The following is a 54,706-nucleotide window of genomic DNA, read 5'->3' as shown; positions in this document are numbered from 1 at the left end:
AGGCCAATCTCTTTCTCCAGGCGGTTATTCAACCGTTCGTGCAACTGCTCGTTACGGCGGGCAAAGCGCGGTAGCAGGATGATGCAAAGCAGCAGTGCCGCAAAGCAGGCCAGGCCCACCCAAGGTTCAATCACCAATAACATCGCGGCCGCGCCAACGATGGAGACCAAGGCTGTTGCGATCACCGGCACATGCTTTTCGAAGAAGTCGACAAAGTCCCGCGCCAGCACCACCCGTGCGGCGGCCTTGGACGTGCTGTGATTCTGTAGACGCTGGTTGAGAATCACAGGCACGGCAAGATCGGCGTAGATCCGCGTGAAGGTACGGGTATCCAACGCCCGGCGTGCGGCGCCGACCACCCAGAACGCCATCACCACGGCCGCATAGAACAGCGCACTGCTGGCATCGCCGCGCAGGATCGAGTCCACGGCGAAACCGGCAAACAGGGGATAGGCCAGCAGCAACGCGTTCTCCAGCGCAACCAACGACAGCGTGCAGAACAGCTTGCCGGGATAAGCCTTGGCGATTGCCTTGAGGGTTTGGCTGGCCGATTGCTGGCCGATTTTCTTGCTTTCTTCGATCAGGATCTGTGGCGTTGTGGATGGCATGGGTGCACCAAAGGAGTAATAGGCGCTACTATTGAGCGACTGCTCAAGTATCCTTGAGCAGTCGCTCAAAAAGCAAGCGCCGCTTATCTGACGGCGCCCGTAAGGAATTGCCCATGTCGCGTATCGACCGTAAAGACCAGATCATCGCCGCTGCCCTGGAGCTGTTTCGCAGCAAGGGCTTTGCCGATGTCTCCACCCGCGATCTGGCGGAGCATGCGGGCTTGTCCCGCAGCCACGTGTATCACTACTTCAGCGACTGGAAAGAACTGCGCCGCGAAGCCTTTGTTCGCTTCGCCAATGAGCAGTTGGACGAAGTGCGCGGGCCATTGGCAGATGCGCCGCCGCTTGAGGCCTTGGTGGGTTTCCTCAAGGGTTGCCTGCCCTGTACCGCCGACGCCGGCTGGGCGCTCTGGCTGGATGCCTGGGATGAGGCGATGCATGACGCGGAACTGGCTCAGGCGTATCTGCTGGTCAATGCCCAGTGGCAAGCCATGCTTGCCGATGTGATCGAGCAGGGGATCGCTGCCGGGGTATTCCGCTGTGGCTCATCCAGCCGTGCGGCCCGCCAGATCTTTGCGGTGACGATGGGTTATACCGATGACCTGTTGCTCAAGCCCTCCGTCGAGTCGGCGCAAGTGGTACTGGGTGAGGTGATGGAAGTGGCGGGGCTGCTGCTGGATTTGCCCAGGGATCGCTAAGTCACGGCGGTTGGCCGGTACTGCAACGCTTCGGCCAGATGATGGCGAGCGATGGCGTCTGCCTGTTCCAGGTCGGCCAGGGTGCGCGCGACCTTGAGTAGCCGATGAGCTGCGCGCAACGACAGGGTCAGGCGCTCACAGGCGCTTTCCAGCCAACCCTCATCGGCTTTCGATAGCTCGCAGTGGCGCCGCAAACCCGTCAGGTCGAGGAATGCATTTGCACAGCCCTGGCGTTGTTGTTGGCGATCCCTGGCGCTGGCGACGAGGGTTGAAGCGCTGGCAGTGTCATTGCCGGTTTGTTTGGCTGGGTTCAGCGCGGTGCTTTCCCGGGCAACGGTCAGGTGCAGGTCGATTCGATCCAGCAACGGCCCCGAGAGCTTGTTGCGGTAGCGCTGGATCTGTTCCGGCGTACACCGACAGCGCCCGCTGGGTTCGCCCATATAGCCGCAGGGGCAAGGGTTCATGGCTGCCACCAGTTGAAAACGTGCGGGGAAGCTCACGCGGTCGCGCGCCCGGGAAATCACGATATGCCCGGACTCCAATGGCTCGCGCAGCACCTCCAGCACCTTGCGATCAAATTCCGGCAGTTCATCGAGAAACAACACGCCGTGATGGGCCAGGGTGATTTCCCCAGGTTGTGGCTTCGAGCCGCCGCCCACCAGCGCCGGCCCGGACGCCGAATGGTGCGGCTGACGGAATGGCCGGTGGGGCCAGTGGCTCAACGGTGCGAGGCTGACCACCGACTGAATGGCCGCCACTTCCAGGGCTTCCTGTTCGCTCAAGGGCGGCAGCAGGCCGGGCAGGCGGCTGGCGAGCAAGGTCTTGCCGGTGCCGGGTGGCCCGCTGAACAGCAGGTTGTGGGCACCCGCTGCGGCAATCAGCAATGCGCGCTTGGCGGCAAGTTGGCCCTGCACCTCGCTCAGGTCCGGGTAAGGCTTGTTCAGGTACAGCAGCCCGTCGGACTTGTATGGCTCGATCGGCACCCGTCCATTCAGGTGCGCCACCACTTGCAGCAGATGATCCACTGCAATCACCTTCAATCCGGAGGCCAGGCACGCCTCCTCGGCATTGGCCCTGGGCACGATCACGCTGCGCCCGGCCTTGCGTGCCGCCAGCGCGGCTGGCAACACCCCTTTGACGGCACGCACTTCGCCAGACAGGGCCAGTTCGCCAAGGCATTCAACGTCATCCAACTCCAGCGCCGGTACCTGCACGCTGGCCGCGAGAATCCCCAGGGCAATCGCCAGATCAAAACGCCCGCCGTCCTTGGGCAGGTCGGCGGGCGCCAGGTTGAGGGTGATACGGCGTGCGGGGTATTGCAGCGCGCTGTTGAGAATGGCGCTGCGCACCCGGTCCTTGCTCTCCTTGACCGCGGTCTCCGGCAGGCCCACCAGGGTCAGGGACGGCAAGCCATTGGCCATATGCACTTCGACAGTGACGGCGGGGGCTTCGACGCCGATCTGGGCGCGGCTGTGGACGATGGCGAGGGACATGCTCGTTCCTTGAAAGGGAGGGCCGCGTGCTGCGGTTTTTCAAGGGTAGACGAGGGAGGGTGAGGCGCTGTGTGCAGGTTTTACAGAACGTATCCAGGCGCTGTCATTGCAGGAGCCGGCAAGCCGGCTCCAAGAGGGGACGCGGTGGTTATTCCTGAGGTGGATTCAGCCGCGCTTCCAACTCCGCCACCTTCGCCTCCAGGCTCTCCAGCCGCGCACGGGTGCGGGCCAGGACTACCATCTGGCTGTCGAACTCCTCACGGCTGACCAGGTCCAGCTTGCTGAACCCGCTTTGCAGCAGCGCCTTGAACTGGCTTTCGATTTCATTGCGGGGCAGCGGGGTTTCGCCGCTGAACAGGCGAGAGGCGTGGCCGCTCAGGGCGTCGAGGAGGTCTTTGGGCGCGAGCATGGGAAACATTCCGGAAAACAGTTGGCCGGCAGTGTATCACGCAGCGCCTATAGTCTTTTCAGCGTGGTCTGCGCACGCTTTTCGCGCACTGGGCTGAATGCGGATGCACTGTTTTTGTGCGTATCCAGGCTGCTGCACCGGCCCATTGGTGGGCGTAGACGGGCAACGGATTGATTTCAGTGAGTTTTACGGAGCTGGCAAGGTTTCTGCTTAGACGATCATGACCCATGCACTGATGCAGTCGCTGTGACGAATGCAGTGCGCTGACGGACCAGGGTACATGTTTCGTCACCAACGGTTAGCTGGCGTCGCAAAGGCATTTGCCGAGGCGACGATGCGTTACAAAGCCAGGCACTGCGCTTAGACTTGAGACGGGTTTGTTTTCCTGGGGCAAGTCCACCAATTCGGGAGAGAGTTTTCATGAAGCTAGTCACTGCCATCATCAAGCCGTTCAAGTTGGACGATGTACGCGAGTCACTGTCCGAGATCGGCGTGCAGGGCATTACCGTCACTGAGGTCAAAGGCTTCGGTCGGCAGAAGGGTCATACCGAGCTGTATCGCGGCGCGGAATACGTAGTCGATTTCCTGCCGAAGGTGAAGATTGATGTCGCCATTGACGACAAGGATCTTGATCGGGTTATCGAGGCGATAACCAAGGCAGCCAACACCGGCAAGATCGGTGACGGCAAGATCTTCGTGGTCAATCTGGAACAGGCTATTCGCATCCGTACCGGCGAAACCGATACCGACGCAATCTAAGCCGCCAAACCCCAACGCCCCAGGAGAAAACAATATGACTCTGCGTAAATTCGCAGGGCTAGGAGCCCTGTTGTCCATCGTAATGCCCAGCCTGGCCATGGCGGCAGACGAAGTGGCGGCTCCAGTCCTCAATTCCGGCGACACTGCCTGGATGCTGACAGCCACCGCACTGGTGCTGTTCATGACCATCCCTGGCCTGGCGCTGTTCTACGGCGGCATGGTCCGCTCCAAAAACATTCTTTCTGTGATGATGCAGTGCTTCGCCATTACTGGTCTGATCAGCATCCTGTGGGTCGTCTACGGCTACAGCATCGCGTTCGACACCACGGGCATGGAACAGGGCGTCGTTAACTTCAACTCGTTCTTCGGCGGCATGGGCAAGGCGTTCCTGGCGGGTGTCACACCGTCCAGCATCACTGGGCCTGCGGCGCTGTTCCCGGAAGCGGTGTTCATCACCTTCCAGATGACCTTCGCGATCATCACCCCGGCGCTGATTGTCGGTGCGTTCGCCGAGCGCATGAAGTTCTCCGCCATGCTGCTGTTCATGGCCATCTGGTTCACCCTGGTCTATGCGCCGATCGCGCACATGGTCTGGAGCGGCAACGGCGGCCTGATGTGGGACTGGGGCGTGCTGGACTTCGCTGGCGGCACCGTGGTGCACATCAACGCCGGTGTGGCTGGCCTGGTGGCGTGCATCGTGCTCGGCAAGCGTAAAGGCTACCCGACCACCCCAATGGCCCCGCACAACCTGGGCTACACCCTGATCGGCGCGGCGATGCTGTGGATCGGCTGGTTCGGCTTCAACGCCGGCTCCGCTGCTGCGGCCAACGGCACGGCCGGCATGGCGATGCTGGTGACTCAGATCGCCACTGCTGCTGCGGCACTGGGCTGGATGTTCGCCGAGTGGATCACCCACGGCAAGCCAAGCGCCCTGGGCATTGCCTCGGGTGTGGTAGCCGGCCTGGTGGCCGTTACCCCGGCCGCCGGTACCGTGGGCCCGATGGGCGCCCTGGTGATCGGCCTGGCGTCTGGCGTGATCTGCTTCTTCTGCGCCACCAGCCTCAAGCGCAAGCTGGGCTACGATGACTCCCTGGATGCCTTCGGTGTGCACGGTGTGGGCGGGATTGTCGGGGCGATTCTCACCGGCGTATTCGCGGCGCCGATCCTGGGTGGCTTCGGCACCGTGACCGACATTGCCGCACAGGTCTGGATCCAGGCCAAGGGCGTAGGCTTTACCGTGATCTACACCGGTATCGTGACCTACGTGATTCTCAAGGTGCTGGACTTGACCATCGGCCTGCGTGTGACCGAAGAGGAAGAGGCCGTTGGCCTGGACCTGGCGGAGCACAACGAACGTGGCTACAACTTGTAAGAACGTATGAAAAAAAACATGCCCGGCTTGCCGGGCATTTTTTTGTCTGGTATTTGCCTGTGGTGAAGGCGCGTGAGCATTTTTGTGCCGAGTTTGTGATTGGATCCACACGGTACTTTTCAGTGTGCGAATGTCTTACAGGCATGTAGGCGTATTCGGCACTTTGTTTTTTCCCAGAGCGCGCTAGAATGCGCGCCGATGGGCGCAGAACTGTATATGGCGACAGACCCTGATTACCCAGCGGGCCAAGCCCCGGGTCATTTCAAGGGCAGCCTATCGGGTCGCCAACTGAGTTTGCCGGTCAAGGCCGGCCACTTGGCAATGGGCACATGGCAACGCGTTTATCTGGACGAGCACCCTGATCATGGCGGTGCTCGTAAAGTCCTCGCCACCTGCACGGTGATGGGGCATAAGCCACTGGTTATCCGGTGGACGTTGATTTTTTTCCGGCAGCCTTCGACAGATGGTGAAGCTGGGCTATAACTAATCTGCTTTTCGCAAGTCATGAGGTAGAACATGAGCGACGATGATCTGGAAAACGACGAACTGGAAGTAGGTGACGAAGACGACACCGAAGAAGGCCTTGAAGCGGTAGCGGAAGACGTTGCTGACGATGACGGTGGCGATGATGCACCTGTTCCGGCCGCCAAAGGCAAGGCCAAGGCTGCTGTTTCGGTAGACGAACTGCCGAGCGTCGAGGCCAAGAACAAAGAGCGCGATGCGCTGGCCCGTGCGATGGAAGAGTTCCTCGCCAAAGGCGGTAAAGTGCAGGAAGTCGAGGCCAACGTGGTGGCAGATCCACCGAAGAAGCCGGATAACAAGTACGGCAGTCGGCCTATCTGAGGCCGGTTACTTGCTTGCTGAAAAAGCCCGCCGTCGCTGCGGGTTTTTTCATGCCTGGAATAAACTCCAGCAGGCTCCCACCTTGGATTTCCAGTGGTATCGCAGCCGCGTTATTTCCAGCTGTGGAGCAGCTCCGGTAGCTCGGTCAGGCTGCGAATCTGCGCATCCGGCAATGCCTCACCTTCCCAAACCTTGCCGGTCGGGTTGAACCACACGGCTCGCAACCCCGCCTGCTGTGCCCCGGCGATGTCATCGCCAGGGTGATCGCCAATATGCACCGCCGCACTGGCATCCACCCCGCCCCGCTGCAACGCCTCTTGAAACAAGCGCGCATCCGGCTTGGCGATGCCGATATCCTCGGCCCTCAGGGCAAAGTGGAAGTAATCCGCCAGGCCTACGCGCTGCACATCGGCATTGCCATTGGTGATCACCCCCAGCAGAAAGTGCTGGCGCAGGGCTTGCAGCATCGGCTCGGCTTCGGGGAAGACGGTGAGCTGGTGCCGCGCATGAATGAACGCTTCAAAACACACATCGGCCATCTCCGTGGCTTGCGGCTGTGGATAACCGGCCTCTTCAAAGGCGTGCATCAGCACCCGCTGGCGCAGCACACTGATCCGGTGTTTGAGCTCGGGATGACGTTGCAGCACCTGCTGGCGCAGGCTGGCGAAATGCTCCAGGGGCAGGTCGCCGACCTTGGACGCATGGGTCGCCAGCCATTCGCGCATCGACGCTTCGGCGCTGATGATGACGGGGACGTTGTCCCACAGGGTGTCGTCCAGGTCGAAGGTGATTAGCTTGATGCTCATGAGTCGCCGCCTTTAACACGTTTGGCCCTGGGATGGGCGCTGTCGTACACCGTTGCCAGGTGCTGGAAGTCCAGGTGGGTGTAGATCTGGGTGGTCTTGATATCCGAGTGGCCGAGCAGTTCCTGCACGGCGCGCAAGTCTTGTGACGATTCCAGCAGGTGGCTGGCAAAGGAGTGCCGGAGCATGTGCGGATGCAGGTTCTGCCCCAGCTCCCGCTCGCCGGCGGCCTTGACCCGCAACTGAATGGCCCGTGGCCCGAGGCGTCGGCCTTGCTGGCTGACAAACACCGCGTCGTCCGGCGGATTGCTCAGGGCTCGCAGGGGCAGCCACACCAGCAGGGCGTCGCGGGCCTTTTTGCCGATGGGCAGCACGCGGGTCTTGCTGCCTTTGCCATGCACTTGCACCAGGCCGTCGGCCAGGTCCAGTTGCTCGAGGTTGAGGCTGGTCAGCTCCGACAGGCGCAGGCCCGAGGAATAGAACAGCTCCAGGATCGCCTGGTCGCGGTGCGCCAGGAAGTCATCTTCGACCGCGCCATCGAGCAATTGCAGGGTGCGGTCGGCATCCAGGGTCTTGGGCAGGCGGCGCTCACCCTTGGGCGGCGCCAGGCCGTTGGCCGGGTCGTGATCGCACAGGCCTTCGCGGTTGAGGTAGTGATACAGACCACGTACCGCCGACAGCAGGCGCGCCAGGCTGCGGGAGGATTGGCCCTGCTGGTGCAGGCGTGCAATCAGGCTGCGCAGGCCCTGGATATCAAGGGCCTTCCAGCTGCTGATCTGGTGTTTCTGGCAGAACGCCAGGACCTTGTTCAAGTCCCGTCGGTAGGCTTCCAGCGTATGGGGAGACACCTGGCGCTCGCTGCGCAGGTGAGCGCAGTAGGCGTCCAGTTGCCGTTCCATGGCTAGCGCACCGCGCGCAGGGCAGTGGTAAAGCGCGGCAGGCTGCGGCTCAACACTTCAGCAATGTAGGTCAAAAACAGCGTGCCTACCGTGCTCTTGTAGTGCTGCGGATCACGGCTGGCAATGGCCAGGACGCCATGCAGGCCTTGATGGTTGAGGGCGACCACGGCAGTCGAGCCGATCTGCACGCGCTGGTCCTCGCCAAACAGGAAGTCCAGTTCATGCTCGCGCAGGGTGCCGCTGATGGTCTTGCCTTCCGACAACAGGCCGCCAATGGCGGTCTGCGCTTCGCTGCCCTTGACCCAGCGCCCGACCGGCATCGGGTTGTCACTGAACAGGATCAGGCTGACAAACGGCACCTGGAAGTCCTGGCGCAGGCTGTCTTCGACGGCAATGGTCAGGTCTTCCAGGCTGGCGGCATCCAGCAGTGCCAGGATCAGGCGGCGGGTCTTGTCGAACAGGCGGTCGTTGTCGCGGGCCACGTCCATCAACTGTGAGAGCCGATGGCGCATTTCGATATTGCGCTCGCGCAGGATCTTCATCTGCCGCTCCACCAGCGACACGGTATCGCCGCGCTGGTGAGGGATGCGCAGGGCCGGCAGCAGTTCGTCGTGTTCGACGAAGAAGTCCGGGTTAGCCTCCAGGTAAGCGGCGACGGCCGCTGCCTCCAGGCTTTCGCAAGGGGATCCTTCGGGCTGCTTGGCGGGTGCCTGGGGCTTATCGGTCATTGGCGAGTCGCTCTCATAGACGGACCTGTCCTTCGTATACACGGGATGCCGGGCCGGTCATCTTCACCGGTTGGCCTGGGCCTGCCCATTCGATGGACAGGCGTCCGCCGGGCAGGTCGATCAACAGGGGCGAATCCATCCAGCCCTGGCTGATCGCAGCCACGGCGGCGGCGCAAGCGCCGGTGCCACAAGCCTGGGTTTCCCCGGCGCCGCGTTCCCACACGCGCAATTGCGCACGGGAGCGGTCGATGACCTGCAGGAAGCCGACGTTGACCCGCGCCGGAAAGCGCGGGTGATGTTCGATCTTCGGTCCCAGTTCATGCACCGGCGCATTGTTGATGTCGTTGACCCGCAGCACCGCATGGGGGTTGCCCATGGACACAGCGGCCACCTCGACCACAGTGCCGTCGACATCCAGTGGATAACTCAAGGCCTGGGCCTCAGCCTGGAACGGAATATCGGCCGGCACCAGGCGCGGGGCGCCCATGTCGACGCTGATCTGGCCGTCGCTGCGGATATCCAGCTCGATAATGCCGCTTTTGGTCTCGACGCGAATCTGCCGTTTGGCGGTCAGGCGCTTGTCCAGCACGAACCGGGCGAAGCAGCGCGCACCGTTGCCGCACTGTTCCACTTCGGAACCGTCGGAGTTGAAGATCCGGTAACGGAAATCCACCTCCGGATTGCTTGGCGCCTCGACGATCAGCAACTGATCGAAGCCGATGCCGGTATGGCGGTCGCCCCACAGCTTGGCGTGCTTGGGCAGGATATGCGCGTGCTGGCTGACCAGGTCAAGGACCATAAAGTCATTGCCCAGGCCGTGCATCTTGGTAAAACGCAGCAGCATGGCTTACTCCGGCAGCAGGCTTTCGCCAGCAAACAACTCGGCTACCGTCTCGCGGCGACGCACTTCAAACGCTTGATCACCGTCCACCAACACTTCGGCGGTACGCCCGCGGGTGTTGTAGTTGGAGCTCATGACAAACCCGTAGGCACCGGCCGAATGCACGGCCAGCAGATCGCCTTCTGCCAGGGCCAGTTCACGGTCCTTGGCCAGGAAGTCGCTGGTTTCACAAATCGGGCCGACGATGTCATAGGTGCGCGGGGCGCTGTCGCGCGGGCGCACGGCGCTGACATCCATCCAGGCCTGGTACAGCGCCGGGCGGATCAGGTCGTTCATCGCCGCATCGACGATGGCGAAATCCTTGTGTTCGGTGTGCTTGAGGTACTCGACCTGGGTCAGCAGTACGCCTGCATTGGCAACGATGTAGCGGCCCGGCTCGAATATCAGCTTCAGGTCGCGGCCTTCGGTGCGCTCGCGTACGGCCTTGACGTAGTCGGCCACCAGCGGCGGCTCTTCGTCGCGATAACGCACGCCCACGCCACCGCCCAGATCAATGTGGTGCAGGTAGATGCCGCACTCGCCGAGGCGGTCGATCAGCGCCAGTAGGCGGTCGAGGGCATCGAGGAAGGGGGGCAGACTGGTCAGTTGCGAACCGATATGGCAGTCCACACCCAGTACTTCCAGGTTTGGCAGTTGGGCGGCGCGGATATACACGTCTTCGGCGTCGGCAATCGCGATGCCGAACTTGTTCTCTTTGAGACCGGTGGAAATGTACGGGTGGGTACCGGCATCGACATCCGGGTTGACGCGCAGGGAGATCGGCGCACGCACGCCCATCTCGGCGGCCACCACTTGCAGGCGCTCCAGCTCGTCGGTGGACTCGACGTTGAAGCAATGCACGCCGATTTCCAGGGCGCGGCGCATGTCTTCGCGGGTCTTGCCGACCCCGGAGAACACGATTTTGTCAGCCTTGCCGCCTGCGGCCAGTACACGCTCCAGCTCGCCACGGGACACGATGTCAAAACCAGCGCCCAGGCGCGCCAGGACATTGAGTACACCCAGGTTGGAGTTGGCTTTTACTGCATAGCACACCAGGCTTGGCGTGCCCTCCAGTGCATCGGCAAAGGTGCGGTATTGCGCTTCGATATGCGCTCGCGAGTACACATAGGTCGGGGTGCCGAAGCGTTCGGCAATCGCGGACAGCGCCACGCCTTCCGCGAACAGCTCGCCGTTCCGGTAGTTAAAAGCGTCCATGAAATTCCCTTAGTAGGTGTCGTGCTTGTGCGCTTTGGATTGCGACGTTTGCGCCTGTTCATTCGGGTCTTTGCTGTCATCGGGCAGGTACAACGGGCCTTTTTGACCACAGGCACTGACGAGGCAAGCGACCGCGACGAGCGCAGCAAGGGAAGAGATCAGGCGCTTCATGGCTAAATCCTTGAATATGCATTAATTGCGCCCGAGTATACCGACCACCCGCCAGCTTGCCTATGTGCCGGGACACCCGTCCGGCGGGGCTTTGCCGAGTATGTCGTGAAGTGGCCTACATTAATTTGGGATATTTCTCGCGGCTGATGGGAACGAAATCGGTATTCTTTGCAATCATGATGGCGCCTCCGTATCGTGCGGCGCTTGAGCGTGAGTAGACACTTTTTGAGGTTCCCACCATGAGTTTGACCGAAGCCCGCTTTCACGACCTGGTCGATGCGACCCAGCAAGCGCTGGAGGATATTTTCGACGAGAGTGGCCTGGATGTGGATCTGGAAAATTCTGCCGGCGTGCTGACCGTCAAGTTCGAGAACGGCAGCCAATTGATCTTCAGCCGCCAGGAGCCGCTGCGTCAGTTGTGGCTGGCGGCACGTTCCGGAGGTTTTCACTTCGACTATGACGAAGAAGAAAAACGCTGGTCCCACGACACCAGCGATGAGCTGCTGAGCGAAATGCTTGCACGCATCACTCAGGAACAGGCCGGCGTCGAGCTGGATTTCGACGAGATTTGATCGTGACCCAGCCCACACCCGCCCGTCCGCCCAAGCCGCTGTTCAGCAATGTCAGCCCGGCAGTGCCGTCACCTTGTATCAGTTTGTGTCGGCTGGATGAGCAGAAAGTCTGCCTTGGCTGCTTCCGACACGTGGAAGACATCCGGGAATGGCGTTCCGCCGACGATCAGCGGCGCCGCGTGATCGTCGCACAGGCCGAGCAACGCAAGGCCGGTGCCTGACCTTCAGACCAGCCCATCTTGTTTATTTGGTGTGCTGTGGTAGTGTCCGGGTACACCTCAACTCATCGAGGTCCGTGAGAACCCCGCCGTTTATTGGCGGGGTTTTGCTTTTTTGTGCAGAAAAAAAGGAGTCTGCCGCAATCATGACTGCACCTTCCATCATCCTCACCCGTCTCGATGTGCAACGTCTTGAGCAACTGATCGACCGTATGGACGATAAACTGCCAGGCGTCATCGCCCTGCAAGCCGAACTTGACCGCGCTGAAGACGTGGTTGGTCACGATGAAGTGCCTGCCGGTGTCGTGACCATGAACTCCAGCGTGCATTGCCGCGAGCAAAGCAGCGGCAAGGACTATCACCTGACCCTGGTCTACCCCAAGGACGCGAATGCCGACGAAGGCAAGATCTCGATCCTCGCCCCTGTGGGCAGTGCGCTGCTGGGCCTGCAGGTTGGCCAGCACATCGACTGGCCCGCTCCAGGTGGCAAGACCCTCAAGCTTGAGCTGCTGAGTGTCGAAGGCCAGCCTAAAGACGGCGGCGCATTCACGCTCTAGACCTGATTCAAGGCCTGGTTGAGCGCCTGCTCCAACTCGGCCTTGTAGCGCAGGTAGAGATTGCTTGGGCTTTGAACATCACCGAGTAGCCCGGACAGGTCCAGGTCGGTGATGTAGCAACGATAGCGCTCGGTTTCCCGACGCTGCCCGACGATCTCCTGGGCGACCACTGCAAACAGCTGGTCGCCAAATTCCAGTTCACAAAACTCCCGCTGATTGCAGTACAGGGTAATCCCCACCTGGCCTGGCGCGCCCTTGCCGATAATCGCCTGCACGTCGTAGAACGGTTTGTTGGCCTGGACCTGGGGTGCCGGTCGTGGCTCGACCCGACGGGCCCGACCGCTTGCCGATGGCAACAGCTGGTAATACAGCGTTTGCACGGCCCCCAGTGGCTGCTGCGGGTCCAGCGGTGACAGCGCGTCCCGACGATAGATGACCGACTGCAGGAAGCGCTGCAAAGGGGCGAGCAAGCTTTGCTCATCATGAAACGGCAGGCGCTGTTGCCAGAGGGCGTTGAATTCGTCGAGCACGTACAGCTCGGCAAAACCGTCATTGATGCGGTAGAACACCTGCACACAATCCGCCTGGCCCATCGGTAGCAGCGCCGCCAGATCGTGGTCTTCCAGGGCCATGGCATCCAGGTGCAACGGGCTGTAGCTGGCCAGTTCTTCGCTGAGGTATTCCACCAGCGCCTGCTCGCTGGCCAGGGACACATGATTGGCCTGCCCCGGCGCCAGTTCCATGACGTGATAGTGCTGCTGCACCTGGATCAGATAGCGGTGGTTGAGCTGGCTGAGCATCAGGTTTTGCGCGGTATCGAAAATCTCTTCCACACGCTGGGCAATGAACTGCGCACGGTTATGGCAGAAACAGCGCACCCGCAGCCGTGGCAGTTGGTCGTGTGGTAACTGATTCAGGTAATCGCGCAGGCAATCGAGCAGGGCGTGAGGGCCCTCGTAACGGCTGACCATTACCTCGTTCCAGCTGTTGAGTGTCACCTGGTCCAGGGTCAACACCAGGTTTTCCCTGACGCCGGCGTAACTCAGGGAGTCGGTGCGCTCGGTGGTCATCAGGATATTCAAGTCACGGTGGTGCTTGAGCGGGTCGACGCCGACGTTGACCAGCAACAGCACCTCCTCGGGTATCGCCGTACGCAGCAGGCGTTCCTCATCCACCGTGGCCAGGGGCAGGGCGACGGTCTGTTGCAGGCTGCCCAGCAGATTGAACAGCTCGAATTCGCTCAAATCGCTGGTGCCCGGATGCAGGGCCAGGCGCGTGCTGCTGTCGATCACGCCGTTGCGATGGCACCAGGTGAGCATCTCCAGCAGGTCGCGGCTGCGTTTGATCGGCGCAAAGTGCTCCCATTCCAGGGCGGTCAGGCTGCCGTTGTACAGGCCCCAATGGTACTGGCCCGGCTCCTTGCGATTGGGCGAGTGGACCAGGGTGAGGGTGTCTTCGGCCAGGTCCGGGGCAATCCCCGGGTTGATGAACTCGACCTTGCCGGCCTTGCGTTCAAAGGCGGCGTACAGGCGCCGGCCCAGCACATTGAGGTCGCGCTTGTTGATCAGGCTCACGGTCTGTTCGGTGCGGGCGAATTGGGTCAGGAAGCGATAGCTGTAATTGAGCTCATTGACCAGGGCGCGGCGTTCGGACGCGACCTGTCGCACTTTCCACTGGCTGCGGCTGTCGAGCAGGGCCAGTTGCCGCTGGTCCCAGCCCCATTCGTGGGCCAGGCGCTCCAGCAGCGCGCGTTGCCAGCTGGTGGTGCGCTTGCGGTTGACCTTCAGGTACAGGCTGCGCCGCACCAGTTCCAGGCGCTCGGGTTCGTTGCGTCCGCGCAGGTATTCCTCGATGCGACGGTAGACCACGATATACGGGTCCAGCTCATCCAGGTCCAGTTGGTTGGCGAACACCGCGCGTTTGAAACGCAGGCTCAGGCACTGCACCTTGGGGTGCTCGCTGGCATACACCTCGGTGAGCAACAGCTTGAGCACCGACTTGTAGGGTGACTCGATACCCTTGAACAACTGCCACAGGCCGGCGCCGATAAATTCTCCCGGCGGGATATGGGCCAGGTGCCCGAGGTCGAGGGTTTCGTCGGCGCGGATAAAACGTTTGGAAATCAGCGCGTGGGTAAATTCGGCGTAGCGCGCTTCTTCGTAGACTGGCACCAGCCACCAGATTGGCGTGCGCCCGGCCAGCCAGATGGCGGTGCGGTAGAACTCATCGAGCAACAGATAGTGCTGGCTGGTGCCGCAGTCATCTGAGCTGAGCTGGGTATCGCGACCGCCCTGAGCAAAACGGCTGGGTTCGATCAGGAAAAAATGCGCCTCGGCGCCCATGCTCAGGGCCCAGGCCTCCAGCAACTGGCACTTTTTGCGCAATTCGACCAGCTCGGCCTCGTTTACCTCTGCGGCGTGGCAGACCCACACGTCCATATCACTCTGGTCGGCCTGGGCCAGTGTGCCAAGGCTGCCCATCAGGAACAGGCCGTGGATCGGGGTGGGCGGGTTGCCGTGGCGTGGCTTGTAGGAAAACGAGCGGGTCAGGCGCTGGGCTTCGGCCAGGACCTGGGCATCCGGTTCAAAATTCGACAAACCGGCCGGCGTGCTGCCCGAGACATAACCAGGCAACAAGGGGTGATTGACATGGAAAAACAGCGGCAGCAGTGCCAGCACGCTTTGCTGGCGCGGCGTCAGGCCTTCGACAGCCCGGGCCATGCGGCCGGCATTGAGGGTGAGGAAACGCGAGCGCAGTTGGGCCAGTACCTTGCGGTCAATGCCTTCATCCAAGTCAGGGCGGATTTCATGGGTACTGGTCATGTCGAACTCAACGGCTCGCAGGCCCGGCGTGGGCGGCCGTGTAGGAGTTTACAGACAGAATCGTAGGAGGTTTAAGGGGAATTTGTTTTTGGCGCCAGAATTTTATCGTCGGCGCAGAAGTGCCCGCGGAATCCGTGAACAGAGGATTCCGTGGGCGATACGGTAGGTCAGGCGGCTTCTTTGGTGGTAGCGGTGGTCAGGATCGTCAGCAGTGTTTGCGCTTGTTCTGCTGCGTCGCGGCCCAGACTGGTCAGGTAGCCGCCATCTGGCTGGTCGATCAGTTTTTTCTCGAACAGGCGTTTGGCCGCAGCAATGGCAGTGGGAGCAGCGGTCTGATGGACTTTCAGACCTTCCTGGGAACTGCCCAGGTTGAAAAGTGCAAGGATTTCCAGTTCGGCAACCAACTCAGGGGTATACGACATAAGGACTCCAGACGTTCTAGGAATTGTCAGACGCTAGCAGCCCCTAAGGTGAACGTACTTGGGCGAACTGTCCAGTGTGGAGGAGCGAGCTTGCTCGCGAAAAGCGTTAACGTTGACCCGGGGCAGCTGGAGAAACGCGGCGCGCTCAGGTTTTTCGCGAGCAAGGGCAGGGTTACTGGTTTTCCGGCGGCAGCTCTGGCAGGGCGCGCAGGGCGGTTTCATACCAGTCGGTGTTGAACGGCCGGTCTTCTTCCAGCATCGCGTCGATTTCCACGGCCAGCACATGAGCCATCAGGTTCAGGATGTCTTCGCGCTCGTAGCCCACCAGGGTCAGCTTGTTGAATGTGGCCTTGGCCGCCGGCGGGTTATCGCTTTCGATCTGGTTTTCGATCGCTTGGGTCAAGGTGGATTCGGCGAACTCTTCGTCGTCGTTGTCGATATCGGTTGGCTCGCTCATGGCTGCCTCCTGTCAGGAAAGGGCGCCAGTCTACCTCCATTCAGCCCGGTGATGCTGCTGGTCAGGTGGCGCGTCACGTTCTATAACCTACCCAGCCAACCCCTGCACGGCCTGGAGGCTTTGTGATGCTCAAGCTCTACGGATTTTCGGTCAGTAACTACTACAACATGGTCAAGCTGGCGCTCCTGGAAAAGGGCCTGCCCTTCGAGGAAGTGGCGTTTTATGCCGGGCAAACCCCTGAAGCCCTGGCGGTGAGCCCGCGCGGCAAGGTGCCGGTGCTGAAGGTGGAAAACGGCTTTATCAACGAAACCAGCGTGATTCTCGAGTACCTCGAACAGACGCAATCGGGCCCGGCCCTGCTGCCAGGCGATGCGTTCCAGCGTGCCCAGGTATTGGCGTTGTGCAGGGAAATCGAGTTGTACATCGAACTGCCGGCCCGGGCTTGCTATGGCGAGGCGTTCTTTGGCATGCCGGTACCGCAGGCGATCAAGGACAAGGCCAAGGCCGAGTTGCTGTTAGGGGTTGCTTCGCTGGGGCGGCACGGCAAGTTTGCGCCGTATGTGGCAGGGGAGCGTTTTACGCTTGCTGATGTGTACTTCATGTACAGCGTGGACTTGGCGTGCGCGGTTGGTGGGAAGCTGTTCGGCCTGGATCTGCTGGCTGAGTTGCCGAAGGCCAAGGCTTTGCTGAAGACGCTGCAAGACCTGCCCAACGCCCAGCGAGTGGCGGCGGACAAGGACGCGGCGATGCCGGCCTTTATGGCGATGATCGCGGCGAAGAAGTAATAAATGTGGGAGCTGGGCTTGCCCGCGATGCAGGCACCTCGGTGTGTCAGTGACACTAAGGTGATGCTATCGCAGGCAAGCCAGCTCCCACACAAGCGGGCTCCCACAGTTGACCGAGGTAGATTGAAGGCCCCGGTCAAAGGTGGGAGCTGGCTTGCCTGCGATGCTTTTAGCGGCTGGCGAGCAGGGCCTGGCCGCGCACTACGGCTGCCTTGACCTGGGCCGGAGCCGTGCCGCCGATATGGTTGCGAGCATTGACCGAGCCTTCCAGGGTCAGTACCGCAAACACGTCTTGCTCGATCTGGTCGCTGAACTGGCGCAGCTCTTCCAGGCTCATTTCCGCCAGATCCTTGCCAGTATCCACGCCGTATTTCACCGCATGGCCAACGATTTCATGGCAGTCACGGAATGGCAGGCCACGGCGCACCAGGTAGTCCGCCAGGTCTGTGGCGGTAGAGAAACCGCGCAGGGCCGCCTCGCGCATGATGGCGTGCTTGGGCTTGATCGCCGGGATCATGTCGGCAAACGCGCGCAGCGAGTCGCGCAGGGTATCGGCGGCGTCGAACAGCGGTTCCTTGTCTTCCTGGTTGTCCTTGTTGTAGGCCAGAGGCTGGCCTTTCATCAGGGTCAGCAGGCCCATCAGCGCGCCGAATACACGGCCGCTCTTGCCCCGCACCAGCTCTGGCACGTCGGGGTTTTTCTTTTGCGGCATGATCGAACTGCCGGTGCAGAAACGATCCGGCAAGTCGATGAACTGGAACTGCGCGCTGGTCCACAACACCAGCTCTTCGGAGAATCGCGACAAGTGCATCATCGCGATGCTGGCGGCGGCGCAGAACTCGATGGCGAAGTCGCGATCCGATACGCCGTCCAGGGAGTTGCCGCCCACGGCGTCGAAACCCAGCAGTTGCGCGGTGTATTCGCGGTCGATCGGGTAGGTGGTGCCGGCCAGCGCGGCGCTGCCCAGGGGCATGCGGTTGGCGCGTTTGCGGCAATCGACCAGGCGCTCGTAGTCGCGGCTGAGCATTTCGAACCAGGCCAGCAGATGGTGGCCAAAGGTCACAGGCTGCGCGGTTTGCAGGTGGGTGAAGCCGGGCATGATGGTGTCCGATTCACGCTCTGCCTGCTCCAGCAGACCTGTTTGCAGGCGGGTGATTTCGGCCAGGATCAAGTCGATTTCATCGCGCAGCCACAGGCGGATATCGGTGGCTACCTGGTCGTTGCGGCTACGCCCGGTGTGCAGTTTTTTGCCGGTCACGCCGATGCGGTCGGTCAGGCGAGCCTCGATATTCATGTGCACGTCTTCAAGGTCCACGCGCCAGTCGAAGGTACCGGCCTCGATTTCGCCACGGATCGTGGTCAGGCCGTCAATGATGCTGTCGCGCTCGGCATCGGTCAGCACGCCGACCTTGGCCAGCATGGTGGCGTGGGCGATGGAGCCCATGATGTCGTGGCGATAGAGGCGCTGGTCGAAATTGACGGAGGCGGTGAAGCGCGCGACGAAGGCGTCGACGGGCTCACTGAAGCGGCCGCCCCAGGACTGGTTGGTCTTGTCGGTGCTCATGGATTCGCTCGTGATCTGCTTAAAAGAGGCATGAAAGTGTGCCGCCGATAATAACAGGGTTGCTGATGGAGGCGTTGATACGCCGCGTCGGCATTTTTATTTGTTTGCTGGATGGCAAAGTGCCTTGCCGTCTGCCGCGTCCGGGATGAGACTGGAGGTGGGAGTGACGCGGGGGTTTAACCCGGCCGGTTCCTGAGGTAAACAAAGGATGTTTATTGAAACGATATTTGACGATTGAGCAATGTCGTCTTCATGAGCGTCTACAGTTGCACTGACAGGGGTGCACTGCACCAATGCCAGGCAATGAGGTCGAACTCCAGGCTAACCTTAAAGTAGAGGGGGTGTTCATATTGTGTATCAGCAAACCCTATGACGATGCCCTGCGGTATCGGGTTATGGGCGGTATTGAACAGGTCCGGGTAAATATTGGTGTCGCTCTCGGGGCACTTTTTGCCGCTCGCGCTAGTCTTAGCGTGGATCGCCGTGACGGAAGTCACCGCACCTGTCTACGCTATCCTTGTGCGAGACTCACGCAGGAATCCAGCGCAATATGAATGTCCTGATCGTTGATGACGAACCCCAAGCCCGCGAGCGACTGAGCCGTATGGTCAGTGAGCTTGAGGGATACAGTGTCCTTGAACCCAGCGCTTGCAGTGGCGACGAGGCATTGGCCTTGATCGAAAGCCTGAAGCCGGATGTGGTGCTGCTCGATATCGCCATGCCGGGCCTTGATGGCCTGCAGGTAGCTGCCCGCTTGAGCGAGCGCGAGTCGCCGCCGGCATTGGTGCTTTGTGCCAGTGAAGAGGAGTTTCCCTCGCAGGCCCTGGAGGCCAGCGGTGTCAGCTTCCTGGTCAAGCCAGTGGCTGCCGATGCGGTACTCAAGGCCTTGAAGAAGGCTGAGCGACCCAATCGCGCCCAACTCGGCGCCTTGACCCAGCCCGCAGCGCAAAGTGGCAACGGCCCGCGTAGCCATATCAGCGCGCGGACCCGCAAGGGCATCGAGCTGATTCCCGTGGACCAGGTGATTTATTTTATCGCCGACCACAAGTACGTGACCTTGCGCCACGAGGTCGGCGAAGTGCTGCTCGATGAGCCGCTCAAGGCCCTGGAAGACGAATTTGGCGAGCGCTTTGTGCGCATCCATCGCAATGCGCTGGTGGCCCGCGAGCGTATCGAGCGCCTGCAACGCACGCCCCTGGGGCATTTCCAGTTGTTCCTCAAAGGGCTCAACGGCGATGCGTTGATCGTCAGCCGACGCCATGTCGCAGGCGTGCGCAAAATGATGCAGCAGCTTTAGCCCGAGGGCTTGAGCGACCTGCATGCCCCGAATCCCGGAGTGACGCGGCCAGGGAGGCCCCGCACTTGCTGATTCAAATCAAGGCGGTTCTGCCTGAGCTGTTATTATCTGCCGTATCTATTCAGTACGGATTGATCCATGTCCTCTCGCGAAATCCGCATCGCCACCCGTAAAAGTGCCCTGGCCTTGTGGCAGGCCGAATACGTCAAAGCCCGCCTTGAGCAAGCCCATCCGGGCCTTACGGTGTCCCTGGTGCCCATGGTCAGTCGCGGCGACAAGCTGCTCGACTCGCCACTGTCGAAAATCGGCGGCAAGGGGCTGTTCGTCAAGGAGCTGGAAACCGCGCTCTTGGAGAATGAAGCCGACATCGCCGTGCACTCAATGAAAGACGTACCGATGGACTTTCCCGAAGGCCTGGGCCTGTATTGCATCTGCGAGCGTGAAGACCCGCGCGATGCCTTCGTGTCCAACACCTACGCCTCCCTTGATGAGCTCCCCCTGGGTAGCATCGTCGGGACTTCCAGCCTGCGTCGCCAGGCCCAGTTGCTGACCCGTCGCCCGGACCTGCAGATCCGCTTCCTGCGGGGCAACGTCAATACCCGCCTGGCCAAGCTGGATGCCGGCGAGTACGACGCGATCATCCTGGCGGCGGCGGGCCTGATTCGCCTGGGCTTTGAAGACCGCATCACTTCGGCCATCAGTGTCGAAGACAGCTTGCCGGCCGGTGGGCAGGGGGCCGTCGGTATCGAATGCCGTACCGCAGACCGTGAAATCCAGGCGCTGCTCAAGCCTCTCGATCATCAGCAAACCGAAATTCGCGTCACCGCCGAACGCGCCCTGAACAAGCACCTCAACGGTGGCTGCCAGGTACCGATCGCCTGTTACGCGGTCCTTGAGGGTGACAACCTCTGGCTGCGTGGCCTGGTGGGCGATCCCGACGGTGGTTTACTGCTCACCGCTGAAATTCGCGGGCCACAAGCCGAGGCCGCCAGCCTGGGTGTGAAGGTTGCCGAAGAATTGCTGGCCAAAGGCGCCGGCGCCATTCTGCAAAAAGTCTATGGCGAGGCCGGTCCGCAGTGACCGGTTGGCGTGTGCTGCTGACGCGGCCTGCCGAGGAATCGGCAGCCCTGGCGGCCTCGTTGTCCGAAGCCGGTATCTTCAGCAGCTGCTTGCCGTTGCTGGAAACCGAACCCTTGCCCATCACTCCTGAGCATCAGGCGGTTTTCCAGGGCCTGGATCGCTACTGCGCGGTGATCGTGGTAAGCAAGCCGGCCGCGCGCGTGGCGCTGCAATTGCTCGATCAGTACGCGCCAGCGGTGCCGGCGTTGCCGTGGTTCAGCGTCGGCGCAGCAACGGCCCAGGTTCTGGCTGACCAAGGCCTGGATGTGAGCTACCCCGAGGTTGGGGATGACAGCGAAGCCTTGCTTGAAGTGCCCCGGTTGCGCGAGGCTGTCGCCATTGCCGATGCCCGGGTATTGATCCTGCGCGGGCAGGGTGGGCGAGAGTTGCTGGCTGAGCGTTTACGCGGCCAAGGTGCTAGTGTCGATTATCTGGAGTTGTATCGTCGGTTTCTGCCAGCCTACGACCCGGATGTGCTCGCCCAGCGCATTGCTGTGGAACGCTTGAACGGCCTGGTGGTCAGCAGTGGGCAGGGTTTTTTGCATTTGCAAAGCCTTGCCGGCGCCCATTGGCCACGCGTGGCACAGTTGCCGTTGTTCGTGCCCAGCCCACGCGTCGCCGAAATGGCGCGGGCGGCGGGCGCGGAAAAAGTTGTGGATTGCCGCGGTGCCAGTGCCGCGGCTTTGCTAGTGGCGTTACGGAGCCAGCCCGTTCCCACTCTCTAATAACGCAAAGGATGGACACGTGAGCGAAACAGCCTTGCCTAAAGATGAAGCTCAGCCCGCGCTTGATGCGCCTGTTGAGACCCCGGTCACTGCGCCGCGCCGTGGCAACGGCCTGGCGGTCTTCGCCTTGCTGCTCGGTGCCGCCGGTGTTGCGGCCGGCGGCTGGGGGCTCTGGCAGGTCCGGGCCCTGCAAGCGAGCAGTCAGCAACAGTTGGGGCAGGTGCGTACCCTGGATGAACAATCCCAGGGTATTGAGCAGGCACAACAGCAGTTGGCCGCGCGCCTGGCGCAATTGCCGGGTGCTGATGAGCTGGAAGAACGCCGTCGATTGGTGGCGCAATTGCAGGGCGACCAGCAACGCTTGAATCAGCGTCTGGAAACCGTCCTGGGCGCTAGCCGCAAGGATTGGCGCCTGGCCGAGGCCGAGCATCTGCTGCGTCTGGCCAGCCTGCGCCTGTCGGCCTTGCAGGATATCAACAGTGCCCAGGCGCTGGTGCAGGGCGCCGATGAGATCCTGCGCGAGCAGAGCGATCCCGGTTCCTACGCCGCCCGTGAGCAGTTGGCCAAGAGTTTGGCGGCCTTGCGCAGCGTCGAGCAGCCAGACCGTACCGGGCTGTACCTGCAACTGGCGGCGCTGCGGGACCAGGTGGTGCAACTGGCCGCCGTGTCCCCGGAATATCAGCTGCAAGAGAGCCCACAGGGCCGTCCGAGCACCGACACGGACAGTCGCTGGAGCCAGTGGTGGGAACAGATCTCCCGCTACTTCCGGATCGACTTCAACCCTGACGATAACATCCGCCCGCTGCTGGCAGGCCAAGGCTTGAACCAGGTGCGACTGGCCCTGAGCCTGGCGCTGGAGCAGGCGCAATGGGCGGCGCTCAATGGCGAACCGGCGGTGTACGCCCGTGCGTTGGGCGAGGCGCGCAGCGTCTTGCAAGACAACTTCAACCAGGACAACCCGCAAAGCCAGGCCATGCTGGCGCGTATCACCGAGCTTGAGCCCAAGGCCGTCTCGGTGGTGACCCCGGACCTCGCCGCGAGCTTGTCTGCGGTGCAGGCTTACCTTGAACGCCGCCATCTGTCTGCCGATGAAGCCAAGGCTTCCGCCGGTAAGCCGGCGACCCAGGAGTAAAGCCGATGAAGCGTTTCTATGTGATCCTGATGCTGGCGATTGCCCTCGCCCTGGCGCTGGCGGTAGGCATCTCGAAACACACCGGCTATGTGCTGATCACCTATCCCCATGTGCTGCATTACGAGTCTGGCCTGTGGTCGACCCTGGTGGCGGTGTTTGTCGTCGGCCTGGCGATCTATCTGCTGCGGGTGCTGCTGGGGCTGGTGACAACCTCTGGTGGCGTGGTCAATCCCTGGTCGCGCCGCAATCGCAGCCGACGCGTGCAGGTCGCCATCGAGCAAGGGCAGATGGACCTGGCGGAAGGCCGCTGGGCCAGCGCCGAGCGACACCTGCACCGTGCTGCAGAAGCCGAGCGTCAGCCGCTGCTGTATTACCTTGGCGCGGCCCGGGCCGCCAACGAGCAGGGGCGTTATGAAGAGTCCGACGGCCTGCTTGAGCGCGCCCTGGAGCGTCAGCCCCAGGCCGAATTGGCCATCGCCTTGAGCCACGCGCAGTTGCAGATGGACCGTGGCGACACCGACGCCGCCCTGGTGACTCTGCAGGCCATGCATGAACGCCATCCGCACAACGCCCAGGTATTGCGTCAACTCCAGCGCTTGCACCAGCAGCGCGGTGACTGGTCTTCGGTGATCCGCCTGTTGCCGGAACTGCGCAAGGACAAAGTGCTGCCTGCCGCCGAACTGGCAGATCTGGAGCGCCGGGCCTGGGGTGAAAACCTGAGCCTGGCGGTCCAGCGTGAAGAGCACGGTGAAGCCGGTCTGCAATCCCTTGAGCGGGCCTGGCAGCAGTTGACCTCGGCCCAGCGCCAGGAGCCCCAACTGGTGCTGGCCTATGCCGAGCAGTTGCGTCAGCTGGGCGCCGATGCCAAGGCCGAAGAGGCGTTGCGTGTGGCGCTCAAGCGCGGTTATGACAGCCACCTGATCCGGTTGTATGGCCTGTTGCGCGGTAGCGATCCGGCACGCCAGCTGAAATTCGCCGAAGGTTGGCTCAAGGATCACCCGGGGGATGCCAGCCTGTTGCTGACCTTGGGTCGGCTTTGCCTGCAAAACAGTTTGTGGGGCAAGGCGCGGGACTATCTGGAAAGCAGCCTGCAAGTGCAGCGCAACCCCGAGGCCTGCGCCGAGTTGGCGCGCTTGCTGGCGCAGTTGGGTGATACCGAGCGCAGTAATCAGCTGTTCCAGGAAGGCCTTGGGCTGCTGGATAGCCGTCTGCTGGCTTCACCGCTGCCGGTGCCTGCACGGGTTTGACGTAGGATTTTTTGAAGGGTTGGCTGGGAAACATCTGGCAGCCAGCCCTTCAAATCCCCTTGGTTAGGGGCGTTTCAGGGGCTGAGGTGGTTTCCCACACTGAGCCACGCAAAGTTACCTACCTTCTGACGGTATATCCCTGCAATCTCACGGAAGCGTCTGCTCCAGCGCGTATTGAAAGGGGTAAGGTCTTTCCTCTACCGTAACTACCTATCTCTTGCGTTGCGGATAAACAATGTCTTTGGCCCCCTCACGCTCCTTGTTCTTCCTGGCGTTCATGGCCGGTGTGCTGACGTTGGGCGCGTCTTTTTATCTGGAATATGGGGCATTGCTGCGACCTTGTTTCCTGTGCCTGATCCAGCGCAGCCTGCTGGCGGTGTTCACCCTGATCAACCTGATAGCGACGCTCCATGGCCCCAGGCGTGTGGGCATTTACCTGTATTGGGCGGCGAGCATGGGCTGTGCATTGCTCGGCGCAGTGACAGCGGTGCGCCAGGTGCTGTTGCAGAATATCCCGCCTGACCAGATGCCCAACTGCTGGCCAAGCCTGGAATACATGATCGAAAACCTGACGCTGGGGCAAGCCCTGCAACTGGCATTCAAGGGCACCGTCGACTGTGTGGAAATCAACTGGACGTTGTTCGACTTGAGCATCCCGGAATGGAGCCTGCTGTTCTTCATTGCCATGCTCATCCTGGGAGGGACGCAGTTTTCACGCCTGTTGTCCGGTCAGGGTTTGCGGTTTGTGAAGCACTGATTGGGGTTGTTGGCTCGTAGGATGGGATTAAACACTTGTATGAACTTTCTGGTCTGCGTACCTTGAAGCCATAGTCATGCGGGCATAATCTGGCCCGCACGCGTTATTGAAACAGTTTGTTCGATGCGGCGTTGTCCGGTGCCGCTTTATCCTCGAAGTGTTGCGCGGGCAAAAGCGGCACCGCCCATAAGGGAAGAGATCATCATGTTGGAAAGTTGTCAGAATGCTCAGGAACGCTGGGGTGGTGTGCATAAGCTGATCGACAGCTGGTTGAAGGCACGTCACGAATTGGTTCGAGCCTTTGATGCTCTCGGTGAGAAGCCCGAAGCGCTGGCTGAGAACCGTGGATCTCTGCAGGACTTCTGTGGTGTCTTGGTGGATTACGTCTCGGCAGGTCACTTCGGGGTCTATGAGCAATTGACCAAGGAGGCCGAGGCCTTCGACGACCAGCGTGGCCTGGACTTGGCCGAGACTATCTACCCGCGCATTGATGTCATCACCGAAAAACTCCTGGCCTTTAACGACCTTTGCGACAAAGGCAAGTGCGTTGCCGAAAAATTCAAAGAGCTGGGCGGCCTGCTCCATGAGCGCTTCGAACTGGAGGACTGCCTGATCGAAGTGCTGCACAACGCCCACAAGGAAGAGCCTGCAACCCAGGCTTGAGCCTCAGCGGCAAGACAAAAAAACGGTGCGCATGGCGCACCGTTTTTCGTTGGGTTCAGCTACCGATTGCGAGCAGCTCAATCTCGAAAACCAGTGGCGTGTAAGGCGCGATCAGCTCACCCGCACCGTCTGCGCCATAAGCTTGGGCCGATGGAATGACCAGGCGCCACTTCGCGCCAACCGGCATCTGTTGCAATGCGCTTTGCCAGCCGCTGATCACGCTGTCCAGGCGAAACCATTGGGGCTGGGCACTCTGGTCGAAAATCGTCCCATCGGGCAATCGCCCCACGTACTTCACTTGGACCCTGTCACGGGCGCCCGGCTTTTTCCCGCTGCCGGCGGCCAACTCTGTGAGCAAGATGCCGTCGGCCAATTCGCGCACGCCGGCCCGGGCTTTTTCCGTGGCCATGAATTGTTGCTCGGCGGTGAGGGCCTTTTCGCTTTGCGGCACTTGGGCCTCGGCGCTGGCCTGCGCTTCGTGCTGGGCAAGAATTTGTGTGATACGTGCGTCATCCAGGGCCAGGGGCTTGCCTTGATAGGCCTGTTTGAGACCTTCGAGCAAGGCCTGGATCTGCAAGTCGGGGACTTCCTGGCGCAGGCGTTCGCCTAGGCTGGCGCCCAGGCTGTAGGCCAGATCGTGGCTGTCTTTGGACGCCGTCGGCTCAATTGCGTTGGCCACTGAAAGCGACAAACCCAGGATGAAAAAAAGGTAACGCGACATGGGTGTTCTCCAGCCGAAAGTGCGGTGGATTATGCCAGTGTGGATGGGCAAAAACCGGAGCGGTTTTTCGTTATATCAATAAGAATTTTTGTGCGGTGCAACGCAACGCATTCGATACTGTCAACATGCCCTAGCGGCGGTAAGAGCAGAGGGCTAGTATGAGCCGCACCCACGTCAGCCAGGAGGTAAACCATGTCGGCCAAACAGAAGCCTGTTAATACCCCGTTGCACTTGCTCCAACAACTCTCGGGCAGCCTGCTCGAACATTTGGAAAGTGCTTGCTCCCAAGCCTTGGCTGATGCAGAGAAATTGCTCGCCAAGCTGGAAAAACAACGCGGCAAGGCTCAAGAAAAACTGCACAAATCCCGCACTAAACTGCAAGACGCCGCGACCGCCGGCAAAGCCAAGGCGCAAACCAAAGCCAAGGGCGCCGTCAAAGAACTTGAGGACTTGCTCGATGCCCTCAAGGATCGTCAATCCGAAACCCGCACCTACATCCTTCAACTCAAGCGCGATGCCCAAGAGAGCCTGAAACTGGCGCAGGGCGTGGGTCGTGTGAAAGAAGCTGTGGCCAAAGTGTTGAGCACTCGTACACCAGCCAAGGCAGTTGCGGCCAAGGCGCCGGCCAAAGTTGCGGCCAAGCCTGCTGCTAAAAAAGCGCCTGCTAAAGCTGCTGCTGCGAAACCAGCCGCCAAGCCAGTTGCTAAAACTGCTGCTGCGAAACCAGCCGCCAAGCCAGTTGCTAAAACTGCTGCTGCAAAACCAGCCGCCAAGCCAGCTGCTAAAACTGCTGCTGCGAAACCAGCCGCCAAGCCAGCTGCTAAAACTGCTGCTGCGAAACCAGCCGCCAAGCCAGCTGCTAAAACTGCTGCTGCGAAACCAGCCGCCAAGCCAGTTGCTAAAACTGCTGCTGCAAAGCCAGCGGCCAAGCCAGCTGCCAAACCTGCTGCTGCAAAACCAGCGGCCAAGCCAGCTGCCAAACCTGCTGCTGCAAAACCAGCGGCCAAGCCAGCTGCCAAACCTGCTGCTGCGAAACCAGCAGCCAAGCCGGTTGCCAAACCTGCGGCTGCCAAACCCGCGCCAGCTCCAGCAGCTGCCAAGCCAGCGACTCCTGCCGCACCGGCAGCGCCAGCCGCTACCACTGCACCGGCCAGCAGCACGCCTGCCCCGGTAGCACCAGGCACCACCCCAACCAGCGCTTCCTAAGTGCCGGTGGCCGCGGCGCGCAGCTGAAGCAGCGCGTCGTGGTCAAGGTTGGCGGCTTCGGTCGCCAGTCCTTCAAGCCATGTCTGATGCGTGGCGCGTTCTCCCGTTGGCCAAGCCTGTGCCAGCGCTTCCAGACGTAACAGCAACTGCTGTTCGGCTTCCAGTTCCAGGGCCTTGACCCGCTCGCGCAACGTTCCCAGCCCCACATCCTGCTGCGCTATGGCGCGCCATTGCTTGCGCACCCTGCGCAAGGGCTCCACAACGTCTGCCTGCCAGGGACCGGCGATTGCTCGCAGCGCCTGCACGCGTCCAGGTTCAAGGGCCACCCCGCGCTGTTCCAGCCACAGCCCGCACAACAACAGACACACATCCGCCCCTTGCTCCTGCAAGCGCAGGCAGGCATCTTCAGCGCCCGTACGGGCGTAGGTCGAGAGGGCAAAGCTCCACAGGTCAGCGCACATGTTCACACCCAAGCCAGCGGCCAACGAAGCTGGTAGACTCCGCCGCCATTATGATCCGACTTCAAAGCCTAACATTACAGCGTGGCCCGCAACGTCTTCTCGAAGACGCCGAGCTGACCCTGCACGCCGGTCACAAAGCCGGCCTGATCGGTGCCAATGGCGCCGGCAAATCCACGTTGTTCGCCCTGTTGCTCGGTGAGCTGACCCCTGATTCCGGGGACTGCCTGCTGCCAGCCGACTGGCGTATCGCCCACATGCGCCAGGAGATCGACACCCTGGACCGCATCGCGATCGACTACGTGCTCGATGGCGACCTGCGTCTGCGTCAGGTGCAACACGACCTGGCCGAGGCCGAGAAAGCCCAGGACGGTGCCGCCCAGGCCCGCCTGCACTCGGAACTCGACAGTGCCGACGGCTACACCGCCGACGCCCGCGCGCGCAAAATGCTCGCCGGCCTCGGGTTCACCAACGAACAGATGGACCGCCCGGTTGCCGACTTCTCCGGTGGCTGGCGCATGCGCCTGAACCTGGCCCAGGCGCTGATGTGCCCCTCGGACCTGTTGCTGCTCGACGAACCGACCAACCACCTGGATCTGGATGCAATCCTGTGGCTGGAGGATTTCCTCAAGAGTTACCCAGGCACGTTGCTGCTGATCTCCCACGACCGGGATTTCCTCGACGCCGTGGTCGATAACATCGCCCATGTCGAACAGAAGAAAATCACCCTCTATCGCGGCGGCTACACCGCGTTCGAGCGGGCCCGTGCCGAACGCCTGGCCCAGCAACAGCAGGCCTTCGAGAAGCAGCAGGCGCAACGTGCGCATATGGAAAGCTACATCGCCCGGTTCAAGGCCCAGGCCACCAAGGCCCGTCAGGCCCAGAGCCGGATCAAGGCCCTGGAGCGCATGGAAGAGCTGTCGGCGGCCCACGTCGATTCGCCGTTCGACTTTGTGTTCCGCGAGTCAGTGAAAATCTCTAGCCCCTTGCTCGACCTCTCGGATGCCCGCCTGGGTTATGGCGACAAGACCATCCTGGAGAAGGTCAAGCTGCAGCTCACCCCGGGCGCGCGCATCGGCTTGCTCGGCCCCAACGGCGCGGGCAAGTCGACGCTGATCAAGAACCTGTCGGGCGAGCTGCAACCCCTGGCCGGACGCCTGACCCGTGGCGAGAACCTGGTGGTGGGCTACTTCGCCCAGCATCAATTGGACTCCCTCGACGCCAAGGCCAGCCCGCTGTTGCACCTGCAACGCCTGGCGCCGACCGAGCGCGAACAGACCCTGCGCGACTTCCTTGGCGGTTTCGACTTCCGTGGTGCGCGCATCGACGAGCCGGTGCTGAATTTCTCCGGCGGCGAAAAAGCCCGCCTGGCCCTGGCCCTGATCGCCTGGGACCGTCCCAACCTGCTGCTGCTCGACGAACCGACCAACCACCTGGACCTGGAAATGCGCCTGGCGCTGACCATGGCCCTGCAGGAATTCAGTGGCGCTGTGCTGGTGGTGTCTCACGACCGCCACTTGCTCAAGAGCACCACCGACAACTTCCTGCTGGTGGCCGATGGCAAGGTCGAAGAGTTTGATGGCGACCTGGACGACTACGCCCGTTGGTTGACCGACTACCGTCTGCGCAACGCGCCGGTCAGCAACACCCCGGTCAACCCGGACAAGACCGACAAAAAAGCCCAGCGCCAGGCTGCTGCGGCCCTGCGCCAGCAGTTGGCACCGCACAAACGCGAAGCCGACAAGCTTGAAGCCGAATTGGGCAAGGTCCACGAACGCCTGGCCAAGATCGAAACCAGCCTCGGCGACAGCGCGGTGTACGAAGCGGCCCGCAAGGATGAGCTGCGCGACCTGCTGGCCGAACAGGCCAAGCTCAAGGTGCGCGAAGGGCAACTGGAGGAGACCTGGATGGAAGCCCTCGAACTGCTGGAAGGCCTGCAAGCGGAGTTGGAGGCGCTGTCCTGATGGAAGCCTTGCAGCTGCCACTGCCGGCGCAATGGATCGAACCGATGTGGGTCGGTGTGCAAATCCTGCTGATCCTGCTGGCCGGTTACCTGGCCCAGCGCTTCGTCGCCAAGGGCCTGACGCGCCTGGGTGAGCGCTATCCGTTTCCGCCGCAACTGCTGATGCCCCTGCGTGGTGGCCTGCGTTGGCTGATCATGGGCAGTGCGCTGATCTTCGTCCTCGAACGCCTGGGGGTCTCGGCCACCGTGCTGTGGACCGCGCTCTCGGGTTTTGTGGCCGTCGCGGCGGTAGCGTTCTTTGCCATGTGGTCGGTGCTGTCCAACCTGCTGTGCGCGATCCTGATCTTCACCGTCGGGCCGTTTCGCCTGGGTGATGTGGTCGAGCTGGTGGACACCGTCGACAAGCCCGGCGTCAAAGGCCGGGTGATCGCGATCAACCTGCTGTACACCACGCTGATCGAAGTGGCCGAAGCGGGCACCGACAGCGCCGTGGTGCAAGTACCCAACAGCCTGTTCTTCCAGCGCTCGGTACGCCGCTGGCGCGGTAGCGATATCAGCCCTTTACCTTAAAAATTCTCTAGCCAGCCCTCGGTCCTTGGCGTTAGCTTAGTGCTGACAACGAATTTGCTACGAGGTGTGTAATGGCGCTCGACACATGGCTGGCCTTCTTCCTGGCCAGTTGGATCATCAGTCTCTCCCCCGGCGCGGGCGCCATCGCCTCCATGTCCAGCGGCCTGCAATATGGTTTCCTGCGCGGTTACTGGAACGCCATTGGCCTGCAATTGGGCCTGGCGATGCAGATTGCCGTGGTGGCGGGCGGCCTGGGCGCCGTTCTGGCGACGTCCTCAACCGCGTTCTATGCGATCAAATGGTTTGGCGTGGCGTACCTGGTGTACCTGGCCGTCAAGCAATGGCGCGCCCTGCCCATGGACATGAGCGATGACGGGCCAGTCCGCCCGATCGGCAAGCCGCTGGCGATGATGTTCCGTGGTTTCCTGGTCAATGCCAGCAACCCCAAGGCTCTGGTGTTCATGCTGGCGGTGCTGCCGCAGTTCGTGAACCCACAGGCGCCGCTGCTGATTCAGTACCTGATCCTCGGTGCGACCATGATTGGCGTGGATATGATCGTGATGGCGGGCTACACCGGGCTGGCGTCGAAGGTGCTGCGCCTGTTGCGCACGCCCAAGCAGCAGAAACGCGTGAACCGCACGTTTGCCGGGTTGTTCGTGGGCGCTGCGGGTTTCCTCGCCAGCCTGCATCGCGCCACGGCCTGACTGAACAAGTCCAATCAAAACTGTGGGAGCTGGCTTGCCTGCGATGCAAGCGCCGCGGTGTATCAGTGACACCGCGGCGCTTGCATCGCAGGCAAGCCAGCTCCCACATTGATGTGTGCTAGCCGAGCCATTGAGCTTCAGTGCAGGATTTTCGGCGCCTCATCCCTTGGCAGGTTGTTGCGCAATGCCGGCTGCCCAGGCTCCTGGTAGCCACCGCCCAGTTGCTCCTGCAGCTGGCGCGCCACATCTTCACCCAAGGTTTTCGACACTTCCTTCACCACCCGTGGCCGGCTCAGGCTGACGCGCACGTCGCGACTGTTCACCAGCTTGGTGTCCTGGCCCTCACCCATGGCGGTAAACGCCGAGGTGATTTCATAGGTGCGGGTGTTGATCAGGCTGAAGTCCGCCACGACCGCCAGTCCCAGCACCGCTGAATAGCTGTTGGTGCGATCCAGGGCGTTGATGTCCTGGGTGAAGTCGATATCCGACAAAGTACCAAACAGCACATAGTCGGCGCCCTTGAAGTGGCCGGCCTTGATCCGCTTGATCACGTCGTACACATCGCCCTTGGCCTCGCTGGTGTAGGGCGTGCCCTGGACCAACTGGAACTGGCGCGACTTGAGAATCTCCCCCTTGATATCGCCGCTGAATTTACGCAGCTCACTCTGTTCGATGTAGCTGTTGCGGCTCTCGAACTCGGTGTAGCTGGACGCACCGCTGGCGTTGTACGGGCTGGCCTGGAAGTTATTGGTCGCCGCGACGGCGTGGATGTATTCCTCCACCCGCGCCTCGTAGGCCAGGTCCGTCACCGCGATTTTCGGCGCCGCCCAGGCGCCAACGCTGCACAGCAGGGCGATGATGCCGATCCATGGACGCATGGCTTAGCGCTCCGTGGTCTTGCGGATTTCTTTTTCGTCCATCCATTCCGCCAGGCCGCTTTCGACGTCGATCAACTGCAGGCTGAACTTGTAGAACACGTCCTTGTAGTCGGCGCTGCGCTTAACGATGGAGCTGATGGAGCCTTCCAGGCGGTACTTGGCGGCAACCATGTTGCCGGTCTTGCTGACCGTGGATTTCTTGTACAGGCCGCTCTGGTTTTGCAGCTTGAGCTGGTCGACCTGGCTTTGCATATCGGTGTTGTCGCTGGCGAAGCGGGCGGTGCCGGTCTTCATCAGTTGGGTCTTGATCGAGGTGGTGATCTCGCGGGTGTCGATGTACTCGCTGGTCTTGTTCTTCACGTCATACACCTGCACCACCGGGCGGCCCTGGAGGATGCCGGACTGCGCCAGGGAGCGGGTCATGCTTTCGGCGATCATCTGCAGGTCGGTGGAACCGAACTCGTTGGTCACCAGTTCCACGGCCTTGGTGTCGCCGTAGCTGATATTTTTACCGCCGATGACCGGCGAGGTGTTGGCGCAGCCGCTGGCCAGGACGGCGACTACGGCGAGGAACGAAAAGCGTACAAACATGGGAATGTCTCTCGAAAACTGAATAGGGGGCTGGCTCAAGGCGTCTTGACTTCAAGGCGGAAGTCGGCGGCCTGGGGCAGGTTGGCGATGGCCGGCAGGAAGGTGGCCTGGTTGGCGTAGAGGTTCAGCACTTTCCAGGTTTCTTCGTCACCCACCGGGAAGCCATCGGCGCCCAGCCAGGCGAAGCGGTAATACATCATCTGGTTGCTGCTGGTGATGTTGCTCAGTTGCACCTTGGCCGTCAGGAAGCCGTTCTCGCGGGCTACCCGAATGGCGCCGACGGCGATGCCCTTGAACTTGCCCATCACCACGACTTTGCTCGCGGCGCTGCCTGGTTCCGGCGGCGGGGTGGCGCAACCGGCGAGGAAGATCAGCGCCAGGGCGCCGAGGATGAAATGACGCATAGCGTGCTCCTTAAGGTTGTTTGAGGCTGGCGACGGCCTGGGCCGGGTTGCTCGCGACCACATGGGCGGCCACGCCGCTGGTGAAGACCTGGTTGCCGACCACTCGCAAAGTGATCACCTGATGGCGTTGTTCGGCCTTGACCGTCACCAGGGTGCCGCCCAAGGCATTGGGCAGGCTCACCTGGTGCTCACCGTGCTTGAGGCGCAGGCGCGTGACCTGGGTCAGGTCCGGCAGGGTGCGCCAGGTGCGGGTATCGGCGCCTTCGGTGACGGCGGACGCGATGCCCAGCACCAGGCCGGCCATCGGGTTGGTCTGGTTGAGGTTTTTTTGCGTCACGCCGCGGCTGATGGCGCGCACGGTGGTACGCAGGATGATCCCCGGCATGTCGTCGCGCAGGGCGCGGCGCGACATTGCAGTGGTGCTGTTGAGGGGCGTGAGGTTCTGCTGCCGACCATCGACGCCGATCTGCGCAAAGGTGGCCGTCGAAGTGTCTGGCTTGATCACCGGGAACGACAGCGGTGTGATCACCCAATGCCCGTCGATAGGGATCGGCAACGGCAGGCGGATCGAGTCGCGGGCCGGCGCCAGGCCGCTCTGCACTACGATCAGCACGTCGCTTTCGTCAGCTGCCACGCGGGAGGCATCCAGGTCGAGCAGGGCCTGTTCCAGCAACGGTGTATTGGGGCGCAGTTCGGCGGCTTTGCGGTAGCCCGGCGCGGCCAGGTCCTTTTCGCCCAGGGCTTCGTAGATGAAACCGGCCAGGTAATGACTGAACGCGCTCTGGTAGCTGTTCTTCAGGCCCACCACGTCCGGCGCATCGAGACTTTCCACCGGATAGCCGCGCAGATCCTTGAACTGCGTGGCCACGCCCTGGCGCTCGGCTTCGTTTTCGCGCTTGAGGTATTCCTTGTCCCGCAGTTCGGCGATCACCGCTTCGCGTTCGTGGGTTTTCTTGATTTCGGTGCGCGCGCCGTCGAAGTCATTGACGGCCAGCAGGTTCAACGCCATCTGGGTGGTGAGCATGACTTTTTCATAGTCATACCCTTCGTAGCGCCGCACCTTGTCGTTGACCAGGAAGCTACCGAATTGCGCGAGATAGCGCTCGGTGTCGAACCTGACCGACTCTTCCCACTTGTACACCACCAGGTCTGCCCGGTGCCAAGCCGCCTGGCTGCCGGTCAGATCGCCCTTGGCCCGCAGCAACTCGCCTTTTTCGAAGTAGTAGAGAAGGTCTTTGTCTTCGCTGCTGTTGTTCTTCTCCAGCAGGGTCAGCGCGCCATCGACATTGCCGCTGGCCAACTGCTGGTTGGTGGCTTGCAGTTCAGTGTCGTAGCTGCGGAACATCGAACAGCCCGACAGCAGCGTGAGTGCCGCGAGGGCAAGGGAGGTAAAGACGCGAGATGCCATTGAGGTGCTGCTTCCCTGAGCGTAATCGGCCGAAGGGGCTGGTCGGGCCAAATAACCAAGTGCAGGAAAAACCTTTTCCCACACATCCCTCATAAAAAGAGGAGCCTAAATGCCGTTTCGCGATAACGAAGGCGGCGCATTATAGGCCTCGTTACTGGCAAAACAATGGCTTTTCCGCTGCTTTATTTGAGGGTTGGCCCCTACCTGAGCGAGTCATTTCAGCGGCCAAAGCACTAACGTCTTGAGTCAAACCGATTAACATTCGACAATGTGTTACTTCTTGTTTCCATTTGGGATTCATTCATGACTGCCCCCTCCCGTTTTCTCGCCTGGCTGTTGCTGCCGGCGTTGGTGTCGTGCAGCTTCAATCTGCTGGCTGCTACCGCAGAGGGTGCGCCCCAGGCCCTGCATTTACTGGACTACATTGGCGCTGACTATCCGCCGACGGTGGAGGCGGGCAAGGTGGTCGACGACTCCGAATACCGCGAACAGGTGGAGTTTCTCGGCGTGTTGCAGGGGCTGGTGGTAGAGCTGCCCGACAAGCCCGAGCGTGCGAGCCTGGTCAAAGGCGTCGATGAGCTGCTGGCCGCTGTCACTAACCGCCAGGATGGCAACGCGGTAGCGCGCCAGGCGCGTCAACTGGGTGCGCAACTGGCGGCCGCCTATGAGGTCAGCCAGGCGCCGGCCATTACCCCGGACCCTACGCGCGGTGCGCCGCTGTACGCCCAGCACTGTTCGGTGTGCCACGGTGACGCCGGTGCGGGCGATGGCCCGGCCGGTGTCGGTATGGCCCCACCGCCGGCCAACCTGCGCGATGCCCAGCGTCTGGACCGTCTGAGCCTCTACGGTATCTACAACACCCTGGGCCTGGGCGTCGAAGGCACCGACATGCCGTCGTTCGCCGACCAGTTGGATGACCGGCAGCGCTGGGACCTGGCCACCTATATCGCCGGCTTTACTGCCGACCCGGCCGCCGCGAAAAGCGAAAAATCCTTCAACCTGGCCGACCTGGCACGCCAGACCCCGGAAGAAGTGCTGGCCGCCGAGGGGCCGGACGCGGTCCGGGTGTTCCGCGCCCAGCGCGCCCAGCCGCCCCAGGTCCAGCGTGGCCCGGCGCAGTTGCTGGAGTACACCGCTGCCACCCTGGACAAGAGCCTGGCAGCGTTCCGCAGCGGTGAGCACGAACAGGCCTACGACCTGTCGGTAGCGGCGTACCTGGAAGGCTTCGAGCTGGTGGAAAGCTCCCTGGACAACGTCGATGCCAACGTGCGCAAGGACACCGAGAAAGCCCTGATGGCGTATCGGCAGTCGTTGCAGGATGGTTTGCCGATCGAGCAGGTCCAGCAGCGCCTGGACGTGGCCAAGGGCAAACTCACTGAAGCGGCCGGCCTGTTGGGCGGCGACGGCCTGAGCTGGTCGTTGAGCTACATCTCGGGCTTGCTGATTCTGCTGCGTGAAGGGTTGGAAGCGATTCTGGTGCTGGCGGCAATCCTGGCCTTTTTGCGTAACACCGGCCAGCAATCGGCGGTGCGCAGTGTCAACGTCGGTTGGGCCCTGGCGTTGGTCGCCGGTGCGGCGACCTGGGCCCTGGCGGCGTATGTGATTGACGTCAGCGGCGCCCAGCGTGAACTGCTCGAAGGCTGTACGGCGCTGTTTGCCAGCGTGATGGTGCTGTGGCTCGGGGTGTGGATGCACGACCGACGCCACGCGGCCGCCTGGCAGGACTACATCAAGAGCAGCCTGGTCGGCGGTGGTGGGCGTTTTGGGTTTGCGGTCCTGGCGTTCTTCTCGGTGTACCGCGAACTGTTCGAAGTGATCCTGTTCTACGAAACCCTGTGGCTGCAAGCCGGTCCTGCCGGGCATAACGCGGTACTGGCCGGTGGCGCCACGGCGCTGGTGCTGTTGATGGGCTTGGCGTGGATCATCCTGCGCGGCTCGGCGAAGCTGCCGTTGGCGCTGTTCTTCGGGATTAACGCGGCGTTGCTGTGCGCGCTGTCGGTGGTATTTGCCGGGCATGGCGTGAAGGCGTTGCAGGAAGCGGGCATCTTCGGCACCCGGCCGGTGGCGTTCTTTGACTTCGACTGGCTGGGCATCCATGCCGATGCGTATTCGTTGAGTGCCCAGGCCGTGGCGATCATTGCGATTGTGGTGCTGTACAGCCGCAGCCGGTTGGCCGATAAGCGCCGGGTGGCGGCTTCCTGAAGGTACTGGCGGTCAAGTTGTGGGAGCTGGCTTGTGTGGACGCTGGCTCCCACACAAGCCAGCTCCCACATTTTTAATCGGTGTCGCCCATTCAGTCGCTCTCGTGGGTCAGCTCCAGCACCCGGTCCACCAGCTTGTTGATCCCCGATGCCACTTCGCTGATGTTTTTGCCCAGCATATAGGCCGGCGTGCTCACCAGCTTGCGCGCCTTGTCTTCGACGATTTCGTCTACCGCGCATTCCTGGTGGGTGGCACCCATCTTGTCCAGGGCGGCCGCGGTGTCGGCGTCGTTGCCGATGGTGCAGGTCACGCCAGGGCCGTAGATTTTTGCCGCCAGGGCCGGCGAGATGCAGATCAGCCCCACGGGCTTGCCTGCTTCGGCAAAGGCTTCGGCCAGTGCCAGTACGTCCGGGTTGACGCTGCAACCGGCGCCTTCGATGGCAAAGTTCGACAGGTTCTTCGCCGCGCCAAAACCGCCGGGCACGACCAGCGCATCGAACTCTTCCACGCGGGCCTCGCGAATGTCTTTCACCTCGCCTCGGGCGATGCGCGCCGACTCCACCAATACATTGCGCGACTCGGGCATTTCTTCGCCCGTGAGGTGATTGATCACATGCAGCTGCGCGATGTCCGGGGCAAAGCACTGAACCTGAGCGCCGCGCTGATCCAGGCGCAGCAGCGTGATAACACTTTCATGGATTTCAGCGCCGTCGTACACGCCACAGCCGGAAAGGATCACTGCAATCTTTTTGCTCATGGGCATTTCTCCTGATTTATGGCGTTAAATGTCTACTTATTTGTCTCGCATTGCCATTGGGATATCCGGTCACTGGCCTAACCTTGATGTAACAATAATTGACCGGACTGGCCCATGGACTTCGTCCCTTACGCGGTACCGTTTTTCATTGCCTTGATTGTGGTCGAACTGTTGGCTGACCGTTGGCGCGGCGAGCGCAACTACCGGGTGGCTGACGCCATCAACAGCTTGAGCACCGGTGTATTGTCCACCACCACTGGGCTGCTGACCAAAGGCGTGGGCCTGCTGACCTACGCCTTCGCCCTCAAGCATTTGGCACTGTTCGAGCTGCCAACCCAGAGCGCCTGGACCTGGGTGTTCGCCTTTGTCCTCTACGACTTCTGCTACTACTGGCTGCATCGCTGCGGCCACGAGCGCAATATTCTGTGGGCGGCGCACTCGGTGCATCACCAGAGCGAGGACTATAACCTCACCACCGCCTTGCGCCAGACCAGCACGGGCTTTTTGCTGAGCTGGATCTTCTATCTGCCACTGGCTGTCGTCGGCGTGCCGCTGCTGGTGTTTATCAGCGTGGCGTCGCTCAACCTGTTGTATCAATTCTGGGTGCATACCCGCCATGTGCCCAAGCTCGGTTGGTTCGAGTGGTTTTTCGTCACCCCGTCCAATCATCGGGCCCACCATGCACAGAACGCTCTCTACATGGATCGCAACTACGGCGGGGTGTTCATTATTTGGGACCGTTTGTTTGGCTCGTTCCAGGAAGAAGACGAAAACGAGCCGGTGATCTTTGGCGTGACCACGCCTCTGGCCAGTTGGAATCCGCTGTGGGCCAACCTGCAGTTCTATGCCCAGCTGTGGAGTGATGCCCGGCGTACCGAAAGTGGGTGGGACAAACTGCGCATCTGGTTCATGCGCACCGGCTGGCGCCCGGCGGACGTCAAGGCCAAGTACCCACTGGCCAAGCCGGACTTGAGCCAGTTCCGTAAATTCGAGGTGCCCCTGGACGCGCGCCAGCAGATTTACATCGCCCTGCAATTTGCCGCGTATGTGGGGTTGGGCAGCTATTTGATGAATGTTGGCGAAGGCATGCCGACGGCTGCGCTGGTGCTGGGTTGGAGTGTGATGGCACTGGGACTGTTTACCCTGGGCGTGGCCCTGGAAAATCGCCCGTGGGCCTTGAAGGCCGAGTTGCTGCGGTTGGGGCTGAATGTGCCGCTGGTGTGGCTGGCGCCGCTGGTCGGGTTGTGGCCGGCCAGTGCGTTGGGCTGGCCGGGGCTTGCCAGCTATAGCCTGCTCAGTGTCATCGGCCTCTACTGTTGCAGGGGCCGGCTTACTCGATGGGTGTCGTAGGCTCGGGCTTTTTCAGCTCGGCCAGTTGCTCCTGCGCCAGCCGGGCTTTTTCGGTCGCGCAGTTTTCCCGGGTCAGGCGGGCGTTGCGGATGCGCCGGCGCAGCCACAAGCCCAGGCCGAGTACCAGCAAGGCACCCAACACCCACAGCTCATATTTCTTGACGCTGCCCAGCATACCTTCGAGCACAGCGCCGAAGTGGTAGGCCGCCGCGCCCAGTGCTGCTGCCCAGATCGCCGCGCCGATACCGTTGAGAAACAAGTAGCGCCCCGGCGGGTAGCCGGACAGGCCAATGGCCACGGGCATGACCGTGCGCAGGCCATAGACGAAGCGGAAACTCAGAACCCAGATATCGGGGTGTCGGCGGATATGCTCCAATGCCCGATCGCCCAGCAGTTGCCAGCGTGGCCTGCGCGCCAACAATTTGCGCCCATGCTTGCGGCCCATGAAGTACCAGAGCTGGTCGCCGGCGTAGCTGCCGAAGAACGCCACCACCACCACCACGTTGATATCCATGTATCCGCGGAACGCAAGGAAGCCTGCGAGAACCAGGATGGTCTCACCTTCAAAGAACGTCCCCAGGAAGAGGGCAAAGTAGCCAAAGTCATTCAGAAATTGTTGGAGCATTGTCTGGGTGCTGGCGAAATGAACGCGCAGCCTACGCCTTCGTGAACATTCATGAAAGTATCGAGATGTGTCACGAAGTGAACATTTCCTACGGAAAGCATGAATGCGACTACAGGTCACATGCCGGTCGTATGAGTAAGCACAACTGTCATTCCTTCGTCATAATGGCCGCTTATAACTGTCACGCTCGCCCGTCAAGTCGGGCTCAGGAGTCTGCCGTGAGCTTTACCCCCGCCCAACGCCTGTTTCCCGCTACCCGCCTGCGCCGCAACCGTCGTGATGATTTTTCCCGTCGTCTGGTGCGTGAAAACGTCCTGACGGTGAATGATCTGATCCTGCCGGTGTTTGTGCTCGACGGTGAAAATCGTCGGGAAGCGGTGGCGTCGATGCCGGGTGTCGAGCGTTTGACCATTGATCTGCTGCTGCAAGAGGCGGCGCAGTGGGTTGAACTGGGGATCCCGGCGCTGGCGCTGTTCCCGGTCACGCCCGCCGGGCTCAAGTCCCTGGACGCCGCCGAGGCCTGGAACCCCGAAGGCATTGCCCAGCGTGCGACCCGCGCCCTGCGCGAGCGTTTCCCGGAGCTTGGGGTGATTACTGACGTGGCGCTGGACCCGTTTACCACCCACGGGCAGGATGGCATCCTGGATGAAGAAGGCTATGTGCAGAACGACATCACCGTCGACGCACTGGTCAAGCAGGCGCTGTCCCATGCCGCTGCAGGCGCCCAGGTGGTGGCCCCGTCAGACATGATGGACGGCCGGATCCAGGCGATCCGCGAGGCGTTGGAACTGGCCGGGCACGTCAATGTGCGGATCATGGCCTATTCAGCCAAGTACGCCAGCGCCTACTACGGCCCGTTCCGCGATGCGGTCGGCTCGGCGTTGAACCTGGGCAAGGCCAACAAGGCCTCGTACCAGATGGACCCGGCCAATAGCCACGAAGCCCTGCACGAAGTGGCGGCGGACCTGGCTGAAGGCGCTGATATGGTGATGGTCAAGCCCGGTATGCCGTACCTGGACATCCTTTATCGGGTCAAGGAGGAATTCAAGGTGCCGACCTTTGTCTATCAGGTCAGTGGTGAATACGCCATGCACATGGCTGCGATTCAAAATGGCTGGTTGAGTGAAGGCGTCATCCTGGAATCCCTTACCGCCTTTAAACGTGCGGGTGCCGATGGCATCCTGACTTACTTTGCCGCCCGTGCCGCCCAATTGCTTAGAGAGCAACAATAGCCCTCACAGGAACACTCGATGAATACCGAAGGACTCACAGAAGTTGCCGTAAAAGATGCGCACCCGGTAGTTGAACAGGTCGCCGAAACCCCGCCGGAGCTTGCGCCTGAGCAGCCTGCCGTGGTCGCGGAGCCGGTGGTGGCGGCACCGCCTATCGTGATTCCGAACCTGGATGACAGCAGCCTGTACATCCATCGCGAGCTGTCGCAACTGCAATTCAATATCCGCGTGTTGGAACAGGCGCTGGATGAGTCCTATCCGTTGCTGGAGCGTTTGAAGTTCCTGCTGATCTTCTCCAGCAACCTGGACGAGTTCTTCGAGATTCGTGTCGCCGGCCTCAAGAAACAGATCACCTTTGCCCGTGAGCAGGCCGGCGCCGACGGCTTGCAGCCGCACCAGGCCCTGGCGCGCATCAGCGAGCTGGTGCATGGCCATGTGGATCGCCAATACGCCATCCTCAACGACATCCTGCTGCCGGAGCTGGAAAAGCACCAAGTGCGCTTCATCCGTCGCCGCAACTGGACCGTCAAGCTCAAGACCTGGGTCCGTCGCTATTTCCGTGACGAGATCGCGCCGATCATCACCCCGATTGGCCTGGACCCGACGCACCCGTTCCCGCTGCTGGTGAACAAGAGCCTGAACTTTATCGTCGAGCTCGAAGGGATCGATGCCTTCGGCCGTGATTCGGGCCTGGCGATCATCCCCGCACCGCGCCTGTTGCCACGCATCATCAAGGTACCGGAAGAGGTCGGGGGGGCTGGCGATAACTATGTATTCCTTTCGTCGATGATCCACGCCCACGCCGATGACCTGTTCCAGGGCATGAAGGTCAAGGGTTGCTACCAGTTCCGCCTGACCCGAAACGCCGACCTGGCGGTAGACACCGAAGACGTCGAAGACCTGGCCCGCGCCCTGCGTGGCGAGCTGTTCTCGCGGCGCTACGGTGACGCGGTGCGCCTGGAAGTGGCGGATACCTGCCCCAAACATTTGTCGGACTACCTGCTCAAGCAATTCAACCTGGCCGAGACCGAGCTGTACCAGGTCAACGGCCCGGTGAACCTGACGCGCCTGTTCAGCATCACCAGCCTGGACAGCCATCCGGAGCTGCAATACACGCCGTTCACCCCGCAGATTCCGAAACTGCTGCAAAACAGCGAAAACATCTTCAGCGTGGTCAGCAAGCAAGACATTCTGCTGCTGCACCCGTTCGAGTCGTTCACCCCGGTGGTCGATCTGTTGCGCCAGGCCGCCAAGGACCCCCATGTCCTGGCCGTGCGCCAGACCCTCTACCGCAGCGGTGCCAACTCGGAAATCGTCGATGCGCTGGTGGACGCCGCGCGTAACGGCAAGGAAGTCACGGTGGTGATCGAGCTGCGTGCGCGGTTCGACGAAGAGTCCAACCTGCAACTGGCCAGCCGCCTGCAAGCGGCCGGTGCGGTAGTGATCTATGGCGTGGTGGGCTTCAAGACCCACGCCAAGATGATGCTGATCCTGCGCCGCGAGGCCGGTGAGATCGTGCGTTACGCGCACCTGGGCACCGGTAACTATCACGCCGGCAACGCCAAGCTCTACACCGACTACAGCTTGCTGACTTCCGACGACGCGCTGTGCGAAGACGTCGGCAAACTGTTCAGCCAGTTGATCGGCATGGGCAAGACGCTGCGCATGAAAAAGCTGCTGCATGCGCCGTTCACCCTGAAGAAGGGCATGCTCGACATGATTGCCCGCGAGACCCAGTTCGCCATCGACGGCAAGCCGGCGCACATCATCGCCAAGTTCAACTCGCTGACCGATCCGAAGATCATCCGCGCGCTGTACAAGGCCAGCCAGTCCGGCGTGCGTATCGACCTGGTGGTGCGTGGCATGTGCTGCCTGCGCCCGGGCATTGCCGGGGTGTCCCACAATATCCACGTGCGTTCGATCATCGGCCGCTTCCTGGAGCACACGCGGGTGTTCTACTTCCTCAATGGCGGTGAAGAGCAGATGTTCCTCTCCAGCGCCGACTGGATGGAGCGCAACCTCGACAAGCGTGTGGAGACCTGCTTCCCGGTGGAAGGCAAGAAGCTGATCATGCGGGTCAAGAAAGAGTTGGAGAGTTATCTGACCGATAACACCCACAGCTGGAGCCTGCAGTCCGATGGGCGCTACGTGCGCAACACCCCGACGGGCAACCAGAACCCGCGCAGTGCCCAGGCCACGTTGCTGGAGCGGTTGGGCAGCCCGTTGCTGGCGGTTCGCTGATATCGACTAGACCTACATCCCTCACTGGGAAATCGGACAGGACCGTCAGATTTCCCAGGTTGGGGATCCCATGCTCCCGTTCCTAGACTGACCTTGGGCTATCAGACGATAGCCTGTACAGGGCAGTTAAGGAGTTTTCGATGGTGGGATCAGGCATAGGTATCGGGTTCGGAACTGCGGGGCTATTCGAGGCGCTGGCCTTGCCGCCGAAGGGCTACCGCAGTGCACAGGCCATGGCGTCCGATATGGCTGGGGCGGTAGTCACTTCAGAGTCCCTGGTGCGGGACTCATTAAAAAGTATTGCCAACATCGATCAGGGTCTGCAGGGCGGCAATGCCTTTGTGCAGGTTAACCCCGATGCGCGTGAACAGGCTCGGGCGCGTGACCAGGAGCGAGCCAGCGGTACCGTGCGCGGTTTTTTGCACGGCGTGCCGATTGCCCTGAAAGATGTCTTCGAAACCAGTGGGAAAATGCACACCAGTGCCGGTTCCCGTGCGCTGGTCGGCTCACCGACGAGCAAAAACGCCAAGGTTGTGGATAACTTGCTCAAGGCCGGGGCCGTGATCGTGGGCAAGACCAATATGAGCGAACTGTCCAACTTCCGCTCCAGCGTGCCGGTGGATGGCTGGAGCTCCCGTGGTGGGCAAACGCTTAACCCCCATCGGCTGGGAGGGCAGGTGGCAGGGTCCAGTTCGGGATCGGCGGTGGCGGTCGCCCAGGGGCTTGTGCCGCTGGCATTGGGCATCGAGACCAATGGCTCGGTGGTTGCCCCGGCGGCCTACAACGGCGTGGTCGGTTTGAAAACCACGGCCGGGCTGGTGAGTACCGAAGGGGTGATGACCAGTTCAAAACTGGACGCGGTGGGCACCTTTACGCGCAACGTGCGCGATGCTGGCGAAGCGCTCAATGCCATGACCGAAACAACGGCCTACACCGCCGGGCTCACACCGGATGCCTTGCAGGGCAAGCGCATTGGCTACACGCCGCTGCCGGTGCTGTCGCCTGAAGACGCCAGGGACCCGGCCCTGCGTGCGGACCGGAAGCACTTCGAAGACGCGATCGCGATGCTCGGGGCCAAGGGGGCAGTCATGGTGCCGATAGGCAGGCTGGACGCGGGTGTCTCACGTGAGGCTTACGATCAATACAGTGACGCGCTGCTGGCCGGGATCAAGCAAAACCTGAACAGCTACCTGGCCGGCCGGGAAGGCCTGCCAGTGAAGTCGCTGGCTGAACTGATTGCCTTCAACGAGCGCGACAAGCAAGCCGGGGAACCGGACCAGGCGTTGCTGGAGCACATCAACAGCCTGGACGTGACGGATGAGCAGCGCGAGCAACTGTGGGCGGCCGTTCTGCCGATTTTCAAAGGCACCCTCGACAAGCCGCTGAGCGAACACCGCCTCGATGCCATCGTGTCGAACTTTCGCGCCGACAGTTACTACTTTGCCGCCGCCGCCGGTTACCCCGGCATCTCGGTGCCCTCGGGCATGGATGATGAGGGTATGCCGACCGCGCTGCACTTTTACGGTACGGGCAACAGTGAAGCCACACTGCTCGCGGTCGCCTATGGTTATGAACAGGCCACGCAGGCTATCCGTGAGCCGGCGTTCCTGCCGGGGGCGCCGGTGTCGTCCGAGAGCGTCTAGGGGTTAGCGCACATTCAGGCTGAAGCCCACTCGCGTCAGCCACTCGGCTTCCTGGGCGAAATCCGCCTGGGTCAGTTGGTTCTCGTCCAGCCAGCCTTTAGGGAACACCACATCCAGGCTGTCGCCGTTGGCGCGCAGGGTGACTTGCGGCATCTGCTGAGTGCCGCGAATGTGGTGGAACAGGATCGCAAAGCGCAGCAGGGCACACAGGCGAATCAGCTTGATGCCCTCGGCGCCGAACTCGGCGAACTTGTCCCTGGGGATGTTACGGCGATGGCCGCGCACCAGCAGCGCCAGCATCTGCTGATCCTCGCGGGAAAACCCTGCCAGGTCGGAGTGTTCGATCAGGTACGCGCCGTGTTTGTGGTAATGGTAGTGGGCGATATCCAGCCCTACTTCATGGACCTTGGCGGCCCAGCCCAGCAGTTCACGCCAGACCCCGTCTTCCAGTTCCCAATCTGCAGCGACCTGGTCGAAGGCATGCAACGCTTTGCGCTCGACCCGCGCCGCCTGTTCCAGGTCGACGTGGTAACGCTCCATTAGCGAGCCCAGGGTGCGTTCACGCACGTCTTCGTGGTGATGGCGACCCAGCAGGTCGTAGAGCACGCCTTCACGCAGGGCGCCATCGCAATGGTCCATGCGTTGCAGTTCGAGGGCGTCGAAGATGGCTTCGAGGATTGCCAGGCCTGCAGGGAAGATGGTCCGGCGGTCGGGCTTGATGCCGTCGAAGTCGATCTTCTCGGCATCCCCAAGTTTGAACAGTTTGCGCTTGAGCCAGGCCAGGCCTTCGGCATTCACCTCACCGGTGCCATGACCGCCGGCCTTCAGGGCCAGGCCGATGGCGCGGATAGTGCCGGATGAGCCGATGGCTTCATCCCAGGTCAGGCGGTGCAGGGCGTGTTCGATGCTCATGATCTCCAGCCGCGCCGCCGTGTACGCCTGGGCGTAGCGGGCCGGGGTGATCTTGCCGTCCTTGAAATAGCGCTGGGTGTAGCTGACGCAGCCCATTTGCAGGCTTTCGCGCAGCAACGGCTCGAAGCGCTGGCCGATGATGAACTCGGTGCTGCCGCCGCCAATGTCGGCCACCAGGCGCTTGCCGGGGGTATCGGCCAGGGTGTGGGAGACGCCGAGGTAGATCAGGCGTGCTTCTTCACGGCCGGAAATCACTTCTACCGGGTGCCCGAGGATCTCCTCGGCACGGCGGATGAATTCGCCGCGGTTACGCGCTTCGCGCAACGCGTTGGTGCCAACGATGCGCACGGCGCCCTGGGGCATGCCGTTGATCAGTTGGGCAAAACGCTTGAGGCAATCGAGCCCGCGCTGCATGGATTCTTCGTTGAGCTTGCGCTCGTCGTCGATTCCGGCAGCCAGTTGTACCTTTTCGCCGAGCCGCTCAAGGATGCGGATCTCACCGTTCTGGGCCTTGGCCACGACCATGTGAAAGCTGTTGGAGCCCAGGTCGATGGCGGCGATCAGGGACAGATTCTTGGCTTGGGATTGCGGCATGGGTAGGGGATCTCGGTCGATAACCTCGCCATCGTGCCACGATCAAACGCTGACGCCAACGCGTAGTGCGCAGAGGAGTTCTCCTACGGAGGTTCGGGACGCAGGTTTGTAGGGAATGTAGGGGGGCTCCATTGGTTCCTTGTAATTATTCCGTAGGATCTATGGGAAACAGTAGAATTTCAAAATTTGGAAACTTCTCTTGATTTAACCTACATCTTAAGATCAGTTATACCCATTGGTTATTTGTTTGGTACTACTCTTGAGTTGGGTTAAGGCGACGATTGTTTTTTATTGTTCTGACAGTAATCAGGGTATTGTCTTATTCTTTAGTGGGGTGCATGCGGGAGAGACTGTCACTCGGCAATTCTGCCTTGGTGTTATTTATTTACAGCTCATTTGTCACGGATGGCGGGATGTTGGGCAATGCAATTGCCCGGGTAGGAATAAAGGCACCTGATAACTTCTAGTGACAGGTTCAGCATGAAAAAAATATCTGGTTTGGTAATGGGTGTTGTCTGTTTGGCCGCAAGCGTGGTTGCACACGCCGATACAAGTGGTTCGGGGAACTTGAGGGTCATTGGCACTATCAAGCCAGCGCCCTGCACGGTCAGTATCAGCAGCGGCGTCATTGATTATGGTCAGATCAGTGCAGCTTCTATCTTGCCAAATGCTTTCAACCCCTTGCAGGAGAAAACCCTGCCGCTGTCCGTGAACTGCGGCACCGCGGCTACGCAGATGGCGCTGTCGGTATCTGACACGCAGGCGGCCAGCACCGTTGCGGGTATCCTGGGAACCGGCTTCGCCGAATCCCAGAACTTTGGCCTGGGTGCGGTGGATGGCCGGCGTACCGGTGGCTATTCGGTCAGGCTTTCGAACCTGTCCAGCGCCGGTGCCAGCCTGCTACCGCTCAAAAGGACCAGTTCCGTCGCAGCCTGGATGTATAGCGCCGATGGCCGGGTCGACAAGTTCCCGTACCAGCACTCCTGGAGCCGCACCACCAGCCCGGTTCCAGCACTGGTCAACGTTGTCAGCGGCACGATCAACGTCAAGGCCGTCATCAACCGGGGCAGCGCCCTGGACCTGAGCAAGGATGTTCCTTTGAACGGCCTTGCCACCTTAGTCGTTACTCGTATCTAAACAGGTAGTAAATCCGCACTGCAGTCGTAACTAGCTGTTGCGACTGCGTGCGGGCTGCTTACAGTTCTGGGTGTATTGACGGTCTCTTAAATTGTGTGTGGGTAGAACTTGATGAGTTTTCTTTTCAATACAGTTGCTGCCCTGCTAGGGGGCGTAAGTCTTTCTCTGCTACTACATGGCAACGTACTGGCTGACGGTATGGAGCCTGAAACATCTGTTGTAATTCTTTATGAAGAAAATGGCGAGGCGACTATTAATGTCAAGAATACCGATGCCGGTCCGGCTTTATTACATTCGGTCATTCAAAATCTTGCTGAAGACCCGGAACCATTATTGATTGTTACGCCGCCGATTGCGCGCGTGGAACCTGGCGAAACACAACTAGTGCGCTTTATCGCAACACTCAAGGAACCACTCAAGACTCAACGCTTGAAGCGGGTCACTTTTGAAGGGATTCCCCAGGCCAGGGCCGAAGGGCGTGCGACCATTGGTATCACCATTCGCCAGGACCTGCCGCTGATCCTGCACCCCCAGGGTTTGCCGCGGCTTGAAGAGCCCTGGAAGTTGCTCAAGTGGACCCTGCAAGGCAATCGCCTGGCCGTGCAGAACGACAGTGCCTACGTTGTCCGCTTGGGCTTACAGGTGCAGCTGCTGCCGGCCAAGCGCCCGGCAATATTGTCGCGCACCTATGTGCTGCCTGGCGAAACGCTTTGGACCACGGTCGAGGGCAATGTCGCAGGGGTCAATGCCGTCGAGATTCAACCGGCGACGGTCTACGGCTATTCGACCTCCGTCTACCAGGCTCCCGTTGTTGTCGAGGCGGGTTGATCGAGCTATGAGAACTGTCGACAAAGCCGGTTGTTTCAATCAGTCCGCATCGTTCTTCCGGGCCCCGGGCTCCCTGGCGTATGGCTCGGGCATTGTCATCGGGCTGGCCTCACTGTGCAGCGGGCCTGCCCATGCCTTGGAGCTGGGAGAGGGGTTTGATCTTGCCGTACTCTCTGCGAACGGTATTGACCCGAAGGTTGCCCATTATTTTCGCAGTGCGGCGCGCTTTCGCGAGGGCGTCCATGTGGTCGGGTTGCGGGTCAACGGCAACCCACTGGGCTTGGTGGAAGCGCGTTTCGACTATGAAGGGCAGCTGTGTTTCACCCCCGGCCTGCTGGAAAAGGCCGGGCTGCGCGTCCCGGCGATGGTCACTCGCCAGGGCATCGCGCGCGATCAGGCGTGCCATGATTTTGTCGGTGAGTACCCGGCGACCCTTGTGCGGCTGAGCCCTGGCAGCGATGAAGTCTCCCTGGTGGTGCCCACCCAGTCGATGCGCGAGTTTGAATGGGGCGGGGGCAATGCTTCCCAGGGTGGCATGGCGGCCTTGTTCAACTACGACGTGCAGGGTTTTGAGGATCGTTTCAACAGTGGCTCTTCCCGCTCCGTCTCCGCCTATACCGAGGCGGGGTTCAACCTGGGCAACTGGATTGTGCGCAGTCGCCAGTTTTATATCTCCGATAATGGCAAGGCCAGCAGCGAGCATGTGAACGCCTACGCCCAGCGCGATTTCGCGGGCCTGCGCTCGACCTTTCAGGTGGGGCAGATCTCCAGCAACAACCCGGTGTTCGGCGGGCTGCAGCTCTCCGGCCTGCAACTGTTCCCCGATGGGCAGTCGCGCGCGGCCGGCGGCAGCGCGGTGGTGGTCGAAGGGCTGGCTCGCAGCCCGTCCAGGGTGGAGGTGCGCCAGTCAGGGGTGTTGATCCATACCACCCTGGTACCGGAAGGCCCTTTCTCCCTGACTGACCTGCCGTTGCTCAATGGCACCAGCGACCTGGAGGTGAACGTGATTGGCACCCGTGGCGGTGGGCACAGCTTCAGGGTACCTGCGGCGTCCTTTGGCGCGAGTGTGCCGGTGGTGCCGGGCTACTTCTTTTCCATGGGCAAGGTGCGGGGCGCAACGCTGGACGAGCGGGAGCCCCCGGTGGTGGCGATGGCCAGTGGTACCTGGGGCCTTGGGCGCAGTTCTTCGCTGGGTTTTGGCCTATTGAGCACTGACGAGTACCAGGCCGCGGGCGGAACATGGAGCAGCGTTTTTTTCCAGCGGCTGGCAGTGGGCGGGCGTCACAACCTGTCTCGCGATGGTTCAGGCAATGTCAACGGCGCTCGCAGCTCCATTTCATTGAGTAGCCCGCTGTCTGCCAGCCTTGAGGCCAACCTCAGCGCTACACGCCAGACGCGGGGGTATCGCGAAGTCACGGAGGCCGGGCTGTCGAGCGCCCGCGACGACCTGGACGCGCGCTTCAAGAACCAATACACCCTGGGCCTGAGCTGGGCTGACCCGCTGCTGGGTGGCTTCTCCATCAGCTACTCGCACAGTGCGCAATTTGACGGGCAATCGGCTGAACATGTCTTTGCCTCCTGGAACCGAGACTTCAGTGGCACCCAGGTGTCGTTGATCGCCGACTCCCGGGTGGGTGGGGCTCGACCGCGCAAGGAGCGGAATATCCGCCGCCACGAGCGCAATGATGCTCTCGAGACAGGGCTGTCGCTGCGATTGCAAGTCACCATGCCATTTGGCGGCGAACGTCGTGTCACTTCCTATGCCAGCCGGCGCGGGGGCGAGGTGGAGTTCGGCAGCGCGTTCAGTGATCGGGTGAACGACTATGTGAATTATGAGGTGGGTGTTGCCCGGGAGCAGACGAGTGGTGATCAGTCGGTTCAAGGCCGGGTAAATGCCATACCGCGTTACACCCAGGTTGGCTTGGGCATGCGTCGCGACTCTTTCAGTACCAGCTACACCGGGCAATTGCAGGGCGGCGTGGTGGCCCATGAACGCGGTGTGACGTTCTCGCCCTACGCCGTCCAGGACACCTTTGGCATCGTCTCGGTGGGCGATGTTGGCGCGGTCAAGGTCGCGACCCCCCAGGGCCCGGTCTGGACCGATTATCGCGGGCAGGCGGTGATCGCCGGTTTGCCGGCCTACCTCAACAGTAACGTTGAGGTGCAGACCCGCTCCCTGCCCAAGCGTGTCGACCTGAAAAACGGCACCAAGGCACTCACGGCGGGTCGTGGATCCTTCAATACCGTTGATTTCGAGGTGGTGAAAGTGCGCCGCCTGCTGCTGGAAGTGCGTGACGAGCAAGGGCGCCCCTTGCCTCAAGGGGCCTCGGTATTCGGCCCGGGCAATGCCTTCCTGACCAGCGTGGTGGGTGAGGGCATGGTGTTCCTGAACAATCTGGACGAGTCGCAAACCCTGAGCGTCTCCCTGCCGGATTCAACCTCCTGTGTATTGCAACTCAACCCTGAGCCAGAAACCGATGACGACAAACTCTACGAAACAGGTTCGGCAGTCTGCCGTGCGCAGTGAATCCCTGAACCGCTTTGGGCCTGGCCTCGCTCTGTGCAGCGTGCTGCTGTGGGCGGGGCTGATGCCGGAGGAAGCGCTGGCGGGTGAATGCCGTATGTCCTTGAGCCAGCCCCGGGTCGACTACGGTTTGATCCGCAGCGCGGAGCGGGCGGGAGACCAGTTGGCCCTGGGGAAACGCACGCTGCAACTGAACATCGCCTGTGCCGAGTCGGCACCCATGGCCCTGCGTTTCACGGGGGTGTCTGCCGGGTCGAAAGGTTTTCGGTTCGGCCGCCAAGGCTATTTCACCCTGAGCCTGCAGCATCCTCAGGTGGATGGGCAGGCGGTGGAGTTGCGGGTGTCGGGAGAGCCGCCAAGCGGACAGTTGTTGCCCGGCCAGACGCTGGTCGCACGGGCAGGCGGCGCCCCGATACACGGGCGCCGATTTACAGCGCTGGTGAACATCGAGACCTTTGTGCCAGCGGTCGGGCTGGCAGTGCGTGACGAAACGGCCTTCGAGGGGCAGGGCAGTTTCGAATGGGTACCCGGCGCCTGAAGCCTCAGCCTGGTTGTTCCACCGAGCCTATAAAGTTAGCCAATTCGGGCGTGCGCGGTTGGGCAAACAGGACGTTCGGGTCGCCGACTTCATGCACCTTGCCCTGATGCATGAACACCAGCTTGTCGCCGACCTCACGGGCAAAGCGCATTTCATGGGTGACCATGATCAGGGTCATGCCGTCCTTGGCCAGTTGGCGCACCACGCTGAGGACTTCATTGACCAGTTCAGGGTCCAGCGCCGAGGTGATTTCATCGCACAGCAACACCTTGGGCGACATCGCCAGCGCGCGGGCGATCGCCACCCGTTGCTGCTGGCCGCCAGACAGGCGATCGGGGAATGCATCGAACTTTTCCCCCAGGCCGACCCGCTCCAGCATCTGCCGGGCCAGCTCCGCAGCCTTGGCCTTGGCGACTTTTTGCACGACCTGGGGCGCGAGCATGACGTTTTCACCCACGGTCAAATGGGGGAACAGGTTGAATTGCTGGAACACCATGCCGACTTTTTGCCGCAGGCTGCGCAGGTCGGCGCGGGCCGCGTCGAGGTATTCGCCGTCGACCTCAATCACCCCGTCGTTGATCGACTCCAGGCCGTTGAGGGTGCGCAGCAGCGTGGATTTTCCCGAGCCGCTGCGGCCGATGATTGCTACCACCTGGCCTTCCTCGATACTCAAGTCGATGCCCTTGAGCACATGGTGATCGCCGTAATACTTATGCAGCGCGGATATTCTAAGCAGAGGCATGCAGTCTCCTTTCCAGGTAGCGGGCACTGAGGGACAAGGGGTAGCAGAGCAGGAAGTAACCGAGCGCCACCAGGCCGTAGACCATGAAGGGCTCGAAGGTGGCATTGGCGAGCATGCCGCCGGTCTTGGTCAGTTCGGTGAAGCCGATGATCGAGGTCACCGCTGTGCCCTTGACCACCTGCACCGAGAACCCCACCGTCGGCGCCACGGCAATTCGCAGGGCCTGGGGCAATATCACGTAGCGCAGTTGCTCATAAGGGTTGAGGGCCAGGCTGGCGGAGGCTTCCCACTGCCCGTGGGCGATGGAGTCGACACAGCCGCGCCAGATATCGGCCAGGTAGGCACTGGTAAACAGGGTCAGGGCAATCGCGGCGGCCAGCCACGGCGAGATATCAATCCCCAGCAAGGCGATGCCGAAAAACACCAGGAACAGTTGCATCAGCAGCGGTGTGCCCTGGAACAGTTCGATATAGGTCCGGGCAATATTGCGCGGTAGCGCCTTTTTGCTGATGCGCAGGGTCATCACCAGCAGGCCAATCAGCCCGCCGCCGACAAACGCCACCAGCGACAGCAGCAGGGTCCATTGCAGGCCGGTCAGCAGGTTGCGCACGATGTCCCAGAACGAAAAATCACTCATCGGCTGTTCCTCATCACATAGCGGTGACCGATCCAATTGAGCAACTGGCGGATCATCAACGCCATGCACAGGTACACCAGCGTGGTCAGGGCATAGGTTTCAAAGGCGCGGAAATTGCGCGATTGAATAAAGTTGGCGGCAAAACTCAACTCTTCAGTGGCGATCTGCGAGCACACCGCCGAGCCAAGCATCACGATGATGATCTGGCTGCTCAGGGCCGGCCAGACCTTGCCCAGCGCCGGCAGCAGCACCACATGGCGGAACGCTTCAAAGCGGGTCATCGCCAGCGCTGCCGCGGCCTCCAGCTGCCCACGAGGGATCGCCTGGATCCCGGCGCGGATGATCTCCGTGGAATAGGCCCCCAGGTTGATCACCATCGCCAGTACTGCGGCCTGCCATTCGGAAATCTGTACTCCCAGTGAAGGCAGGCCGAAGAAGATAAAGAACAACTGCACCAGAAACGGCGTGTTGCGAATCAACTCGACATACACCCCGAAGAGCCAGCAGAACGGCTGGATTTTCCATGCCCGCACTACGGCGCCGACGATGCCCAGGGCCACGCCGAGGAGGGCGCCGATGGCTGTCAGCTCCAGGGTGAACAGCGCGCCGCGCAACAACAGGTCGGTATTGGCCAGCACCGGCACAAAGTCGAATTGATAGGCCATCAATCAGCTCCGCTTCAGAGATCGGCAGGCAATGGTTCTTTGAGCCACTGCATCGCGTTCTTTTGCAGGCTGCCGTCAGCCTTGGCGGCGACCAGGATCTGGTTGACCTTCTCCAGCAGTGCCGGCTCGTTTTTGTTCACGCCGATATACACCGGCGAATCCTTGAGTTTGACTTTCAACGCCGGCACCCGCTTGGGGTTGCGCTCGCTGATCGCCACCATCACCACGTTGCCACTGGCGATCAGGTCTACCTGGCCGGCGAGGTAGGCGGCGATGGTCGAGTTGTTATCCTCGAAGCGCTTGATCGTGGCTTCCTTGGGGGCGACAGCGCTCAACTCGATATCTTCGATGGCACCGCGGGTCACGCTGATGGTCTTGCCCTTGAGATCGTCCAGGGTCGCAATCGCCGCGTCAGGCGGGCCGAACACGGCGAGATAGAACGGCGCGTAGGCCTTGGAGAAGTCGATGACCTTCTCGCGATCCGGGTTCTTGCCCAGGCTGGAAATCACCAGGTCCACTTTGCCGGTGGTCAGGAACGGGATGCGGTTGGTGCTGTTGACCGGGGTCAGTTCCAGTTTGACCTTGAGCTGCTCGGCCAGCAGTTTTGCGGTGTCGATGTCCAGGCCGCGCGGCTTCATATCGGGGCCGACCGAGCCGAAGGGCGGGAAGTCCTGGGGCACTGCGACCTTGAGGGTGCCACGGGCGACGATATCGTCCAGGCCATTGGCCTGGGCTGGCGTCTGGCTGAGCATCAGGCTGGCAAACAAGGCAGTGAGCAGGGCGCTGCAACGCTTGGTCATGGCAACTCTCCGAAAAGGGCGAAGGGATTTTCTGAGTCTTGCCAGTGCACAGCCCATGCCATGCCGCGCCAAAGCGCCTGCAAGGCAGGGTTTTACAGGTGTACAGCGGTCTTACTGGTCTGAACAGTCAGAAGCGATTGCGCACCCTTTTCGAGCGCCCGCAAAACCCGGCGAGCCCCTTTGGGGCGTGGCTTGCCGGCCAGCGAGAATAGATTTACAACTAGCCTCACTGTTGACCGAAATCTTGAGTTTTTTATGAATTCCATCGCCCAAGCCGTACCGGAAGCGGCTTTGCAAGCCATCCGCAAACTGATCAAGCAACGGGGCTTCGGGCCAGGTGATGCACTGCCTTCCCAGCGCGACCTGGCATTGCAGTTGGGGGTCAGTCGGGCCTCGTTGCGCGAGGCCTTGTCTTCGCTCAGTGCGCTGGGGCTGGTCAGCGTGCAGCCGGGCAAAGGCGTGTTTGTGCAAGCGCCACCGACGGCCGACATGAGCGGGGTGGCCTGGCCCTTTACAGCGCAGGCCAGCCCCCTGGATATCTTCCAATTGCGTTATGCGCTGGAGGGCTTTGCGGCGGGGCTGGCGGCCATGACCCTGACCACCGAGGAACTGGATGGGCTCGAAGACAATGTCCAGGCCATGCGCCGGGAACTCAAGGCCGGGGATTTCGAGGCCGCTGCGCGGCTGGACTTCGCGTTCCACCAGCGCATCCTGTTGGCCAGTGGCAATCAGGCGATGATGAGCATCCTCAGCGCCAGTGCCGAGGTGTTTCTGGAAAGTCAGAAGCTACCGTTCATCCGACCGGAACGGGCGATGGAAACCTGGCAGGAGCATCGCAAGATCCTCCGGGCCCTGGCCCGGCGCAGCAGCGCGGCGGCGCACAAAGCTATGCAGGAACACGTGCGTAACGCTGCGTTGCGCACGGGAATAGCCTTTGTGACTCCGACGGCCTCTTGAACCCGCCATATCCAAAATGATGACGCTCCATAGCAAGAGTCAATCAGCAGCGGCTTCCTGAACGCAGGAAGGGCGGCTATGATGGGCAACGTTTTTTTTGCTTACAACCCGGAGACATCCATGAGCAACGATCTTATCAAGCACGTCACCGACGCGACCTTTGAGGCCGAAGTACTGCAGGCCCAGGGCCCGGTGCTGGTTGAC

The 54,706-nt window shown here is 61.4% G+C and carries 56 protein-coding genes and 1 pseudogene (2 of these 57 running past the window's edge); 31 read left to right on the top strand and 26 right to left on the bottom strand.

Annotated elements, in window-relative coordinates:
* Positions 1 to 608: the 5' portion of an ABC transporter six-transmembrane domain-containing protein gene (locus HU773_RS27285; RefSeq protein WP_057960985.1), read on the bottom strand. Its footprint begins 304 nt before the window's first position; only the first 608 of its 912 coding nucleotides appear in the window; its start codon is at positions 606 to 608; the stop codon falls past the left edge of the window.
* A gap of 113 nt (positions 609 to 721) precedes the next feature.
* Here HU773_RS27285 and HU773_RS27280 point away from each other — a divergent pair, with 113 nt between their 5' ends.
* Positions 722 to 1,306: a TetR/AcrR family transcriptional regulator gene (locus HU773_RS27280; RefSeq protein WP_057960984.1), complete on the top strand. Its 585-nt coding sequence runs from the start codon at positions 722 to 724 to the stop codon at positions 1,304 to 1,306.
* Here HU773_RS27280 and HU773_RS27275 read toward each other — a convergent pair.
* Together HU773_RS27275 and HU773_RS27270 are read right to left on the bottom strand one after the other, a co-directional pair.
* A complete protein-coding gene (locus HU773_RS27275) occupies positions 1,303 to 2,799 on the bottom strand; it encodes a YifB family Mg chelatase-like AAA ATPase (RefSeq protein ID WP_057960983.1) in 1,497 nt (498 codons plus the stop codon). The two genes, HU773_RS27280 and HU773_RS27275, sit on opposite strands and share 4 nt — an antisense overlap.
* Before the next feature lie 148 nt (positions 2,800 to 2,947).
* Positions 2,948 to 3,208 (bottom strand): accessory factor UbiK family protein, encoded by a 261-nt coding sequence (locus tag HU773_RS27270; protein ID WP_057444205.1) that lies wholly within the window; start codon positions 3,206 to 3,208, stop codon positions 2,948 to 2,950.
* A 420-nt stretch (positions 3,209 to 3,628) separates the two neighbouring features.
* Here HU773_RS27270 and glnK point away from each other — a divergent pair, with 420 nt between their 5' ends.
* The 4 genes and pseudogenes from glnK to sutA all read left to right on the top strand — a co-directional run bounded on the left by glnK (position 3,629) and on the right by sutA (position 6,182).
* Positions 3,629 to 3,967, top strand: a complete 339-nt coding sequence (gene glnK / locus HU773_RS27265; RefSeq protein WP_002555808.1) for a P-II family nitrogen regulator — start codon at positions 3,629 to 3,631, stop codon at positions 3,965 to 3,967.
* A gap of 34 nt (positions 3,968 to 4,001) precedes the next feature.
* Positions 4,002 to 5,339, top strand: coding sequence for an ammonium transporter (locus HU773_RS27260; protein WP_169989468.1), 1,338 nt, complete (start codon positions 4,002 to 4,004; stop codon positions 5,337 to 5,339).
* Positions 5,340 to 5,591: 252 nt separating this feature from the next.
* Positions 5,592 to 5,752: pseudogene (locus HU773_RS27530) on the top strand (YjbQ family protein); the annotation flags it as partial.
* A 103-nt stretch (positions 5,753 to 5,855) separates the two neighbouring features.
* The gene (sutA, locus tag HU773_RS27250; protein WP_057440491.1) at positions 5,856 to 6,182 is read left to right on the top strand and encodes a dormancy-specific transcriptional regulator SutA; all 327 of its coding nucleotides are present in this window, start codon (positions 5,856 to 5,858) and stop codon (positions 6,180 to 6,182) included.
* A gap of 110 nt (positions 6,183 to 6,292) precedes the next feature.
* Here sutA and HU773_RS27245 read toward each other — a convergent pair whose 3' ends face one another.
* From HU773_RS27245 to lptM, 6 genes are read right to left on the bottom strand one after another with little or no spacing between them, the layout of a single operon-like run.
* The gene (locus HU773_RS27245; protein ID WP_057440490.1) at positions 6,293 to 6,988 is read right to left on the bottom strand and encodes an HAD family hydrolase; all 696 of its coding nucleotides are present in this window, start codon (positions 6,986 to 6,988) and stop codon (positions 6,293 to 6,295) included.
* Entirely contained in the window at positions 6,985 to 7,884 is a 900-nt protein-coding gene (gene xerC / locus HU773_RS27240) for a tyrosine recombinase XerC (protein WP_057440489.1), read from the bottom strand. Before xerC ends, HU773_RS27245 begins: the two co-directional genes overlap by 4 nt.
* Positions 7,885 to 7,886: 2 nt before the next feature.
* On the bottom strand, positions 7,887 to 8,612 hold the full coding sequence (locus HU773_RS27235; RefSeq protein ID WP_057440488.1) for a DUF484 family protein: 726 nt from the start codon (positions 8,610 to 8,612) through the stop codon (positions 7,887 to 7,889).
* A 13-nt stretch (positions 8,613 to 8,625) separates the two neighbouring features.
* On the bottom strand, positions 8,626 to 9,456 hold the full coding sequence (dapF, locus tag HU773_RS27230) for a diaminopimelate epimerase (RefSeq protein WP_057440487.1): 831 nt from the start codon (positions 9,454 to 9,456) through the stop codon (positions 8,626 to 8,628).
* A gap of 3 nt (positions 9,457 to 9,459) precedes the next feature.
* Positions 9,460 to 10,707, bottom strand: a complete 1,248-nt coding sequence (gene lysA, locus HU773_RS27225) for a diaminopimelate decarboxylase (protein WP_057440486.1) — start codon at positions 10,705 to 10,707, stop codon at positions 9,460 to 9,462.
* A 9-nt stretch (positions 10,708 to 10,716) separates the two neighbouring features.
* A complete protein-coding gene (gene lptM / locus HU773_RS27220) occupies positions 10,717 to 10,878 on the bottom strand; it encodes an LPS translocon maturation chaperone LptM (RefSeq protein WP_038444426.1) in 162 nt (53 codons plus the stop codon).
* 239 nt (positions 10,879 to 11,117) lie between these two features.
* Between lptM and cyaY the strand changes: the two genes are divergently transcribed.
* The 3 genes from cyaY (at position 11,118) to rnk (ending at position 12,225) form a co-directional block, all read left to right on the top strand.
* A complete protein-coding gene (gene cyaY, locus HU773_RS27215; RefSeq protein WP_057440485.1) occupies positions 11,118 to 11,450 on the top strand; it encodes an iron donor protein CyaY in 333 nt (110 codons plus the stop codon).
* Positions 11,451 to 11,452: 2 nt separating this feature from the next.
* Positions 11,453 to 11,671, top strand: coding sequence for a DUF1289 domain-containing protein (locus HU773_RS27210; protein WP_057440618.1), 219 nt, complete (start codon positions 11,453 to 11,455; stop codon positions 11,669 to 11,671).
* Positions 11,672 to 11,814: 143 nt separating this feature from the next.
* Entirely contained in the window at positions 11,815 to 12,225 is a 411-nt protein-coding gene (gene rnk, locus HU773_RS27205) for a nucleoside diphosphate kinase regulator (protein ID WP_057444204.1), read from the top strand.
* On the opposite strand, the gene HU773_RS27200 is transcribed toward rnk, so the two are convergent.
* The 3 genes from HU773_RS27200 to HU773_RS27190 all read right to left on the bottom strand — a co-directional run bounded on the left by HU773_RS27200 (position 12,222) and on the right by HU773_RS27190 (position 15,926).
* On the bottom strand, positions 12,222 to 15,047 hold the full coding sequence (locus HU773_RS27200; protein WP_186625823.1) for a class I adenylate cyclase: 2,826 nt from the start codon (positions 15,045 to 15,047) through the stop codon (positions 12,222 to 12,224). The genes rnk and HU773_RS27200 overlap by 4 nt on opposite strands.
* A 167-nt stretch (positions 15,048 to 15,214) precedes the next feature.
* Positions 15,215 to 15,469, bottom strand: coding sequence for a TIGR02647 family protein (locus tag HU773_RS27195; protein WP_057440483.1), 255 nt, complete (start codon positions 15,467 to 15,469; stop codon positions 15,215 to 15,217).
* Positions 15,470 to 15,641: 172 nt separating this feature from the next.
* Positions 15,642 to 15,926, bottom strand: a complete 285-nt coding sequence (locus tag HU773_RS27190; RefSeq protein WP_057440482.1) for a hypothetical protein — start codon at positions 15,924 to 15,926, stop codon at positions 15,642 to 15,644.
* A 125-nt stretch (positions 15,927 to 16,051) separates the two neighbouring features.
* Between HU773_RS27190 and HU773_RS27185 the strand changes: the two genes are divergently transcribed.
* A complete protein-coding gene (locus HU773_RS27185) occupies positions 16,052 to 16,711 on the top strand; it encodes a glutathione S-transferase family protein (protein WP_170059889.1) in 660 nt (219 codons plus the stop codon).
* A gap of 169 nt (positions 16,712 to 16,880) precedes the next feature.
* Here the strand turns inward: HU773_RS27185 and argH are convergent, their stop codons facing one another.
* Positions 16,881 to 18,275 (bottom strand): argininosuccinate lyase, encoded by a 1,395-nt coding sequence (gene argH / locus HU773_RS27180; RefSeq protein WP_057440480.1) that lies wholly within the window; start codon positions 18,273 to 18,275, stop codon positions 16,881 to 16,883.
* Between the two features lie 550 nt (positions 18,276 to 18,825).
* Here argH and HU773_RS27175 point away from each other — a divergent pair.
* The 7 genes from HU773_RS27175 to HU773_RS27145 all read left to right on the top strand — a co-directional run bounded on the left by HU773_RS27175 (position 18,826) and on the right by HU773_RS27145 (position 25,215).
* Positions 18,826 to 19,572, top strand: coding sequence for a LytR/AlgR family response regulator transcription factor (locus HU773_RS27175; RefSeq protein WP_057440478.1), 747 nt, complete (start codon positions 18,826 to 18,828; stop codon positions 19,570 to 19,572).
* Between the two features lie 138 nt (positions 19,573 to 19,710).
* Positions 19,711 to 20,652 carry a hydroxymethylbilane synthase gene (gene hemC, locus HU773_RS27170; protein WP_057440477.1) on the top strand — a complete coding sequence of 314 codons (942 nt, stop codon included), beginning with the start codon at positions 19,711 to 19,713 and terminating at the stop codon, positions 20,650 to 20,652.
* Positions 20,649 to 21,416: a uroporphyrinogen-III synthase gene (locus HU773_RS27165; protein ID WP_057960979.1), complete on the top strand. Its 768-nt coding sequence runs from the start codon at positions 20,649 to 20,651 to the stop codon at positions 21,414 to 21,416. The genes hemC and HU773_RS27165 overlap by 4 nt, the downstream gene beginning before the upstream one ends.
* Positions 21,417 to 21,435: 19 nt before the next feature.
* Complete coding sequence (locus HU773_RS27160; RefSeq protein WP_057960978.1) at positions 21,436 to 22,548, top strand: uroporphyrinogen-III C-methyltransferase; 1,113 nt, start codon at positions 21,436 to 21,438, stop codon at positions 22,546 to 22,548.
* Between the two features lie 5 nt (positions 22,549 to 22,553).
* On the top strand, positions 22,554 to 23,795 hold the full coding sequence (locus HU773_RS27155; protein ID WP_186625822.1) for a heme biosynthesis protein HemY: 1,242 nt from the start codon (positions 22,554 to 22,556) through the stop codon (positions 23,793 to 23,795).
* 235 nt (positions 23,796 to 24,030) lie between these two features.
* On the top strand, positions 24,031 to 24,552 hold the full coding sequence (locus tag HU773_RS27150; protein ID WP_057440473.1) for a disulfide bond formation protein B: 522 nt from the start codon (positions 24,031 to 24,033) through the stop codon (positions 24,550 to 24,552).
* Between the two features lie 204 nt (positions 24,553 to 24,756).
* Positions 24,757 to 25,215, top strand: coding sequence for an Rsd/AlgQ family anti-sigma factor (locus HU773_RS27145; protein ID WP_057440472.1), 459 nt, complete (start codon positions 24,757 to 24,759; stop codon positions 25,213 to 25,215).
* 55 nt (positions 25,216 to 25,270) lie between these two features.
* On the opposite strand, the gene HU773_RS27140 is transcribed toward HU773_RS27145, so the two are convergent.
* On the bottom strand, positions 25,271 to 25,936 hold the full coding sequence (locus HU773_RS27140; RefSeq protein ID WP_186625821.1) for an FKBP-type peptidyl-prolyl cis-trans isomerase: 666 nt from the start codon (positions 25,934 to 25,936) through the stop codon (positions 25,271 to 25,273).
* A 192-nt stretch (positions 25,937 to 26,128) separates the two neighbouring features.
* Here HU773_RS27140 and HU773_RS27135 point away from each other — a divergent pair, with 192 nt between their 5' ends.
* The gene (locus HU773_RS27135) at positions 26,129 to 27,142 is read left to right on the top strand and encodes an AlgP family protein (protein WP_217883912.1); all 1,014 of its coding nucleotides are present in this window, start codon (positions 26,129 to 26,131) and stop codon (positions 27,140 to 27,142) included.
* Here the strand turns inward: HU773_RS27135 and HU773_RS27130 are convergent.
* A complete protein-coding gene (locus HU773_RS27130; protein ID WP_057960967.1) occupies positions 27,139 to 27,603 on the bottom strand; it encodes a TIGR02444 family protein in 465 nt (154 codons plus the stop codon). The two genes, HU773_RS27135 and HU773_RS27130, sit on opposite strands and share 4 nt — an antisense overlap.
* Positions 27,604 to 27,653: 50 nt before the next feature.
* On the opposite strand from HU773_RS27130, the gene HU773_RS27125 reads away from it, so the two are divergent.
* The 3 genes from HU773_RS27125 to HU773_RS27115 all read left to right on the top strand — a co-directional run bounded on the left by HU773_RS27125 (position 27,654) and on the right by HU773_RS27115 (position 30,837).
* The gene (locus tag HU773_RS27125; protein WP_057960966.1) at positions 27,654 to 29,564 is read left to right on the top strand and encodes an ATP-binding cassette domain-containing protein; all 1,911 of its coding nucleotides are present in this window, start codon (positions 27,654 to 27,656) and stop codon (positions 29,562 to 29,564) included.
* Complete coding sequence (locus HU773_RS27120) at positions 29,564 to 30,133, top strand: mechanosensitive ion channel family protein (protein WP_120734326.1); 570 nt, start codon at positions 29,564 to 29,566, stop codon at positions 30,131 to 30,133. Before HU773_RS27125 ends, HU773_RS27120 begins: the two co-directional genes overlap by 1 nt.
* A gap of 71 nt (positions 30,134 to 30,204) precedes the next feature.
* Entirely contained in the window at positions 30,205 to 30,837 is a 633-nt protein-coding gene (locus HU773_RS27115; protein ID WP_057960965.1) for a LysE family transporter, read from the top strand.
* Between the two features lie 137 nt (positions 30,838 to 30,974).
* Here the strand turns inward: HU773_RS27115 and HU773_RS27110 are convergent, their stop codons facing one another.
* Genes HU773_RS27110 through HU773_RS27095 form a run of 4 tightly spaced genes read right to left on the bottom strand, consistent with a single transcriptional unit; the run spans position 30,975 to position 34,118 of the window.
* Positions 30,975 to 31,715 (bottom strand): hypothetical protein, encoded by a 741-nt coding sequence (locus HU773_RS27110; protein ID WP_057440467.1) that lies wholly within the window; start codon positions 31,713 to 31,715, stop codon positions 30,975 to 30,977.
* Positions 31,716 to 31,718: 3 nt separating this feature from the next.
* Positions 31,719 to 32,306 (bottom strand): penicillin-binding protein activator LpoB, encoded by a 588-nt coding sequence (gene lpoB / locus HU773_RS27105; protein WP_057960964.1) that lies wholly within the window; start codon positions 32,304 to 32,306, stop codon positions 31,719 to 31,721.
* Positions 32,307 to 32,341: 35 nt separating this feature from the next.
* On the bottom strand, positions 32,342 to 32,710 hold the full coding sequence (locus HU773_RS27100) for a YcfL family putative periplasmic lipoprotein (RefSeq protein ID WP_029289599.1): 369 nt from the start codon (positions 32,708 to 32,710) through the stop codon (positions 32,342 to 32,344).
* Between the two features lie 10 nt (positions 32,711 to 32,720).
* Positions 32,721 to 34,118, bottom strand: a complete 1,398-nt coding sequence (locus tag HU773_RS27095) for a COG3014 family protein (protein ID WP_057440465.1) — start codon at positions 34,116 to 34,118, stop codon at positions 32,721 to 32,723.
* 303 nt (positions 34,119 to 34,421) lie between these two features.
* Between HU773_RS27095 and HU773_RS27090 the strand changes: the two genes are divergently transcribed.
* Positions 34,422 to 36,320 carry an FTR1 family protein gene (locus tag HU773_RS27090; RefSeq protein ID WP_120734324.1) on the top strand — a complete coding sequence of 633 codons (1,899 nt, stop codon included), beginning with the start codon at positions 34,422 to 34,424 and terminating at the stop codon, positions 36,318 to 36,320.
* Between the two features lie 91 nt (positions 36,321 to 36,411).
* Here HU773_RS27090 and elbB read toward each other — a convergent pair whose 3' ends face one another.
* Positions 36,412 to 37,077 carry an isoprenoid biosynthesis glyoxalase ElbB gene (gene elbB / locus HU773_RS27085; RefSeq protein ID WP_057440464.1) on the bottom strand — a complete coding sequence of 222 codons (666 nt, stop codon included), beginning with the start codon at positions 37,075 to 37,077 and terminating at the stop codon, positions 36,412 to 36,414.
* A 114-nt stretch (positions 37,078 to 37,191) separates the two neighbouring features.
* Here elbB and HU773_RS27080 point away from each other — a divergent pair, with 114 nt between their 5' ends.
* Positions 37,192 to 38,427 carry a sterol desaturase family protein gene (locus HU773_RS27080; RefSeq protein ID WP_120734323.1) on the top strand — a complete coding sequence of 412 codons (1,236 nt, stop codon included), beginning with the start codon at positions 37,192 to 37,194 and terminating at the stop codon, positions 38,425 to 38,427.
* Here the strand turns inward: HU773_RS27080 and HU773_RS27075 are convergent.
* Positions 38,408 to 39,052 (bottom strand): DedA family protein, encoded by a 645-nt coding sequence (locus HU773_RS27075; RefSeq protein ID WP_120734322.1) that lies wholly within the window; start codon positions 39,050 to 39,052, stop codon positions 38,408 to 38,410. The genes HU773_RS27080 and HU773_RS27075 overlap by 20 nt on opposite strands.
* Positions 39,053 to 39,270: 218 nt before the next feature.
* Here HU773_RS27075 and hemB point away from each other — a divergent pair, with 218 nt between their 5' ends.
* The 3 genes from hemB (at position 39,271) to HU773_RS27060 (ending at position 44,168) form a co-directional block, all read left to right on the top strand.
* On the top strand, positions 39,271 to 40,284 hold the full coding sequence (gene hemB / locus HU773_RS27070) for a porphobilinogen synthase (protein ID WP_057960958.1): 1,014 nt from the start codon (positions 39,271 to 39,273) through the stop codon (positions 40,282 to 40,284).
* An 18-nt stretch (positions 40,285 to 40,302) separates the two neighbouring features.
* On the top strand, positions 40,303 to 42,525 hold the full coding sequence (ppk1, locus tag HU773_RS27065) for a polyphosphate kinase 1 (protein WP_115129255.1): 2,223 nt from the start codon (positions 40,303 to 40,305) through the stop codon (positions 42,523 to 42,525).
* A 233-nt stretch (positions 42,526 to 42,758) separates the two neighbouring features.
* The gene (locus HU773_RS27060) at positions 42,759 to 44,168 is read left to right on the top strand and encodes an amidase family protein (protein WP_186624996.1); all 1,410 of its coding nucleotides are present in this window, start codon (positions 42,759 to 42,761) and stop codon (positions 44,166 to 44,168) included.
* A 3-nt stretch (positions 44,169 to 44,171) separates the two neighbouring features.
* Here the strand turns inward: HU773_RS27060 and ppx are convergent, their stop codons facing one another.
* Positions 44,172 to 45,674, bottom strand: a complete 1,503-nt coding sequence (gene ppx / locus HU773_RS27055) for an exopolyphosphatase (RefSeq protein WP_057960956.1) — start codon at positions 45,672 to 45,674, stop codon at positions 44,172 to 44,174.
* Between the two features lie 480 nt (positions 45,675 to 46,154).
* Between ppx and HU773_RS27050 the strand changes: the two genes are divergently transcribed.
* From HU773_RS27050 to HU773_RS27035, 4 genes are all read left to right on the top strand, one after another.
* Positions 46,155 to 46,811 (top strand): DUF1120 domain-containing protein, encoded by a 657-nt coding sequence (locus HU773_RS27050; protein WP_057440460.1) that lies wholly within the window; start codon positions 46,155 to 46,157, stop codon positions 46,809 to 46,811.
* A gap of 111 nt (positions 46,812 to 46,922) precedes the next feature.
* Positions 46,923 to 47,639 carry a fimbria/pilus chaperone family protein gene (locus tag HU773_RS27045; RefSeq protein WP_186624988.1) on the top strand — a complete coding sequence of 239 codons (717 nt, stop codon included), beginning with the start codon at positions 46,923 to 46,925 and terminating at the stop codon, positions 47,637 to 47,639.
* Between the two features lie 7 nt (positions 47,640 to 47,646).
* On the top strand, positions 47,647 to 50,166 hold the full coding sequence (locus tag HU773_RS27040) for a fimbria/pilus outer membrane usher protein (protein ID WP_170059883.1): 2,520 nt from the start codon (positions 47,647 to 47,649) through the stop codon (positions 50,164 to 50,166).
* Positions 50,156 to 50,701 (top strand): DUF1120 domain-containing protein, encoded by a 546-nt coding sequence (locus HU773_RS27035; RefSeq protein ID WP_225923824.1) that lies wholly within the window; start codon positions 50,156 to 50,158, stop codon positions 50,699 to 50,701. Before HU773_RS27040 ends, HU773_RS27035 begins: the two co-directional genes overlap by 11 nt.
* A 4-nt stretch (positions 50,702 to 50,705) precedes the next feature.
* Here the strand turns inward: HU773_RS27035 and HU773_RS27030 are convergent, their stop codons facing one another.
* Genes HU773_RS27030 through HU773_RS27015 form a run of 4 tightly spaced genes read right to left on the bottom strand, consistent with a single transcriptional unit; the run spans position 50,706 to position 53,545 of the window.
* Positions 50,706 to 51,443 (bottom strand): amino acid ABC transporter ATP-binding protein, encoded by a 738-nt coding sequence (locus tag HU773_RS27030; RefSeq protein ID WP_057440457.1) that lies wholly within the window; start codon positions 51,441 to 51,443, stop codon positions 50,706 to 50,708.
* Positions 51,430 to 52,080: an amino acid ABC transporter permease gene (locus HU773_RS27025; protein ID WP_186624986.1), complete on the bottom strand. Its 651-nt coding sequence runs from the start codon at positions 52,078 to 52,080 to the stop codon at positions 51,430 to 51,432. Before HU773_RS27025 ends, HU773_RS27030 begins: the two co-directional genes overlap by 14 nt.
* On the bottom strand, positions 52,077 to 52,745 hold the full coding sequence (locus HU773_RS27020) for an amino acid ABC transporter permease (protein WP_186624984.1): 669 nt from the start codon (positions 52,743 to 52,745) through the stop codon (positions 52,077 to 52,079). The genes HU773_RS27025 and HU773_RS27020 overlap by 4 nt, the downstream gene beginning before the upstream one ends.
* Positions 52,746 to 52,759: 14 nt before the next feature.
* On the bottom strand, positions 52,760 to 53,545 hold the full coding sequence (locus HU773_RS27015; protein ID WP_186624982.1) for a transporter substrate-binding domain-containing protein: 786 nt from the start codon (positions 53,543 to 53,545) through the stop codon (positions 52,760 to 52,762).
* Between the two features lie 255 nt (positions 53,546 to 53,800).
* On the opposite strand from HU773_RS27015, the gene HU773_RS27010 reads away from it, so the two are divergent.
* Positions 53,801 to 54,502: a FadR/GntR family transcriptional regulator gene (locus HU773_RS27010; RefSeq protein WP_057440453.1), complete on the top strand. Its 702-nt coding sequence runs from the start codon at positions 53,801 to 53,803 to the stop codon at positions 54,500 to 54,502.
* A gap of 120 nt (positions 54,503 to 54,622) precedes the next feature.
* Positions 54,623 to 54,706, top strand: partial view of a thioredoxin TrxA gene (trxA, locus tag HU773_RS27005; protein WP_029289563.1) — the 5' end (the start) only. It continues 246 nt past the right edge of the window; the window shows 84 of its 330 coding nt (coding positions 1–84); its start codon is at positions 54,623 to 54,625; the stop codon falls past the right edge of the window.

The sequence above is a fragment of the Pseudomonas shahriarae genome, assembly GCF_014268455.2.
GTDB lineage: Bacteria > Pseudomonadota > Gammaproteobacteria > Pseudomonadales > Pseudomonadaceae > Aquipseudomonas > Aquipseudomonas shahriarae.
This window is presented reverse-complemented; position numbering and strand designations above follow the sequence as displayed.

Bases quoted from the DNA above. Each gene is read 5' to 3' on its own strand.
- lpoB (WP_057960964.1), bottom strand. From the start codon at position 32,306: ATGTTTGTACGCTTTTCGTTCCTCGCCGTAGTCGCCGTCCTGGCCAGC.
- HU773_RS27195 (WP_057440483.1), bottom strand. From the start codon at position 15,469: ATGTCGTATACCCCTGAGTTGGTTGCCGAACTGGAAATCCTTGCACTT.
- HU773_RS27030 (WP_057440457.1), bottom strand. From the start codon at position 51,443: ATGCCTCTGCTTAGAATATCCGCGCTGCATAAGTATTACGGCGATCAC.
- argH (WP_057440480.1), bottom strand. From the start codon at position 18,275: ATGAGCACCGACAAGACCAACCAGTCCTGGGGCGGCCGCTTCAGTGAG.
- HU773_RS27280 (WP_057960984.1), top strand. From the start codon at position 722: ATGTCGCGTATCGACCGTAAAGACCAGATCATCGCCGCTGCCCTGGAG.
- HU773_RS27075 (WP_120734322.1), bottom strand. From the start codon at position 39,052: ATGCTCCAACAATTTCTGAATGACTTTGGCTACTTTGCCCTCTTCCTG.
- HU773_RS27115 (WP_057960965.1), top strand. From the start codon at position 30,205: ATGGCGCTCGACACATGGCTGGCCTTCTTCCTGGCCAGTTGGATCATC.
- glnK (WP_002555808.1), top strand. From the start codon at position 3,629: ATGAAGCTAGTCACTGCCATCATCAAGCCGTTCAAGTTGGACGATGTA.
- HU773_RS27270 (WP_057444205.1), bottom strand. From the start codon at position 3,208: ATGCTCGCGCCCAAAGACCTCCTCGACGCCCTGAGCGGCCACGCCTCT.
- sutA (WP_057440491.1), top strand. From the start codon at position 5,856: ATGAGCGACGATGATCTGGAAAACGACGAACTGGAAGTAGGTGACGAA.
- hemC (WP_057440477.1), top strand. From the start codon at position 19,711: ATGTCCTCTCGCGAAATCCGCATCGCCACCCGTAAAAGTGCCCTGGCC.
- HU773_RS27080 (WP_120734323.1), top strand. From the start codon at position 37,192: ATGGACTTCGTCCCTTACGCGGTACCGTTTTTCATTGCCTTGATTGTG.
- HU773_RS27175 (WP_057440478.1), top strand. From the start codon at position 18,826: ATGAATGTCCTGATCGTTGATGACGAACCCCAAGCCCGCGAGCGACTG.
- elbB (WP_057440464.1), bottom strand. From the start codon at position 37,077: ATGAGCAAAAAGATTGCAGTGATCCTTTCCGGCTGTGGCGTGTACGAC.
- HU773_RS27040 (WP_170059883.1), top strand. From the start codon at position 47,647: ATGAGAACTGTCGACAAAGCCGGTTGTTTCAATCAGTCCGCATCGTTC.
- HU773_RS27145 (WP_057440472.1), top strand. From the start codon at position 24,757: ATGTTGGAAAGTTGTCAGAATGCTCAGGAACGCTGGGGTGGTGTGCAT.
- HU773_RS27140 (WP_186625821.1), bottom strand. From the start codon at position 25,936: ATGTCGCGTTACCTTTTTTTCATCCTGGGTTTGTCGCTTTCAGTGGCC.
- HU773_RS27125 (WP_057960966.1), top strand. From the start codon at position 27,654: ATGATCCGACTTCAAAGCCTAACATTACAGCGTGGCCCGCAACGTCTT.
- HU773_RS27275 (WP_057960983.1), bottom strand. From the start codon at position 2,799: ATGTCCCTCGCCATCGTCCACAGCCGCGCCCAGATCGGCGTCGAAGCC.
- HU773_RS27045 (WP_186624988.1), top strand. From the start codon at position 46,923: ATGAGTTTTCTTTTCAATACAGTTGCTGCCCTGCTAGGGGGCGTAAGT.
- HU773_RS27110 (WP_057440467.1), bottom strand. From the start codon at position 31,715: ATGCGTCCATGGATCGGCATCATCGCCCTGCTGTGCAGCGTTGGCGCC.
- cyaY (WP_057440485.1), top strand. From the start codon at position 11,118: ATGAGTTTGACCGAAGCCCGCTTTCACGACCTGGTCGATGCGACCCAG.
- HU773_RS27190 (WP_057440482.1), bottom strand. From the start codon at position 15,926: ATGAGCGAGCCAACCGATATCGACAACGACGACGAAGAGTTCGCCGAA.
- HU773_RS27025 (WP_186624986.1), bottom strand. From the start codon at position 52,080: ATGAGTGATTTTTCGTTCTGGGACATCGTGCGCAACCTGCTGACCGGC.
- HU773_RS27200 (WP_186625823.1), bottom strand. From the start codon at position 15,047: ATGACCAGTACCCATGAAATCCGCCCTGACTTGGATGAAGGCATTGAC.
- HU773_RS27120 (WP_120734326.1), top strand. From the start codon at position 29,564: ATGGAAGCCTTGCAGCTGCCACTGCCGGCGCAATGGATCGAACCGATG.
- lysA (WP_057440486.1), bottom strand. From the start codon at position 10,707: ATGGACGCTTTTAACTACCGGAACGGCGAGCTGTTCGCGGAAGGCGTG.
- rnk (WP_057444204.1), top strand. From the start codon at position 11,815: ATGACTGCACCTTCCATCATCCTCACCCGTCTCGATGTGCAACGTCTT.
- HU773_RS27060 (WP_186624996.1), top strand. From the start codon at position 42,759: ATGGCGTCCGATATGGCTGGGGCGGTAGTCACTTCAGAGTCCCTGGTG.
- ppk1 (WP_115129255.1), top strand. From the start codon at position 40,303: ATGAATACCGAAGGACTCACAGAAGTTGCCGTAAAAGATGCGCACCCG.
- ppx (WP_057960956.1), bottom strand. From the start codon at position 45,674: ATGCCGCAATCCCAAGCCAAGAATCTGTCCCTGATCGCCGCCATCGAC.
- xerC (WP_057440489.1), bottom strand. From the start codon at position 7,884: ATGGAACGGCAACTGGACGCCTACTGCGCTCACCTGCGCAGCGAGCGC.
- HU773_RS27050 (WP_057440460.1), top strand. From the start codon at position 46,155: ATGAAAAAAATATCTGGTTTGGTAATGGGTGTTGTCTGTTTGGCCGCA.
- dapF (WP_057440487.1), bottom strand. From the start codon at position 9,456: ATGCTGCTGCGTTTTACCAAGATGCACGGCCTGGGCAATGACTTTATG.
- HU773_RS27015 (WP_186624982.1), bottom strand. From the start codon at position 53,545: ATGACCAAGCGTTGCAGCGCCCTGCTCACTGCCTTGTTTGCCAGCCTG.
- lptM (WP_038444426.1), bottom strand. From the start codon at position 10,878: ATGAAGCGCCTGATCTCTTCCCTTGCTGCGCTCGTCGCGGTCGCTTGC.
- HU773_RS27245 (WP_057440490.1), bottom strand. From the start codon at position 6,988: ATGAGCATCAAGCTAATCACCTTCGACCTGGACGACACCCTGTGGGAC.
- HU773_RS27100 (WP_029289599.1), bottom strand. From the start codon at position 32,710: ATGCGTCATTTCATCCTCGGCGCCCTGGCGCTGATCTTCCTCGCCGGT.
- HU773_RS27090 (WP_120734324.1), top strand. From the start codon at position 34,422: ATGACTGCCCCCTCCCGTTTTCTCGCCTGGCTGTTGCTGCCGGCGTTG.
- HU773_RS27185 (WP_170059889.1), top strand. From the start codon at position 16,052: ATGCTCAAGCTCTACGGATTTTCGGTCAGTAACTACTACAACATGGTC.
- HU773_RS27260 (WP_169989468.1), top strand. From the start codon at position 4,002: ATGACTCTGCGTAAATTCGCAGGGCTAGGAGCCCTGTTGTCCATCGTA.
- HU773_RS27135 (WP_217883912.1), top strand. From the start codon at position 26,129: ATGTCGGCCAAACAGAAGCCTGTTAATACCCCGTTGCACTTGCTCCAA.
- HU773_RS27095 (WP_057440465.1), bottom strand. From the start codon at position 34,118: ATGGCATCTCGCGTCTTTACCTCCCTTGCCCTCGCGGCACTCACGCTG.
- HU773_RS27020 (WP_186624984.1), bottom strand. From the start codon at position 52,745: ATGGCCTATCAATTCGACTTTGTGCCGGTGCTGGCCAATACCGACCTG.
- HU773_RS27010 (WP_057440453.1), top strand. From the start codon at position 53,801: ATGAATTCCATCGCCCAAGCCGTACCGGAAGCGGCTTTGCAAGCCATC.
- HU773_RS27155 (WP_186625822.1), top strand. From the start codon at position 22,554: ATGAAGCGTTTCTATGTGATCCTGATGCTGGCGATTGCCCTCGCCCTG.
- HU773_RS27235 (WP_057440488.1), bottom strand. From the start codon at position 8,612: ATGACCGATAAGCCCCAGGCACCCGCCAAGCAGCCCGAAGGATCCCCT.
- HU773_RS27130 (WP_057960967.1), bottom strand. From the start codon at position 27,603: ATGTGCGCTGACCTGTGGAGCTTTGCCCTCTCGACCTACGCCCGTACG.
- HU773_RS27150 (WP_057440473.1), top strand. From the start codon at position 24,031: ATGTCTTTGGCCCCCTCACGCTCCTTGTTCTTCCTGGCGTTCATGGCC.